The following is a 43977-nucleotide window of genomic DNA, read 5'->3' as shown; positions in this document are numbered from 1 at the left end:
CAGGCGCCCGCAACAAGGCGAAGCCCAAGCTGCGGGACAAAAAACCCAATCCCGTCCCCCGCAAACCAATCTGCACCAAACAACAGTCCCCCAGGCACCAGCCAGCGGGCCGTTCGCATTCGGGGGACTGCCGAAGCTTCTCGGAATACGCCGGATGGTCCGAAGGCTGCCGTAAGCCGACGCAGCAGCAGACTTCTTGGCTAAGCGACATGGAGAGCGTCACGCCGCGCCCGGAATAGATGCTATCAAAGACAAGATCGTGGCTTCACGCGATAAAGACGCGGCCGGCGGGAGGGCACCACGCGAGCTCCTGGGTGCCGATACTCTAACCACACTCTCCGCGGTTCGCGGCCAAAGGCCGGAAAGGCCCTGCCTAGCCCGTACGGCACCTTGGCGGCCCGCGACCAGCTTCGTCGATCGGAGCGTATAGGTCCCCGAAGGAGGTCGTGAAATATATTTCAATATGTGAATTATATTGACAACATGCGCCGAGGCTGTAATGTCCCGATCGTCGGCTTTCGGAGGAAGGTCGGCATCATCAAATCCATACGGCAGCGCTCGCTGAGCGTCTGCGACGGTCATTGAGGATGGCTTCGGCCAAGGGAGGAAACTTGCGCAAATTTCTGAGCACGCTCGCAATCGCGGCGGCTGCATCGACCTGCTTTGGGTCGATGCAGGTACGCGCCGAAACCCCCAACCCGTTCAAATGCGAGCCGGGTGAAAAATACGTCATGAACGTCATGGTCTCGGGCGTCGAATACTGGTTCCCGGTCTATGAAATGTTCAAGCAGGCCGGCCAGCAGTTCGGCTGCGAGACCGCCTATACGGGTACGCCGGAATACGACGTCAACAAGCAGATCGCGACCTTCGACCAGGCGCTGGCGCAGAAGCCTGCCGGCATACTGGTACACCCGATGAATTCCGATCCGTTCATCGAGCCGATCAATCGCGCCATCGAACAGGGCACCGCGGTGGTGACCTTCGCCGCCGACTCGCCGAATTCCAAGCGCGTCTCCTACATCACCTCCGACAACAATGCCGAAGGCACCTATGCCGCCGACGCCGTTGCCAAGGCGATGGACGGCAAGGGCGAATATGCGGTGCTGGAGAATCCCGGCCAGGACAACCACGACAAGCGCGTCAACGCGTTCGTTGCCCGCATGGAAGCCAAATGGCCTGACATGAAGCTCGTCGGCCGCGCCGCTTCGAACCAGGATCCGACCAAGGCCTATCAGGCGGTTCTGAGCTTGGCGCAGGCGCATCCTGATCTTGGCGCCGTGTTCATGCCGGAGGCCAACTCGGCCATCGGCGCTGCCCAGGCCGCCAAGGAAGGCGGTGGCAAGATCCGCGTCATGCTCGCCGACGTTAATGCCAAGATCCTCGACATGATCAAGGCTGGCGAGATTTTCGGCTCGGTCAATCCAAACCAGGGCATGCAGGGCTATATGGGCTTCATGCTGTTGTGGATGGCCAAGCATCCCGGCCTGATCGACCCGATGAACGACGCCAAGCGTTCGGGTTTCAACCCGATGAGCGTGCCCTTCGTCGACAATGGCTTCTCCATCGTCTCCAAGGACAATGCGGACGACTTCTACTGGGACAAGTACCTCAAGCGTCGCGGCACCAAGGGCATCGAGGAATAGTCTCGATCTCGCCGCCCGGCCTCGGCATGGCCGGATTAACCGGGAAGGAGGCTTCGGCCTCCTTCCTCCCCGCAGGTTCATCGCAGGAGCACGGCGTGACCCAGGCGCCCATTCTTGAAATCCGTGGCCTGTCCAAGGCGTTCGGCCCGGTCAAGGCGCTGAGCGACGTACGGTTCGAGCTGCGGCGCGGCGAAATCCATGCACTGTGCGGAGAGAACGGCGCCGGCAAGTCGACGCTGATGAACATGATCGCCGGTGTATTGCAGCCCGACGAGGGCGACATCCTGATCGATGGTGAGCGCATTTCGATCCACTCGCCCGCGGCCGCCCAACGCCTCGGCATTGCGCTTGTTCACCAGGAAATCGCGCTCTGTCAGGACGCGACGGTTGCCGAAAACATCTACATGGCCGCGATCAACAGCCGGCGCGCGCCGCTGATGAATTTCCAGAGGCTCTACGCCGATGCCCAGAAGGTCATGGATCTGCTCGCGCCCATTCCGGTGCGAACCAGGGTCGCCGACCTTTCCATTTCCAACCAGCAACTCGTCGAGATCGCCAAGGCGCTGACGCTCGACTGCAAGGTGCTGATGCTCGATGAGCCGACCGCGGCGCTGACCGAAAGCGAAGCGCAGCGGCTGTTCTCGATCGTGCGCGGGCTCAAGGAGCGTGGCATTTCGGTGGTCTATATCAGCCACCGCATGGCCGAGATATTCTCGCTGTGCGACCGAGTCACCGTCTTCCGCGACGGCCGCTACGTGGCGACCGATCAGGTCGCCGCCGTCTCACCGGACGATGTCGTGCGCAAGATGGTGGGCCGCGAAATCACCCAGCTCTATCCCGACAAGCTGGCGCCGCAGGTGCCTGGGCGCCTGCTCCTCTCGGTCGAGGGGCTTTCCGATGGGCGCCGCTTCGCCGACGTCGATCTGCAGCTTCGCGCCGGCGAAATTCTGGGCATTAGCGGCCTGATCGGCGCCGGCCGCAGCGAGATCGCACAGACGGTCTGTGGCCTCAGGCCAATGACGGCAGGAACCGTCGCGCTCGACGGAAAGCAGCTCCGGCTGCGCGGCTATGGCGATGCGGTCAAGGCGGGGCTGGTCTATCTCTCTGAGGATCGCAAAGGCTCCGGCGTGTTCCTCGATCTGCCGATCGCCGCGAACATCTCGGCGCTCGACCTCGGCCGGCTCACCGGGCGCCTCGGCCTGCTCGACCGCAAGGCCGAGGATCGTCAGGCGAGGGAACTGACCGGCAGGCTCGGCGTGCGCATGGCCGGCATCGAGGCCGCCGTCTCGACGCTGAGCGGTGGCAACCAGCAGAAGGTTGCCATCGCTAGGCAGCTGTCCGTCAGTCCCAAGGTCATCATCATGGACGAGCCGACGCGCGGGATCGATGTCGGCGCCAAGGTCGAGATCCACCGGCTGCTGCGCCAGCTTGCCGGCAGCGGTGTCGGCGTCATCGTTATCTCGTCGGAACTGCCGGAGCTGATTGGCTTGTGTGACCGCGTTCTCGTGGTGCGCGAAGGCAGGATCGCCGGCGAACTCACCGCCGACGAGCTCGGCGAGGAAGCCATCATCATGCTCGCCTCTGGCGTTCAGGATAGTTCAAATCAAAGGCAGGCCCAGAATGTCGCCTAGGGAATCAGGAGAAGCGCTCGTGCACGCCGAGATCAAGGCCGCCGGGCGGCGCATCAATCTCGCTCAGCTCGCCTCGATGCGCGAGGCCGGGCTGATCGTCATCATCCTGGCGCTGTGCATCGCCATGAGCTTCGCCTCTCCGCACTTCCTGACATGGGGCAATTTCCGCGCCATGCTGATGAGCTTCTCCATCGAAGGGATCGTCGTCGTCGGCATGACGATCCTGCTCATCGTCGGCGGCATCGACCTTTCCGTCGGCTCGGTCGTATGTTTCTCGATGGTGGTCTCGGGTGCGCTGTTCCTCGCCGGCCTCGACCCCTGGACGGCAAGCCTGATCGGCATCGGCGTCAGCGCGCTGATCGGCGCGGCGATGGGCTTCTTCGTGACCGTGATAGGCCTCAATCATTTCATCACGTCGCTGGCGGCCATGGTCATCGTGCGCGGCATGTGCCTGGTGGTCACCAAGGGCACGCCGCTGTCGCTGTTCACACTGCCGCCGGCTTTCAAGGCCATCGGCCAGGGCAGTTTCAACAACATTCCCTATGTCATCCTGATCTTCATCGTCGTGGTGGCCATCTTCGACTTCCTGCTGCGTCGCGCCACGGCCTTCCGCAAGGTTTTCTACACCGGCTCCAACGAGAAGGCCGCGCAGTTCTCCGGCATCAGGACCAATCAGGTGAAGTTCTGGGTCACGGTGCTGTGCTCGACCCTCGCTGGACTGGCCGGCGTCATCTACATGGCGCGCTTTGGCGCGGCGACGCCGACCTTCGGCGCCGGCATGGAGCTCAACATCATCGCCGCGGCCGTCATCGGCGGCGCCTCGCTGAATGGCGGCTCGGGCACCATCTTCGGGGCAATCCTCGGCATGGCGCTGCTCTCGGTGGTGACGAGCTCGCTTATCCTGCTCGATGTCTCGGTCTATTGGCAGGACATGATCAAGGGATGCATCCTGCTGGCGGCGGTGTCGATCGATCACTTCCTGCACCGCAAAAAGTCCTGAACCTCAAAGGCGGCGAAGCAAGACCATGGCCCCTCCCAACACCCGCGACGACATCGCCGCTGTCCGCCAGATGCATCAGGCGCTGGTCCTGCATTATGTCGAAGGCAAGACCCAGGCCGAGATCGCCGGGGAACTCGGCATCTCGCACGCCACCGTCAACCGGCTCATCAAGCGCGGCCACCAGCTCGGCCTCGTCGAGATCAAGATCAAGTCACCGATCGACCATCTGGTCGACCTGGAAGCGCGGCTGGTGGCGCTGGGCGGCATCGAGCGGGCGATGGTGGTTCCGTCGGTCTCCGAAAATCCGCACACGGCCCTGCAGCGCGTCGGCGAGGCGGCGGCTGGGCTGCTGCTCGACACCATCAAGGATGGCGACACGATTTCGATCACCGGCGGCAAGGGTGTCAGCGCGCTGGTCGCCGGTCTCAAGCCGGGGCGCCGCTACGACGTCGAAATCATTCCCGCCACCGGGCTGGTCCAAGGCAAGCACTACACCGACGTCAACCACGTCGCCTCGCTGATGGCCGACAAGCTCGGCGGCCGCGCCTATCAGATCCATGCGCCGCTGTTTGCCGATACCGCGCAGCAGCGCGAGATGCTGATGGGCATCAGCTCCGTCGCAGACGTGTTTCGCAAGGCGCGCGAGGCCGATGTCGCGGTGGTGGGTGTCGGCTCCATCCTGACCGACGATTCCAGCTACTACGACCTGCATCCATCCTCGAATGCCGATCGCCAGGCGATCGAAAAGTCCGGGGCGACAGGCGAGCTGCTCGCTCATCTCATCGACCGCGGGGGCAAGCTTTGCAACTACTCGCTCAACCGTTCGCTGGTCTCGTTGACGCTGGACGAGTTCGCGACCATCCCGCGCTCGATCGGCATTGCAAGCGGCCCCAGCAAGGTCGCGCCGATCCTCGCCGCCCTGCGCGGCAACCATCTCGACACCATCGTCACGGACGAGGCCACGGGGCTCCAGATCCTCGAACTGGCCGAACAGGAGGCAGCATGAATTCTCGACAACTCCAGCGGCAGATCGGCAAGTCCGGCATATCGGCGTCGGCCGTGGGCTTGGGCACCTGGGCGATTGGCGGATGGATGTGGGGCGGCACCGACGAGAAGGAGTCGGTCAGGGCTATAGAAGCCTCGATCGATGCCGGCCTCAGCCTGATCGACACAGCGCCGGCCTACGGTCTTGGCCGCAGCGAGGCGATCGTCGGCACCGCCATCAAGGGCAAGCGCGACAAAGTGGTGATCGCGACCAAATGCGGGTTGAACTGGCATTCCGGCAAGGGCGGCCATTTCTTCGATCAGGACGGCAAGCCTGTGCATCGCTATCTCGGCGCCGCCGGCATCGCCTATGAGGTCGAGCAGAGCCTGCGCCGTCTGGGTACCGACTACATCGACCTCTACATCACCCATTGGCAGGACCCGACGACGCCGATCGCCGAGACAATGGCGGCGCTGGAAAAGCTCAAGGCGGCCGGCAAGATCCGCGCCATTGGCGCCAGCAACATCAGCGCCGAGGATCTTGGCCAGTATATCGATGCCGGCCAGCTCGATGCGATCCAGGAGCGCTATTCGATGATCGACCGCGACATCGAGAGCAGCCTGCTGCCGATCACCCGCCGCCATGACATTGCCACCCTCAGCTACTCGTCGCTGGGGTTGGGGCTACTTACCGGCACGGTCGACCCTGAGCGCACATTCGGCGGCGACGACCAACGCAAGGACAACCCACGCTTCTCCACGGCCAACCGGCAGAAGGTCGCAAAGCTGAAAGAGGCAATCGCCCCGATCGCGGAAAGCCACCAGGCGTCGATGGCGCAGATCGTCATCGCCTGGACGCTCGCCCAGCCGGGCATCACCTTCGCCCTGTGCGGCGCACGCAATCCTGAGCAGGCGCTCGACAATGCACGGGCCGGGGAGATCACGCTTGCCGCAAGCGAGCTTGCGGCAATCGACGCCGCGGCAGCCGCACATCTCACCGCGATGGATGCCTGAGAAAAAAAGGCAACAGCCCCGATGAAGCGTAGTCATACAATCGCCGGTCTGCGCGACCGGCCGGACATTGCCGTGCTCGTCATTGGTGGCGGCATCAACGGCATCAGCGTCTTTCGCGAACTGGCCTTGCAAGGGGTCGATGTCGTGCTGGCGGAAAAGGGCGACTATTGCAGTGGTGCCAGTGCCGCCCTGTCGCGCATGGTGCATGGCGGCCTGCGCTACCTCGAAAACGGCGAATTCAAACTGGTGCGCGAATCGCTGCTCGAACGCGACCGGCTGCTGAGGAATGCGCCGCACTATGTGGCCCCATTGCCGACGACGGTGCCGATCTTTGATATGTTTTCCGGCCTCGCCAACGGTGCGGTGCGTTTCCTGGGGCTGACGCGGCGGCCCAGCCGGCGCGGGGCGCTGGTCATCAAAGCCGGGCTTGCCATGTATGACCTTTTCACCGCTGCACGGCGTTTGATGCCGACGCACCGGTTCAGGGGCCGCGCCGAAACCCTGAAGACATGGCCGGCGATCAACCCGGCGATCCGCAATTCGGCGACCTATTACGACGCCTGGGTAAGCCGGCCCGAACGCCTCGGCCTGGAGATGCTGCTGGACGCCACGGCGAGCGCGGCGAACGCCCGCGCCTTAAACTACGCTCAGGTATCGTCGACAGGTGACGGCCTCTCCATTACCGACACGCTGACGGGCGAACAACTGCCGGTGCGGCCGCAACTGGTGATCAACGCCAGCGGCGGCTGGATCGACCTGACCAACAAGGCCATCGGGGCAACGGCGCAGACTATGATGGGTGGCACCAAGGGCTCGCATCTGATCGTCGACAACAGCGAACTGTTCGACGCGCTCGGCGGCCACATGGTCTATTACGAGAACGAGGACGGACGCATCTGCATCCTGTTTCCCTATCTAGGCAAGGTGCTGATCGGCTCGACCGACATCCGGGTCGATGATCCGGACAAGGTCCGTTGCGAGGCGGATGAGCAGCGCTACATCCTGCAGTCGCTCGCCTTTGTTTTTCCCTCAATCAGAGTGGCCGAAAACCAGATCGTGTTTCGCTTCGCTGGCGTGCGTCCTTTGCCGGCCAGCGAGGACAGTTTTACCAGCCGCATACCGCGCGATCACTTTTGCGAGTTCGTGGAAGCGAACGGGCATCTGCCGGCGACGTTGTGCATGATCGGCGGCAAGTGGACCACCTTCCGTTCGTTTGGAGCGCTGGCCGCCGACATGGCGCTGAAGCGGCTCGGCCTCGCGCGCAGCAAGGGCACGCAGGACATGGCCATCGGTGGCGGCCGTGGTTTTCCGGCCGACCCGCAGGTCTGGTGCGCATCATTCGCTGGCGAGCATGGCCTGCCGGTCGAGCGCGCGCACACACTTCTGCAGCGCTACGGCACGTCGGCCGGGGATTTCGTTTCGCATCCGGCAGGCGAACAGATGCTGCCGCAGTCGGACTATTCGGCAAGCGAGATCGGGCGCATCATCGAGCGCGAGCAGGTCGAGTGCGTTGCCGACCTGTTCCTGCGCCGCACCACCATCGCCATTTCGGGTGGCCTCAGCTTCGACCTCGTCAACGCCGTTCTCGACATGCTGGCGGCGCACAAGGGTTGGAGCACCAGCGAGGCCGCCACTGAGCGCTCGACCTTCCTCGCCTTGCTGGCAGACCGGCACGGCATCGACCTCCAGACGCATCAAAGGAGCGCCCTATGCGCGTAAACAAGAAAGTCCGCATGAACCGTCTGTTCGGCGGCGGCCGCTGTCTCGACGTCGCCATCGATCACGGCGTCTGCAACGAGCCGAGTTTCCTTGCCGGGCTGGAAGACATGGCCAGCGTCGTCACCCAGCTGGTCAAGGCCGGCCCCGACGCCATCCAGATGAACTACGGCCAGGCCGATCTGCTGCAGGCCGTGCCGGGCAAGGACAAGCCGGCGCTGGTGATGCGCATCGACATGGGCAATCCCTATAACAGGATACGCCACCGGGCGATGTGGGCGGTGCTGCAGAACGAAGCCGAGCCCTTGCTTGGCGCCATCGAGATGGATGCGGCTTGCGTCGTGGTCAATCTGTTCATGCTGCCCGATGAGCCGGACCTGTTCCGGCAATGCGTGCAGAATATCGCCCGCGTGCGCGCGGATTGCGAGAAATACGGCCTGCCGCTGATGATCGAGCCGCTGGCCATGCTGCCGGTCGCAGAGCATGGCGGCTACATGGTCGACGGCGATTCCGAAAAGATCGTCACCTTGACCCGGCTTGCCCGCGAGATGGGTGCCGATATCGTCAAGGCCGATCCGACCACCGATCCCAACGACTTCCACCGCGTCGTCGAGGCGGCGCGCTGCCCGGTGCTGGTGCGCGGCGGCGGCAAGGAGGATCTGCGTGCCGTGTTCGACAAGTCGGCTGCCTTGGTGGCACAGGGTGCGCTTGGCATGGTCTATGGCCGCAACATCTACCAGCATGCCAACCCGAGCGCCGTCGTGCGCGGGCTGATGGCGATCATTCACGACGATGCCGATGGCGGCACGGCCTGGGATCTGTACAACCAGGCTTAGGCTGCGGCCTCGGGAGGCGCCAATGGCAAGCTATATCCTCGGTCTCGATGCCGGCAACACCGTCATCAAGGCTATCCTCTTCGACCTGTCCGGCCGCGAACTGGCATTCGCCGCTCGTGACGGCCGCTCATCCATGCCAAAGCCCGGACATGTCGAACGCGACCTCGACGAACTCTGGCGCAACGCGGTTTCGGTCATCGCCCAATGCATCGCTGAAGCCGGTATCGACGCCCGCGAGATCGTTGCCATCGGCTGCGCCGGTCATGGCAACGGGCTCTACGCGCTCGATCGCGATGGTGCGCCATTGATCGGCATCCAGTCGCTCGACACACGCGCGGTCGGCATCGTTGCCGAATGGGCAGAGCAGAATGTCGGCGACCGCACCTATGCACACTGCCTGCAACGGCCGTGGGCGGCGCAGACGCCAACCCTGCTTGCCTGGCTCAAGCGCTTTTCGCCGGCCTTGTTCGCCAGCATCGGCACCGTCTTCCTGTGCAAGGATTTCGTCGTCAACCGCCTGACAGGTGCGCGCAGCAGCGATACCTCCGACATGTCGGGCTGCGGCCTGCTGCAGATGCGGGATCGGCGTTACGAGCCGGACCTGCTTGCCGCCTATGGGCTCGGCGACTGCGCGGACCTGCTGCCGCCAGTGCTGGAATCGGCCGACATTGCCGGTCATGTCAGCGAGGACGTGGCGGCCCTGACGGGACTGCGCGCCGGCACGCCTGTCGTCGCCGGGCTGTTCGATGTCGTCGCCAGCGCGGTCGGTTCGGGCGTGACCAGAACCGGTGCCGCCTCGGTCATCGCCGGAACCTGGAGCATCAACCAGGTCATCACCGACGAACCGATCCGCGACCCTTCGATCTTCATGCTGTCGACTTTCGATCGCCAGCGCTATCTGGCGATCGAATCCAGTGCCACCTCGGCCGCCAATCTCGAATGGATCGTTCGCGAATTCCTCGAACATGGCGGCGAAGCCGGCAAGTCGCCGTTCGAATTGTGCAGCGAACTGGTGGCGTCAGTCGATCCTAACAGTGACATCCCGATCTATCATCCCTTCCTGTACGGCTCGCAGCAGAATGGCCATGCGCGCGCCGGCTTCTACGGTATCGCCGGCTGGCACAGCCGAGCACATCTGCTTCGTGCGCTGTTCGAGGGCGTCGCCTTCGAGCACAAGCGCCATGTCGAGACCTTGCACAAAGCGGGCGCCGATTTCGACCAGGTGGTGCTGTCTGGCGGCGGCTCGCGCAGCAGCGTCTGGCCGCAGATATTCGCCGATGTGCTCGGCGTGCCCGTCACTGTGGCGCGCAGCCGCGAAACCGGCGCGCTGGGAGCGGCGATCGCGGCGGGCACCGGGGTCGGCATCTTCGCGGACTACAGCGCAGGTGCCGCCGCCATGACTGCGGCCGCTCGACACTTTGTGCCTGACGAGGCGGTTGCCGACGCGTATGCACGGCGGTATCGACTGTACGGCGAGATCAACCAGGCGATGACCCCGATGTGGGAGCGCATCGCCGGACAGCAGGCGCGCACGTGACCGAAGCTCCACCGTCCCCGTTCGGCAGTTACGATTACGTCATCGTCGGTGCCGGCTCCGCCGGCTGCGTGCTCGCCAACCGGCTTTCGGCCGATCCGCGCAACAATGTGCTGCTGCTCGAGGCTGGCGGCAGTGACCGTTATCACTGGGTCGATATCCCGATCGGCTACCTCTTCTGCATGGGCAATCCGCGCACCGACTGGATGATGAAGACCGAGCCGGAAGCCGGTCTCAATGGACGCAGCCTCAACTATCCGCGCGGCAAGGTGCTCGGCGGCTGTTCATCGATCAACGGCATGATCTACATGCGCGGCCAGGCTGCCGACTATGATGGTTGGCGTCAGGCCGGCAATGCCGGCTGGGGCTGGGACGACGTGCTGCCCTATTTCCTCAAATCGGAAGACTATCACGGCGGTAAAGGCGCCATGCACGGCAGCGGCGGCGAGTGGCGGGTCGAACGGCAGCGGCTGTCGTGGCCGATCCTCGACGCCTTTCGGGACGCTGCCGAGGAACTCGGCATTCCGCGCACCGAAGACTTCAACACCGGCACCAATGAAGGCTCGGGTTATTTCGAGGTCAACCAAAGGAAGGGCGTGCGCTGGAACACGTCGAAGGCGTTTTTGCGCGGTATAGCGGGGCGCAAGAACCTGCGCGTGGTGCTCGGCGCGGAGACCGAACGGCTCGAATTCGACGGCCGGCGCGTCACCGCACTGGTTTTCCGCCAGGGCGGCCGCCTGCACCAGGTCCGCGCTGGACAGACGATCCTTGCGGCCGGTGCCATCAACTCTCCGAAGCTGCTCGAACTGTCGGGGGTGGGCCGCCCCGACCTGCTTTCGAGCATCGGCGTGGATGTTCGTCATGCCTTGCCGGGCGTTGGAGAGAACCTGCAGGACCATTTGCAGATTCGCACCGTCTTCAAGGTCGTCAACACCGCCACGCTCAACCAGCGCTACCACAATCTGGTCAGCCGTGCGTCGATGGGGCTGGAATACGCGCTCAAGCGCAGCGGGCCACTGTCGATGGCGCCGAGCCAGCTCGGCATCTTCGCCAGGAGCGATCCACGCCTCGCAACGCCCGATCTCGAATATCACGTGCAGCCGCTGAGCACCGACCGTCTGGGCGAGCCGCTGCATCGCTTTCCCGCGGTCACCGTCTCGGTCTGCAATCTGCGCCCCGAAAGCCGGGGCAGCGTGCACATGGGTTCAGCCGATGCGCGGGAGGCGGCGAAGATCCGCCCGAACTATCTTTCCACCGAGGGGGACCGCAGCGTGGCCGTCGCGTCGTTGCGCCATGTCCGCAGTCTGATGAAGGCACAGGCGGTGGCGCACTTTGCGCCGGAAGAGATGCTGCCCGGCACGCAGTATGACAGCGATGAAGAGCTCATCCGCAAGGCCGGCGATATCGGCACGACGATTTTCCACCCCGTCGGCACCTGCAAGATGGGTTCGGATACGATGGCGGTGGTCGACGAGGCCCTGCGTGTTCACGGGCTTGGCGGGCTGCGCGTGGTCGATGCCTCGATCATGCCGACAATCGTCTCGGGCAACACCAACTCGCCGGTCGTCATGATCGCGGAAAAGGCAGCCGAGATGATCCTGCAAGAAGCCCGCTGACTGCCATCGGCTTCAAGCCGCGGCAACACCGCGCGATCGCCGTCTCTCGGCCGCCGCGAGCAGATCGACGAAGGTGCGCACCTTGGCGGGCCGGAACCGGGCCGGCGGAAAGACCGCGTGGATGCCGCCTGACGGCAGGCTCCAGTCGGCAAACACCGGCACCAGCCGGCCCTCGGCGATATCGTCGCTGACGCTGTAGTCCGGAAAGACGCCGAGCCCGATGCCGACGAGCACACAAGCCAGGGCGGCGGGGCTCTTGTCGCACATGATGACCGGATTGAGTTCGGTCAGCACCGTTTCGCCGTCCCTGGAAAACAGCCATTGGCCGATGCCGCGCAACTGGGTGTTGCCGACCCAGGCCAGCGATCTTGCCTGGCGCGGCGTCACGTCGGGCGGCAGGCTCCCCGCGAAGCCAGGGCTCGCCACCACGATCTGCCGGATCGTCCCCAGGCGCCGCGCCTGGTTCGAGGAATCGGTGAGCCAGCCGACGCGGATGCCGAGATCGATCTGCTCGTCCACCAGATTGCTGACGGCGTCGTCGAAGATCGCCTCGACGCGCATATGCGGGTAGGTTCTGAGATAGGCCGCCATGACCGGAGCCACCATCTTGGTGCCGTAGTCGAGTGGCGCCGTCAGCCTCAGCGTTCCGCTCGGTTCGACGGCTCCGCGCGAGATTTCGCCATAGGCCGCCTCCGCTTCGCGCAGGATGATCATCGCGCGGTCATAAAAGAGGCGACCCTCTTCGGTCGGCGTGACACGCCGGGTCGTGCGCTGCAGCAGCGTTGCGCCCAGCTCCTCTTCGAGCTTGCCGATCTGATGGCTGACCACGGCCTTGGCGACGCCAAGCCGGTCGGCCGCGGCAGTGAACGAGCTGGTTTCCATCACCGTGGTGAAATAAGCCAGCCGATTGAGGTTCAGAAGTTCGGCCAAGCTGCCTGCCTTTTGTCTGATTAGATCAGACAGTTTGTATAATTGGGTGCCATTTATCGCAAGGCCGCCGTCTGCCACATATGAACGACGGCCTCGATGAGTCCGGTGGCCGGACAGGAATGGCAGCGACTATGAGCAATTCAGAAGTGACCTATCTTTTCGATCCGCTCTGCGGCTGGTGCTATGGCGCCACCCCGATGCTCGACCGGTTGCCGGCCGCCGGCCTGAACGTCGAACTGCTGCCGACCGGCCTGTTTTCCGGCGCCGGCGCGCGGCCGATGGATGAAGGTTTTGCGGCGCATGCCTGGGCGAACGACCAGCGCATCGAGCGCCTGACCGGACAAGTGTTCACCCCGGCCTACCGGCACAATGTCCTCAATGTCCGTGGGACCCTGCTCGACTCACATGCCGCCACACTCGGTATCACTGCCGCCGGCCTGGAAGATCCCAGCCGCCGGCTTGCCGCGCTGAAGACGATGCAGCATGCGCGCTATGTAGAAGGACGCGATGTCGTGACGATCGGCGGTGTGGCCGAGGTGCTCGCCGCCGCCGGCATGGCGGACGCCGCCGAGATGCTCAAGGCGCCGACCGAAACATTGCTGACGGCCCACCGCGAGATGGTCGGCCGCGGCCGCGCGCTGTTCCAGCGCCTGCATGCCGATGGCGTGCCTTCGCTGGCGGTCATCCGCAACGATGCGCCCCGGCTCATCGGTTCGAACGCGCTGTTCGGCAGCTTCGACAACCTTGTCGCCCATATCTCGGCGGCGTGATCCCACCCTCCAGAAAACCTCCACAAGGAACAAGGAAATAGACATGGCAAAAGTCGCTCTCATTGGTGCATCGGGCGCTGTCGGTTCGCGCCTTCTCAAAGAACTCTCCGATCGCGGCCACACCGTCACCGGCATTGCGCGCAACCCGGAAAAGATCGCGGCGCTGCCACGCGTGACGGCCAGGAAGGGCGACGTCTTCGACGAGCAGGGTCTTGCCGATCTGATCCGCGGCCATGATGTGGTGATCAGCACGGTGCATTTTCTGGACAGCGACGCCGACACGCTGATTGCCGCTGTGCGGGCCTCCGGCGTGAAGCGCTATCTCATCGTTGGCGGCGCCGGCAGTCTCGAAGTCGCGCCCGGCAAGCGGCTGGTCGATACCCCCGAATTCCCTGATATCTACAAGGCCGAAGCGCAGAAAGGCGCCGACTTCCTGGACAAGTTGAAGACGGTCGGCGACCTCGATTGGACGTTCCTGTCGCCATCCGCCATGTTCGTGCCTGGTGAGCGCACCGGCAAATTCCGCCTCGGCAAGGACACGCTTCTCGCCTCCGAGAAGGGCAGCAGCATTTCCTTCGAAGACTACGCGATCGTCATGGTCGACGAGATCGAGAAGCCGGCCCACATCAGGCAGCGCTTCACCGTCGGCTATTGAGCGAACGGGTGATGGCGGCCGGAGCTCGATCGAGGCCGGCCGACGCCAGCCGCATCAAGATTTCGCGGACGGCGACGCCCCGGTAGGTCATCGGTGACGACGCCGTCCCGTCTCGGTGCCTTGGGCAAAGCAAATGCTGGGCTGTCATGCCTGCGATCTCACTTTTCGGGATCATGGTCCGGCCCGGTTCAATCTTGGCGCGGCCGCCACCAGCGCCTTGCCGATGGCTGATTGCGGCGCGCCGATGACGGTTTGGGCATCGCCGTTTTCGGCAATTCGGCCGGCGTCGAGAAGGATGACGCGGTGGGCGACCGACCTGATGACGCCGAGATCATGTGAAATGAAGAGATAGGCGATCTTTTCCTGGCGTTGCAGGTCGAGCAAAAGCTCGAGGATCTCCCCGCGCACGGAGACGTCAAGCGCCGACACCGCCTCGTCGAGCACGATCAGCGACGGCTTCGTGACGATGGCGCGGGCAATGGCGACACGCTGCCGCTGGCCGCCGGAGATTTCATGAATGGCGCGCGGCGCGAGATTAGCCGTCAGCCCGACGCGCTCCAGCAACGCGGCGATGCGGCGCGGGCGCTCGGCGCGGGAGGCGATGCCATGGATGCGCAAGGGATCGTCGAGCACACGCGCCACCGTGGCGCGAGGGTTGAAGGCGGCCAATGGATCCTGGAACACCATTTGCAGGCGTGCGCGGCGTGCTCGCAGCGCGGCGCCGCTCAAGGCCAGGAAATCGTCGCTTTCGAATTCGATGCGTCCGTCGTCCGGCTCGATCAATCGCAGCACCAACCGCGCGATCGTCGACTTGCCGCTGCCCGAAGGTCCGGCCAACGCCAGCGTCTCACCGGGGTCGATGTGAAAGGAGACATCGTCGACGGCAGCGATGGTCTTGCCGCCGCGACGGTAGCGCTTGGTGAGGTTGGACACCGCCAGCAGGTTCATGCGTGGAGCCTGGCTCGGTTCAGCAATGGCCTGGTGTCGAGGCCGATATGGGCATCGAGCAATGCGCGCGTATAGGGCTGGGCTGGGGCGCCGACAATCTGCGCCCTCATGCCAAGCTCGACCAACTGGCCATGACGGAAAACAGCGATGCGCTCGGCAAGCTCGGCCGCCAGCGCGATGTCGTGGCTGATGAACAGCAACGTCATGCCGTCCTCGGTCACCAGGCGTCGGATCAAGGCGACGATCTCGGCCTGCACGATGGTATCGAGCGCGCTGGTCGCTTCGTCGGCGATCAGCAATTTCGGACCGGCCGCAATGGCAGCGGCGATCGCCACACGCTGCTTCTGGCCGCCGGAGAGCTGATGTGGGAAGGCGCGCAAGGCCGAGTCCAGGTCCGGCAGGCGGACGCGCTCGAGCAGGCTTTTGGCCCTGGCATAGGACTGGGACCAGGTGAGGCCGAGATGCGTGCGCGCTACTTCGGCAATTTGCTTGCCGATGGTCATCACCGGATCGAGGCTGGCGGACGGGTCCTGGAAGACGAAGCCGATGTCGCGGCCGAGGCGGGGGATTTTGTTGAGTTCGGATTTGAAAGGTTGGCATTCCGTCACACCCCCCTCTGTCCTGCCGGACATCTCCCCCGCAAGGGGGGAGATCAGCAGCTTCGCCGACCGCTCCCCTTCCGCGACATTGGTGATTGGCGAAGGCAGAGGTGAGAGCGTAATCTCCCCCCTTGCGGGGGAGATGTCCGGCAGGACAGAGGGGGGTGCCTTGGCGCCCGATGAGGACAAAAACCAATCGATGCAACCTCCAACCTTGGCAGAAGCCGGCAGCAGCCCGGCAATGGCCAGTGCCAGCGTGCTCTTGCCCGAGCCGCTTTCGCCGATGATGGCGAGGCGTTCGCCAGCGGCGATGTCGAGGCTGACACCCTTCAGCGCCGTCACCTCATTGCCGTCACGGCGGTAGGTCACCGTCAGGTCGCGGATTGAAGCCAGCGTGGTCACGACAGGCCTCTCCTGACCGCCGTCGTCTCGACGATGCCTTCACCGGCGAGATAGACGCCGAGCACGGTCAGCACCAGCGCTATGCCTGGGACGATCGACAGGAAGGGTGCGGTGCGCAGGACGGCGCGGCCTTCGGCGATCATGCCGCCCCAGGTGACCCGGTTGGGATCACCCAGGCCGAGGAAGGACAACGCCGCCTCGGTGAGGATCGCGGCGGCGACGATCACCGACGACATCGCCAGCACCGGTGGCAAGGCATTGGGCAGCACCTCGCGAAAGGCGATCGCCATCGGGTGCATGCCGATGACCCTTGCACCAGCGACATAATCGCGTTCGCGAATGGAGAGGACTTCCGCGCGGGCCACTCTGGCAGGCCCCGTCCAGGTGCCGAGCGCGATGGCAATCACGACGACGCCGAGCGACGGTCCGACGACGCTGACGAAGGCCAGCGCCAGCAGGAAGCTCGGCACGGTCTGGAAGGCGTCGGTGATGCGCATCAGCACCTCGTCAACGAGGCCGCCGGCAAAGCCGGCCAATGTGCCGACCACGGCGCCGACGACAAGGGCCGCGGCCGCGGCCGCAAGCCCGACAGCCAGCGATGTGCGGGCGCCATGAAAAAGCTCGGCCAGCACGTCGCGGCCAAGCCGGTCGGTGCCGAGCGGCAGCGACCAGTCCTGGAACGGCGGCAGCAGCGCCGGCCCGGCAATCGCTTGCGGATCGCCGGGGAACAGCAGCGACGCCGACAGCGCCATGGCGATCAGCATCGCCAGGAGGAGGGCGCCGGCGACCGCCTCGGGCGTGCGCAGAAAGCGGCGGAGCGGGCTCATGCGTCGGCCTCGCCGGCGCCGACGCGCGGGTCGAGGAAGGCATAGGCGATGTCTACGGCAAGGTTGATGACAATGACCAGGACGGCGCTGGTGAGAATAATGCCAAGCAGAAGCGGCGTATCGCGGGAGGCGACTGCCTCCTGCGCCAGGCGGCCGAGGCCGGGCACGGAAAACACGCTCTCGATGACGACGCTGCCGCCGAGCATCTGCGCCGACTGCAGGCCGAGCATGGTGACCAGCGGCAGCAGCGCATTGCGGGCGACGTGGGCGAGCACGATGCGACGGCGTGACAACCCTTTGGCGCGTGCGGCCAGGACGAAATCCTGCCGCCAGACCTCGGCCATGCCGGCGCGCATCATGCGCAGATAGAGCGCCAGATAGATGAAGCCGAGGGCGGAAACGGGCAGGATAAGATGGACAGCGATGTCGGCGACGCGATCAAGGCCGGTCTTGTCAGAGGCCAACGTCTCGATGCCGCCGATCGGCAGCCAGCGCAGATCGACGGCAAAGACGACGATCAGCACCAGTCCGAGCCAGAACCCAGGCACGGCATAAAGCGCCAGCGAACCGATCGACAGGAAGCGATCGCGAAAACTGCCCGGCCGCGCGCCGGCATAGATGCCGAGTGCCGAGCCGAGCCCGAAGGAGAGCGCGGTGGCGCTGACCATCAACAGCAGCGTGTTGGGCAGGCGCTCGAGGATGACGTCGCGGATCGGCCGGGAGAAGGTCACCGACTGGCCGAGGTCGAGATGCAGCAGCGCCCAGAGATAGTTGGCCAGCCGCGTCAGTTCCGACTGGTCGAGGCCCCAGCGATGGCGCAACAGCTCGATCATGCCGGCGTCGCCGCCGGTCGAGACGATATAGGCGTCGACCGCGTCGCCGGGGGCAGCTTCGAGCAGCAGGAAGGTGCCGATGACGACGATCAGCAGCACGAAGATGCTGCCGACGAGGCGACGGCGGATGAGGGTGAGGGTGCGGGTCATGGGAAAAGGACGCCGGCCTGATCGTGAGAGGGGGGTGTGAAGGAACTCGGCCTTCGGCCAAATTCCCCTTTTCTCGCAAACTCTCATCCGCGCAATTCTGTCACGATTCCAAATACGTGTCCGCCCAGTTCGACACCGCCCAGCGCGGGTTGTTGGCGATGTTGCCGACAGTGTCGCGCGCGACGCTGATAAAACTCCATTCGGCGACGTTGATCAGCGGCAGGTCGGTGGCCACCTCCTTCTGGAATTCCTTGTAGAGGTCGGTGCGGGCTGATGCGTCGAGCGTCTCCGATGCCTTGGCGATGAGCGCGTCGAGCGCGTCGTTCTTGTAGCCGCCCTGGTTGGAGAACGGCACGCCGTCCGGAATGCCGCTCTGCACCAGGATGGTGGTGGAAATCGCCGGGTCGCCGCGGAACACCGGCGGGCCGACGGCGAGGTCGAAGGCGTGATCGGTGTAGACCGCCTTGATATGCGCGGCCGAGTCGTTGTTGACGAGCTCTGCGTCGATGCCGATGGCGGCGAGCGCCTGGCGCAGATAGTCGCCGAACTGCTTGGTCTCGTTGAAATAGGGCGCAGGCAGCAGTTTTAGCGTGAAGCGCTTGCCGTCCGGACCTTTCTTGTAGCCGGCCTCGTCGAGCAGCGCGTTGGCCTTGGCGACGTCGAAGGCATAGGTCGGCACATCGGCGGTGTAGAATTGCGGATCGTTCTTCGGCACCGGACCGGTGGCCGTGGCGGCATAGCCGAGGAACACCGTCTTGAGGACGAAATCCTTGTCGATGGCATGCGCGATCGCCTGGCGTACTTTCAGGTCGGCCAGTTCCTTGCGGCGATGATTGATCTCGACGACAAGCTGATAGGTCAGCCCTTCGTAACCCTTGGAGATCACCTTCAGGCCCGGCACTTTCGAGATGCGGTCGAGGTCGGCCAGCGGCACGGCGGAAAAGGCTGCGAGCTGGATCTCCTCGGCCTCCAGCGCGCTCGCCGCTGACGTGCGATCCGGCAGCACCTGATAGATGATCTCGTCGAGATAGGGCTCGTCCTTGCCCCAGTAATCCGTGTTCTTCGTCAGCCGGTAATATTGGCCGGCCTTGTACTCGCCGAATTTGAACGGCCCGGTACCGATCGGCGCGTTGTTGGCCGGGTTGTCCTCGATCTTGCCGACCTCGTAGATGTGCTTCGGCACCACGCTGCTCAGCGCCGGCAGCGCGTTGCGGATCAGCTGGAACGGCGTCGGCTTGGCGAATTTGAAGATGGCGGTGAGATCGTCGGGCGTGTCGACGCTGGCCAGATCCTTGAACACAGTGCGGCCGAGATTCTGCAGCGGCTTCCAGATCTGCAGCGCCGAAAAGGCGACGTCGGCCGAAGTGAACGGCTTGCCGTCATGCCATTTGACGCCGTCGCGCAGTTTGAACGTCGCCGAGAGCCCGTCGGCGGCACCTTCCCAGCTCAGCGCCAGCCGTGGTGCAAGCCCGTCCTTGCCGTCGAAGGAGGCTTCGGCCAGCGTTTCGACGATCTTGCTGGAGATGAAGAACACACCGTTGGAGGCGACAATCGCCGGGTTGAGGTTGCGCGGTTCGGAATCGGCGGCAAGCACCAGCCGCCCGCCCTTCTTTGGCGTCTGCGCCCAGCCCGGTGCCGGCATTGCGGTGGAGGCCAGCAGCATTGCCGAACCGGCAAGCATCGTGCGTCTGGAAATCGTGAAACCTGACATGATCGAACTCCGTCCTCTCCGCGACCCGGTCGGGTGCGCCAATACCCCTCGGACGCCGGCAAGCCCGCCAGCATCCCTTGCGGCGGCGATTATGAGCCTTGCCGAGGGTTTCGCCAGAGACGGAATTGGCGCATCCTCGCTTGGCTTTGAAATTTTCGTCCGCTGGACCAGTTTGGAGGGCGTGGCTCATTTGATCATTCTGGTAGGACCAGATTGATTGAATATGCGACGAATGACAACAAAGAGACATAGAGAGACGACATTTCATCTCTTTCTGGCTGGACCAGAACGGGCAAAATGGTGCAGATTTGACCACTGCCAAGGGATCGGGAGCGGAACAGCGGCGATCCGGCTATTCAGGGAGAGAGAGATGAACATTGCTCCGGGCAAGAATGCCGTCGGCAATATCCCGTTCGACCAGGCAAGGGTCGACCGGCTGATGGAGGACGCCGGCATCGATGTGCTGCTCGCCACCTCCAAGCACAACACGCAATACCTGCTGGGCGGCTACAAGTTCATCTTCTTCGCCGCCATGGATGCGATCGGCCACAGCCGGTATCTGCCGATCGTCGTCTACGAAAAGGGCGGGCCGGACCATGCCGCCTATATCGGCAACCGCATGGAAGGCGGCGAACATCAGAACAACCCGTTCTGGACGCCGACGCTGCACGCCGCCTGCTGGGGCACGCTCGACGCCGCCAACCTTGCGGTCGAGCATCTGCAGAAGATCGGCAAGGCCGGCGCCCGCATCGGCATCGAGCCTGGCTTCCTGCCGTCGGACGCCTATACGCTGATCCGCAAGGCGTTGCCGGATGCCAGGCTGATCGACGCGACCGACATGCTGGAGCGCATGCGCGCCATCAAGACCGATGCGGAACTGGAGAAGCTGCGCACGGCCTCCGAACTGATCACCGATTCCATGCTGGCTACCATTGCCTGGGCGCGCGAAGGCACGACCAAGGGCGAGATGATCGAACAACTGCGGCGCGAGGAAACCAATCGCGGCATTCATTTCGAATATTGCCTGCTGACGCTGGGCTCCAGCCACAACCGCGCCGCTTCACCGCAGGCGTGGAAAAAAGGCGAGGTGCTGTCAATCGATTCCGGCGGCAATTATCACGGCTATATCGGCGACCTCTGCCGCATGGGCATCCTCGGCGAACCGGATGCCGAACTTAGAGATTTGCTGGCCGAGGTCGAGACGGTGCAGCAGGCGGCCTTCTCCAAGGTCAAAGCGGGCACGCTGGGCGGCGACATGATTTCGCATGCCGAGGGCGTGCTGAAGGCTTCGAAGGTCGCGCCCTACACGGATTTCTTCGCCCATGGCATGGGGCTGATCACGCATGAAGCGCCGTTCCTGATGACGAACCATCCGGTCACCTATGAAGGCACCTATGCGGCCAAGCCGCTGGAGAAGAACATGGTGCTTTCGGTGGAGACAACCATGCTCCACCCGACGCGCGGCTTCATCAAGCTGGAGGACACGCTGGCGGTCACCGACACCGGCTATGTGATGTTCGGTGATCGTGGCAGGGGCTGGAACAGGGGTGGTGCGGCCTAGCTGGTACTGAAGGGCGCTGCCCCCTCACCCGGATTGCCATCCGAATTGGCGAAGAGCAATTCGGGGCAATCCGACCTCTCCCCGAGGGGAGAGGAGGGAGCCGGCGATGATGCTCGTCTCTTCTCCCCTCAGGGAGAAGGTGGTCGCGAAGCGGCCGGATGAAGGGGGCCTCCCAGCAAACGCGGGAACGGAGGAAAGATCACTGCCCCGCCGGAAGCAGCCTGAAGTCCGGTAATTCCCGCAAAACCAGTTCGGGCCCTGCCGGCGAATAGACGACGAAAAGCTGCATCGGCCCGTCGCCGGTGTTCAGCGTCGAATGAAAGCGGCTTTCCGGCACATAGATGGTGCAGCCGGGGCCGACTTTTGCGACCACCGGATTGCCCTTTTCGTCCTCAACCATCTGCTCGCCATGACCGGAGATGACGAAGATGATTTCTTCCGCGCCCGGATGATTGTGGCGCGTGTGACCCTTGCCGGAAGGCAGGTCCACCACACCGCCGGAAAAGCGGGTCGCGCCATTCACTTCGGGCGCCACCGTCAGCGCCAATTTTCCCCAGTCGAAGCCGAAGGCGCTGACGTCCTTCGGGTAGACAAATACCTTGCTCGTGTCAGTCATCGTCTCATTATCCCTTCTTTTTCTTCGTGGTCTTGTCACCACCAAGTGTCACCGATTTGAAATCAGCGGTCTGTCTGGCGATCGCAGCTTCCGCCGGCAGCCGTTCCATCGAGCTGGCGCCATAGAAGCCGTGCAGACCCTTGGCCTGGGAGAGGATGTAACGGGCGTCGTCGGGCATCGAAATCGGGCCGCCATGGCAAAGCAGGATGACATCCTTGCGCACCGAGCGCGCGGCATTGGCGATGGCGTCGATCTCCTGAACGCAGTCGTCGAGCGACTTGGCTGAAGTGGCGCCGATCGAGCCGCCTGTCGTCACACCCATATGGGCGACGACGATGTCGGCACCGGCTTTTGTCATGGCGCGGGCCTCGTCGGGGTTGAAGACATAGGGCGTGGTCAAGAGGTCGAGCTTGTGCGCCTCGGCGATCATGTCGACCTCGAGGCCGAAGCCCATGCCGGTTTCCTCGAAGCTTTGCCGCATGCTTCCGTCGAACAGACCGATGGTGGGAAAGTTCTGCACGCCGGAAAAGCCCATGGTCTTCAGCTCGGCCAATAGCAGCGGCATGATGACGAACGGGTCGGTGCCGTTGACGCCGGCCAGCACAGGCGTGTGTCTGACCACCGGCAGCACCTCATAGGCCATTTCCTTGACGATCTCATTGGCATTGCCATAGGCGAGCAGGCCGGCGGCCGAGCCGCGCCCGGCCATGCGGTAGCGGCCGGAATTGTAGATGATGATGAGGTCGATGCCGCCGGCTTCCTCGGCTTTCGCCGACAGGCCGGTGCCGGCGCCGCCACCGACGATCGGCACGCCCTTGTCGATCATTCCCCTGAATTTCTTCAATATGTCCTTGCGCGGTATGGCGGGCATCTTTGAGATCTCTCACTGTCTGGCGATGTCGAGGAAGGCTGATGTTGCAGCCTTTGCGAATTCGGGATCGTTGATGTGCAGCGGCAGGCGCGTCACGCGGCGCTTGCTGTTGGGCTTGATGGTGCGCTCGATGGCATCGAACAGAACGGCGTCGGCTTCCGGGTCGAAGAAGGCGCCGCCTTCGATGTCGAGCGCCGAGACGCCTTTTTCCGGGATGAGAAAATGCACCGGCCCCCCGCAGCGGGCGAGCCTGGTGCCGATCCACTCGCCGATCGCACGGCATTCGTCCGCCGTGGTGCGCATCAGCGTGACATTGGGATTGTGTTCGTAGAACAGCCGATCGCGATAGTGCTCCGGGATGGTCGAAGGCGCCCAGAAGTTCACCATGTCGAGCGCGCCGACGGAGCCGACATAGGGCAGCCCCGTGCGAGCGATGGCGCCGAAACGATCGTCAGTCGCCGGCAGCACACCGCCGAATAGCAGGTCGCAGACTTCGGTCGTGGTGATGTCTACGACGCCGGACAGCAAGCCGCTGTCGGCCAGCTTTTCCATGCTGCGGCCGCCTGTGCCGGTGGCGTGGAAGACCATGCAGTCATATCCAGAACGGAGCTGGTCGGCGATGGCCGTCACGCAAGGTGTGGTGACGCCGAACATGGTGAGGCCGATCGACGGCCGGCCGTCTGGCGGCGGCGCCGGTCTGGCCGCCATGCCTGATATGGCTTGAGCCGCATTATGCAGCACGACACGGGAGAGCCGGTTCAGTCCGGCCATGTCTGTCACCGCCGGCATCATGATGATGTCGGAGACATCGACGTAGGGTGCGGTATCGCCGGAGGCGAGCGTCGAGACCATGATCTTGGGCAAGCCGAGCGGCAGGGCGCGCATGCCCGACGTGATGATCGATGTGCCGCCACCGCCGCCGATGCCGATCATGGCTGCGATGTCGTTGCGCGATTGGGCAAAGCGGGCGAAGGCGATGCCCATCGCGGCGACCGCGGCGCCACGATCATTGCCGCCGAGCACGGCGTCACGGCCGCCGGGATGATGGTCGGCGATTTCCCTCGCGCTGATATCGACGGGGATGGTTGCGCCGCGCGTTCCGACATCGACACGGCTAACGAGGGCGCCCGCAGCAGCGATCGCATCGGCCAGGAAGGCGAGTTCCTCGCCCTTGGTGTCCGCGGTACCCACCACATAGATACGCTTCATTGCGCTCTCCCAATCCTGGCAGGCGCGATGCCGCCTCCATCGCTCATTGCCCGGGCCGCTCGACGATGCGGACGCCATTGCAAATTTTTGAGACGCGCGTATCGTATTGGCATGAATGTCTCACGTCAACAATCCGCTGCGATCGACGACGCTGAACGGGCAACCGGTCCAGTGCCCGAACGTGGGCCGCGCGCGCGGACGAAACGGCTGATGCTGGAGACGGCAACAAGGCTGATGCAGGCGGGCGTCACACCTTCGGTCAGCGAGGTCGCCGAGGCCGCCGAGGTTTCCCGCGCCACCGCCTATCGTTACTTCCCGAGCCAGGCGGTGCTGGTGCAAGCGGTGGTCGACGAGGGGCTGGGGCCGATCCTCACCTGGCAATCGACCTCCGCCAATGCCGAGCGCCGGGTCGCCGATCTGTTCGATACGGCCATGCCGCGCATCGAGGCCTTCGAAGCCACGTTCAAGGCAGCACTGAAGCTGTCGCTCGATCAATGGGCGCGACGTCAGGCCGGCACGCTGGGCGGTGAGCCCGCCTTTACGCGCGGCCATCGCATCGACTTGCTGAAAGATGCGATCGCGCCGCTCAAGGGCCGTTTGCCGCCGCGCGACTTCAAGCGGCTGGCGCAGGCGCTGTCGCTGATCTTCGGCGTCGAGGTGCTGATCGTGCTCAAGGATATCTGGGGGCTGGACAGCCGCCGGACGAGGGCGGTCGCACAGTGGGCGGCCGGGGCGCTGGTGCGTGCGGCAGTCGCGGAATCGGTCGATGAAGGAGGCAGCCTCGATCCGAAGGCAGTCATGAAATAGAGCCTAACTGGTTCGACCAGATTGGCATGCACATTGCCGATCTTAGCCGTTGGGTGGGGTATCGGACAATAGCCAATCATATCACTGAGTAGGAAAATCTTGGTAAAACAGGCAGATAAAGCGGGAATCCGATGGCAATGGCCATGTCAAGCTGCCAAGAAAGGGCTTGACGTGCATGCAAAATTGGTAATACCAGATTGGATCAGAAATGCGGATCGAAAGTGAGGGCTGCGATCCATTTTCCGGCGGGGCGAGGAGGCTCGAAACCGGAAAGGTGCGATCACGGGAGGAACTACCAGGGCCGGCCACGTTGCCGGCTCGCACGATAAGGTAGAACGCGCACAAGGGAGGAAATCATTATGCGCAAGTTAGTGACCAGCGTACTTGCTGGTATCGGCTTAACGCTTGCCTGCGGAACGTCCGTTTACGCGCAGGAAAAATCACTCACCATCTTCTGGGCTGAATGGGATCCCGCAAACTATCTGCAGGAGCTCGGCAACGAGTACGAGAAGCAAACCGGCGTCAAGATCACGGTGGAAACCACCCCGTGGGCCGATTTCCAGACCAAGGCCTTCACCGAGTTCAACGCCAAGGGCAGCGCCTATGACCTGGTCGTCGGCGACTCGCAATGGCTTGGTGCCGCCTCCGAGGGCGGTCACTATGTCGACCTCACCGACTTCGTCAAAGAGAACCAGGTTCTCGACAAGATGGCTCCGGCGACGGTCAAGTTCTACTCCGAATATCCCGGCAACAGCGGCAAATACTGGTCGATCCCCGCCGAGGGCGACGCAGTGGGCTGGGCCTACCGCAAGGACTGGTTCGAGGACCCGAAGGAAATGGAAGCGTTCAAGGCCAAGTATGGCTACGAACTTGCCGTTCCCAAGACCTTCAAGGAAATGACCGACATCGCGGAGTTCTTCAATAGGCCCGACCAGAACCGCTACGGCATCGCCATCTACACCCAGAACCAGTATGACGGCCTGGCGATGGGCTTCGAGAACGCGCTGTTCTCGTATGGCGGTGAGCTCGGCGACTTCGGCACTTACAAGGTCGACGGCATCATCAACTCGGACAAGGCGGTAGCCGCGGCAGAAAACTACCGCAAGCTGTTCGGCTTCACGCCTCCGGGCTGGACCAACGCCTTTTTCGTCGAGAACAACCAGGCCATCACCGAAGGCCTGGCGGCGATGAGCATGAACTACTTCGCCTTCTTCCCCTCGTTGATCAACGAGGCGTCGAACCCGCATGCCAAGAACACCGGCTTCTTCGCCAACCCGGCAGGTCCAGGTGGTGAGCAGTTCGCCGCGCTCGGCGGCCAGGGCATTTCCGTCGTCTCCTATTCCAACAACAAGGAAGAGGCGATGAAATTCCTGAAGTGGTTCATCCAGGACGATACGCAGAAGAAGTGGGCGGCCCTCGGCGGCTACACCTGCAACAAGGCCGTGCTGGAATCGGCCGAGTTCCAGAACGCCACGCCCTACAACAAGGCCTTCTACGACACGATGTTCAAGGTCAAGGACTTCTGGGCGGTGCCGGAGTATGCGGAACTGCTGCAGCAGCTCAACCAGCGTGTCTATCCGTACATCGTAAACGGCGATGGTACGGCCAAGGAAATGCTGGATGCGCTGGCGAAGGATTGGGACGCCACGTTCAAGAAATACGGCCGCGGCCAATAACCGACATGTAGTGCGGAGGAGGCCCGTGCCTCCTCCGTTTTCTTTTTCAGGAATGGGAGCAGGTCTTGGCGACCACAATGATCACACCGCTGAATACCTCCTCCAGAGCCGCCTCTCGCGGCCTCAGCGACATTTCGATACGCAACCTCTTCATCATCCCGACGATCGTGTTCCTGATCGTCTTCAACATCTTTCCGTTGATCTATTCGCTCGGCTATTCCTTCACCGACTTCCGCGCATCGACCAATGCGCCGGCCAATTTCGTCGGACTGAAGAACTATCGCGAGCTCCTCAGCGACCCTTACATCTGGAACAATTTCGCGGTGACCGCGAAATACGTCATCGTCTCGGTTGTCGGTCAGGTTGTCGTCGGCTTTGGAACGGCGATGCTGCTCAATCGTACCATTCCGCTCAAGGGCCTGATCACGACATTGCTGCTCTTGCCGATGATGCTTTCGATGGCGGTGGTCGGCCTGTTCTGGAAACTGCTCTACGATCCGTCCTGGGGTGTCATCAACTACGTGCTCGACCTCGGCAAATTCCAATGGCTCGGCGATCCGAAGATGGCGCTCTACGCGGTCGCGTTCACAGACATCTGGATGTGGTCGCCCTTCGTCATGCTGTTGTCGCTCGCCGGGCTTTCGGCGGTGCCGAAGCATCTTTATGAAGCTGCCGCGATCGACCGCGCCGGGCCGTTCTATACCTTCTTCCGCATCACGCTGCCGCTGGTCGCGCCGATCCTGATGATCGCGGTCATCTTCCGCACCATGGAAGCCTTCAAGACTTTCGATCTTGCCTATGTGCTGTCGACGCAGCCGAGCACCGAGGTGATTTCCATCCGTCTCTACAAGATGGCTTTCCAGGAATGGCAGACAGGGCGCTCCTGCGCGCTTGCCTATATCGTGCTGATCATGGTGCTGGCGATCACCAACATCTATGTGAAATACCTCAACAAAGTTAAGGAGCGCTGAGATGGCGGCCGTCCAGACTTCGGGTGAACGGGCGCTCAACAAGGTCGCTATTGTCGCCGTTCTTTTGGTGACGATCATCTTCCTGGCGCCGATCTACTGGATCGTGGCGACCTCGTTCAAGCCACGCAACCTGGCCACGACGATCCCGCCGACCGTGATGTTCGAGCCGACCATCTCGCCTTTCGTCAAACTTTTCACAAAGCGCTCACAGTTGCGCAGCCCGCCGTCGGCCGAAGAATATGCCGCCGCCCCGTGGTGGGAGCGCGTCGTGTTCGACGGCGGCGAGAAGATCGTGCGCGACGGCAAGGGCCAGGTGCAATGGTCGGGATATCCGAGCCGCTTCCTGAATTCGCTCATCATCGCCATCACCTCGACGGTGTTGGCGGTCGGCATGGGGACATTCACCGCCTATGGCTTCTCGCGTTTCAAGGTGAAAGGGGAGGCGGACCTGCTCTTCTTCATCCTGTCGACGCGCATGTTGCCGGCGGTGGTGGTCGCCATTCCGATGTTCCTGATGTACCGGGCAGTCGGGCTCAACGACACGCATCTGGGCCTGATCATTCTCTACACCGCCTTCAACCTGTCCTTCTCCGTTTGGCTGATGAAGGGTTTCATGGACGAGATCCCGAAGGAGTATGAGGAGGCAGCGCTTGTCGACGGCTACACGCGCATGGAGGCGTTCTTCAAGATCGTGCTGCCGGAGGCCGCCACGGGCATCGCCGCCACCGCCGTGTTCTGTTTCATCACCGCGTGGAACGAATACGCCTTTGCGCTGATCATGACCAACCGCCGCGCCCAGACCGCGCCTCCTTTCATCCCGAGCCAGGTCGGTTCGGGCCTGCCGGACTGGACGGTGATCGCCTCCGGAACCTTCCTGTTCCTGCTGCCGGTCGCCATCTTCACCTTCCTGCTTCGCAACCATCTGTTGCGCGGCATGTCCTTCGGAGCGATCCGCAAATGAGTTTTCGCGCCATCAACCAGAAATACCTCGAGCCCGGATCGCAGATCCTGATGGTGCTCGGCATCATCGCGCTCTGCCAGCCCTGGAGCATGCTGCTGCACACCTATGGCCTGACCATCATCCTGATCGGACTCGTCGGCTTCAACGTAACCTCCAAGATCGCGCCCGAGGAAAAGGCCGGCACCGGCCAGGTGCGCAATCCGGGAGCACAGCATTGACCCAGATCGAGCTTCGCGGCGTCCAGAAATTCTTCGGCGCCGTCCAGGTCATCAAGGACCTTAACCTCAAGATCGCCGACAACGAGTTCATCGTGCTGCTCGGCCAGTCGGGCTGCGGCAAGACGACAACGCTGCGCGCCATCGCCGGGCTGGAAACCATCGACGAGGGCGACATCTTCATCGACGGCAAGCCGGTACAGCATTTGAAGGCCGCCGACCGCGACATCGCCATGGTGTTCCAGTCGTTCTCGCTCTATCCGCATATGAGCGTCTACGAGAACATCGCCTTCCCCTTGCGTGCCACGCGCAAGAGCAAGACGGAGATCGACGGCGAGGTTCGCTCCGTGGCCAAGACGCTGCAGATCACCGATCTGCTGGACAAGAAGCCGTCGGCCCTCTCGGGTGGCGACATGCAGCGCGTCGCCATCGGCCGGGCGCTGGTGCGGCGGCCGAAGGCCATGCTGATGGACGAGCCGATCGGCGCGCTCGACGCCAAGCTGCGCGAGGAGATGCGCGCGGAAATCAAGCGGCTGCACATCAAGCAGGGCTCGACCACCATCTATGTCACGCACGACCAGATCGAGGCCATGAGCCTGGCCGACCGCATCGTCATCATGCACGCAGGCGTCTTGCAGCAGGTCGGCACGCCGGACGAGGTCTATTCGCAGCCGGCAAATCTGTTCGTGGCGCAATTCGTCGGCAGCCCGGTGATGAATGTCACCGATGCCGCAGTCGCCGAGACCGGATCCGCGGTCTCGGTAACGGTCGGCGGCGCGGCTTCCGGCTTCGAATTTCCGCAGGCATTGCTGTCGAAGCTCAACGGCCATGCCGGGCGGCAGCTCGCGCTGGGCATCCGCCCGGAGGGCGTGCTCATTCGGCGCGAGGCAACCGAGGGCTTCGTGCCTGTCGACACGCATATCGTCGAGCCGCTCGGCTCCTTCGACATCGTCGATCTCAAGGTGGGAACCGAGTTGCTGCGGGCCCGCACCAAGAGCGGCTTCGTTGCCGGACCCGGTGAAAGGGTCTTCGCCAGGATCGACCCGACCCAGGCGCACTTCTTCGACAAGGCAAGCGGCAAGTCGCTTGAGGTGAGACTCTGATGGCCCATATCCAGCTCAAGAACATCTCGAAGACCTTCGGCAACCACACTGCGCTCACCGGGCTCGATCTTGATATTGCCGATGGCGAGTTCTTCGTGCTGCTGGGCGAGACGGGCGCCGGCAAGACGACGACGCTGCGGCTTATCGCCGGCCTGGAAAAGCCGAGCGAAGGCCAGGTCTTCATCGACGGCGTCGACGTCGCCGACTGGGGTGCGGCCGAGCGTGACGTGGCGCTGGTGCTGCAGCAATACTCGCTTTATCCGCGCTACACGGTGCGCGAAAATCTAGAATTCCCGCTCAAGCCGAAAATCCGCCGGCTGCCCGACGCCGAGATCAAGGATCGCGTCGACCGTGCCGCCCGTACGCTGCGGATCGAGCATCTGCTCGACCGCAAGACGGATCGGCTGTCCGGCGGCGAGATGCAGCGCGTCTCGATCGGCCGCGCCATCGTGCGCAAGCCGCGTGTGTTCCTGATGGACGAGCCGCTGTCGGCGCTCGACGCAAAGCTGCGCGAGGCGCTGCGGACTGAACTGAAGAACCTGCAGATGCAGCTCGGCGCCACCTTCCTGTTCGTCACCCACGACCAGATCGAGGCGATGTCGATGGGCGACAAGGTGGGCGTGCTCAACCATGGCCGCATCGTCCAGACCGGTACGCCGCACGAGATCTACAACAACCCGCGCGACACCTATGTGGCAAGCTTCGTCGGCTCGCCGCCGATGAACCTCATCGACGGCAAGCTTGTGAACGGCCGCGCGGTGATGGCTCCGTTGAACTTCGAACTGCCTTTTTCGCAGGGCGCCAAGACTTTTGGGGGGCTAAAGGCGGGTGCGGCGACCGACGGTCGCCCGCTCGTCTTCGGCATTCGTCCCGAGGACGTCTATCTCGAGAGCGGCGCGCCGGTCGAGGCGCGTGTCCACGACGTCGAGAACCACGGCGTCGAAAAGATCCTGACGCTGCGCGTCGGCGACGCGACGCTGCGTGCCACCGTGCCGGCCAGGACTGACGTCGCCATCGAGCAGGCGGTGCGCTTTGCCTGGAACCCCGACAAGGTGGTGCTGTTCGACAAGGGCAGCGGCGTCAGCTTGCGACACGCCTCATAGGCTGCATCCCAGCCTATTTCTGGAAGTAGGTTTCGTAGGGCGTGTCGTTGATCAGCAGGATCACGCATTCCGTGTCGGAGACGCAGGCGTCGTCATGCATCTCATCGGCCTTCTGGGTCCAATAGGATCCAGGAGGCAGTTCGACCTTGGTCGCCTCGCCGCCATCCATCTGCCAGTGCGCCCACAGCCCCTTTATGACCACCGCGCGATAATCCGCGGTGTGCGCATGGACCGGTGCACGCCAGTTGCCGGGAACCTTCAGCAACGTGCCTGCCGGGCCCTTGGCCCGCTCGCCCCACAATGGGCCAAGACGATGCGGCTGGTCGGGTACTTCCGCCACATAGGGGATCTTGTCGGCCGGCAGGTAGCTGTCCTCGAGGGCAAAGGCGCGCCCGGGAACCGCAAGCATGACGGCGAGTGCGATGACCTTCGGATAATTTGGCATTGGTTCTCCTCTTCGGACCGACTGGACGCCGGCCTCTGGCTGCTTGGTTCTGGCAAGCTATTGCATGCGGGTGGCCCGGCAATGGCATTGCGTCCGGAAGGCTTGGCAATTCATCCAGACCCGGCAATTCATCCAGACCCGGCAAGCCACGGCCGCGGATCCGGGATCGCCTCAGCGGTTTTCGGAGGTGCAGTCGACGGTGCGCAGGTGGCTGGGCGCGATGCCTATGATGCGCTTGAACGCCCGGCTGAACGATGCTTCGGAATCGTAACCCAGTCTGGCGGCGACCACTGAAACCCGCATCCGATCGTCGATCAGCCATTGCCGCGCCTGGTGCATACGTATCCGGGCGACATATCTCGCCGGTGTTTCGCCAACGATGGCCGTGAAGCGTTCGGCGAAGGCCGATCGCGAGGCGCCCATTTCGCGCGCCAGCGCTTCGACAGTCCAGTTCCTGTCGGGCTGCAGATGAATGGCGGCAAGTACGCGGCCGATGTCGCGATCCTTGATCGCCGCGGTCCAGCCTCTGGTGTCGCCGCCACTGTTTTCTACCCAGGAACGGATGATGCTTGCAGCCAGCACGTCGGCCAGTCGCGCCAGCATGCCGCCAGAGCCGGCCCGGTTCATGGTGATTTCGCCGGCCATAGCTTCCAGCAGATGCGGAATACCTGGCTCGCCAGCCATCAATTCCTTGGCGCGCATCATGTCCGGCATCATGCCCAGCAAGGGGTGCGACCCGTCCAGGTTGAAGTGCATGCTGCCGCAAAACAGCAAGGTTTTCGGGCCGTGGCCGCCGTTGGAGACATTGAAGACATTGTCCTGCAAAGGCTCGACAGTGTAGCTTTCGATCGGCACGGCCGGAATGCCAGGCGCGCTGGCAACGACATGCTCGGCACCGCGCGGCAAGAGCAATGCATCGCCGGGTGTCAGCTCAATCCATTCCCCGGCTGGCGAAAACAGCCAGCATTGGCGGCGGCCGATAAAGTGAAACCTTGCTGCCTTCTGGGCAGGAAACAACACGGCCCATGGTTTGAAAGTTCGCAGCGGCCATAGTCGACGCCATCGAGCCACAATCCGCGCAAGATGTCGGTTAGCGGACCGTCCGAGGCCGGCAGGCCAGTCTTGGGCGAGGTGAAAACCATGCTGATTTCTCTAGCCTGGAATCACCAGTCCGTCACGGCCTCCATGCGTCAGCTCAGGGGCAACAAACTCGGGCCAACGGGTTCCTCCGCCGGGGCGTCGGCTGACGTAGCATCAGACGCAAAACCCACCTGTGCGGCGGGTCACTGGCGCAAATCAGCACCATGGGCAAAAATGTAGCATAGCTGAGGTCACCGAGTCAAGAAAAAATTCCTATCGCGAAAAGCTGCCGGCAAAAAAACTGCCGGGACCGCCGAACTGGGTGCTGCCTTTGTCAAGCTGAGTTCGGAACCCTGTGCGTCAGCTGGCCTGGCGGATATCGGCCTGTTCCTCGGCCCGGAGATGGCTGGGCGCCGAGCCGATGACGCGCTTGAAGGCGCGGCTGAAGGCGGCGTCCGATTCATAGCCGAGACGCGCCGCAACGACGGAGATCTTAATCCGGTCGCGGACCAGCCATTGCCGTGCCTGATGCATTCTGACCTGGGTGACATATTTTGCCGGGGTTTCGCCAACGGTGGTGGCGAAACGCTCGGCAAATCCCGATCGCGAGGCGCCCATCATCCGGGCCAGCGACTCGACCGTCCAGTCATGGTTCGGTTCGAGATGGATGGCTGCCAGCACGCGTCCGATTTCCGGGTCCCTGACGGCGGCGATCCAGCCGGAGGCGTCGCCGCAGCCGCGCTCGACCCATGAGCGGATGACGGTGGCGGCCAGTACGTCGGCCAGCCGCGCCAGGATGCCGCCGGAGCCGACGCGCTCCATCGTCACCTCACGCTCCATCGATTCCAGCAGATGCGGAATGCCGGGCTCATAGGCTTCCAACTCATGCGTGCGCATCACATCCGGCATCATGCCGAGCAGGGGATGCAGGCCATCGAGATTGAAGTACATGCTGCCGCAAAACAACAGGGTTCCCGGCCGGCGGCATTCCGACATGCCTTCGTTCGACGTGCAGTAGACGTCCTTGCAGACCTCCTCGACTTCGTAGCCATGGATCGGCCAGGCCTGGGCGCCGGGCTCGCTGGCCAGCACGTGCGCCGCACCGCGCGGCAGCAGCACCGCGTCGCCTGCCTTGAGTTCCACCCATTCGCCGGATGGCTGCTTCAGCCAGCAGCCTTTGCGGCCGATGAAATGAAACCGCGCCGCTGGCTGGGCTGGAAACTGAATGCCCCAGGGTTCCTTCAGTTCGAAGCGGCCGTATTCGACGCCATCGAGGCGCAAGCCACGCAAAATGTCGGTGAGCGGGTCGCCAGTGATCGGAATTTTGGACGAATTGTCAAGCATGATGGGGTTTCTAGCATGGAAGCTCCAGGTGGTCACTCCCTATGTTGCGTTGCAGCCAGATGCTGTGCTGCAAAACAACTCGGAGACTGACCATGGCCGAACAGGCGACAGGCGTCATCGACGCCACACTTTTGAACCCTGCGGACTCCGACGAACGAACCGAGCCGGCCTGGGGCGCCGTTGTTTCGCTGGCACTTGGTGTTTTTGGCCTCGTCACCGCTGAATTTCTCCCCGCCAGCCTGCTGACACCGATGGCGCGCGATCTCGGCGTCAGCGAAGGCGTGGCCGGACAGGCGGTGACGGCAACCGCGATCGTCGGAGCCATTGCCGCACCCACCATGGCCATCATCACCAGGCGTATGGATCGCAGGCTGGTGATGTGGATGCTGACCGTATTCCTGATCCTGTCCAATCTTCTGGCCACCTTTGCCTCATCGCTGCCCGTGCTTCTGCTTGCCCGTGTCGTGCTCGGCGTAGCACTTGGCGGCTTCTGGGCGATGTCGGCAGCGATGGCGCTGCGGCTGGTGCCGATGCGATTGATGCCGCGCGCCATGTCGATCATCCTGACCGGCGTCTCGCTGGCGACCGTCTGCGCGGCGCCGGTCGGCGCTTACGTTGGTGACATCTGGGGCTGGCGCACGGCATTCATGATTGCGACCGTCGTCGCCGCCCTGGCGCTGCTGGTGCAGCTGGCCACCATTCCGAAATTGCCCCCCGTGGGTGTTGCAAGCTTCCGCACCTTGCTCGACGTGCTGAAGCGTCCGTCGATCAGGGTGGCGCTGCTGGTCGTGCTGCTGGTCGCTTCTGGACACTTTGCCGGCTTCACCTATGTCCGTCCCTTCCTCGAGAAGGTCCCCGTGCTCGACATCGAGACGATCTCGCTGGTGCTGCTGGCCTATGGCATTGGCGGTTTCTTCGGCAATGTCGCCGGCGGTATCCTGGCCGAGCGCAGCCTCAAGGCAGCCGTTGCGCTGGCGCCGTTGCTGATCGCACTGGCCGCCGCCTCGATGCTGGGTTTCGGGGCTTCGCCGACGATCGCCGCTGCCGCCGTCGCGGTCTGGGGCTTTGCTTTCGGCGCGGTGCCGGTCGGGCTGCAGAGCTGGCTGGTGCGGGCAGCACCCGACCAGGCCGAAAGCGCCGGCGGGCTGATGGTGGCGACGTTCCAGGTGGCGATTGCGCTCGGCGCAGTCTTCGGCGGTCTGCTGGTCGACCATACCGGCGTGGCCAGCGCCTTCGCCTATTGCGGCGCGGCGACACTGCTGGCGGCCATCGTGGTGTTCCTGCGCGGCCCGAAGCGCGCCGAGTAGCCTGGACGCGATCAGGCTTCCCTGACACTGCGCGTCGGCCTGAGAACTGTCACGGTTCTCGGGCCGCTGCCGTTGTGATGGCAGGGGCGAACAAACTCAGGCCGACCGCCCGTCGAAATCGAAAACCGACAGGGTCGAGGGGTCGAGATCGGCCACGCAGTTGATGTCGATGTAGGCACTGCGTTCGCTGCCTTCGCGGACATCCTCCGCAAAGGGATGGATGCCGCAGGCCCGGCAGAACCGGTGCGCGATGGCATGATTGCCGAATGTGTAGGTGCCGAGATCGTCGCCCCAGGCCAGGACCTGCAAGGTCCCGTGCGGGATGGCACACAACAGGGCGCCCTTGCGCGAGCAGATCGAGCAATTGCACCGCAAGGCGCCCGTCAGTTCGGCCTTGAATTCGAAGGCGACCTTGCCGCAGTGGCAGCTGCCTTTGTAGAGCATCGGATTTTCCTCGCATTAGACAGGGTGCAAAACCGCCTGCGCCGGGTTAAGTCTCGGCAAGCCATGCCCCAAGGACGTTCAAGGCGTTCGGAGTCCGACACCGAAAATGCAATCCGTTCGTGATCATCTGGAAACCATTCTCGCGCGCCTCGCCGCCCGTGCCGGCGAAGAGCGCGTGTTCACGAAGCTCTATGCCGAAGCCGCACGGGCCGCGGCTGATGCCAGCGATGCCCGCAAGCGGGCAAGTGTGACGCTAGGGCCGCTCGACGGCACCATCGTCTCGATCAAGGATTTGTTCGATGTCGCCGGCGAGCCAACCACGGCTGGCTCGCTGATGCTTAGGACCGCAGCACCTCCGCTGCGCGATGCCGTGATCGTCAGCCGGCTGCGGCAAGCCGGCGCGGTCATTATCGGCAAGACCAACATGACCGAATTCGCCTTCACCGCGATCGGCGACAACCAGCACTATGGCACGCCCGGCAATGCCGTGGACGCCAGCCGCATTCCGGGCGGATCTTCCTCAGGCGCCGGCGTCTCGGTCGGTGAGGCGACGAGCGAAATATCGATCGGTTCCGACACCGGCGGTTCGATACGCATTCCGGCTTCACTCAACGGTGTCGTCGGCTTCAAGCCGACTGCGCGGCGCGTGCCTCTTGCCGGCGCGTTCCCGCTGTCCGCCACGCTGGACTCGATCGGTCCGCTTGCCCGAACCGTCGCCCAATGTGCCGCCGCCGACGCCGTAATGGCCGGTGAAGTGCCGACCGCGCTGACGCCGATTGCCCTTGCAGGGCTTCGCGTCGGCATTCCACGCGGCGTTCTTTTCGAAGAGACGGAAGACGAGGTGGCGACCGCGTTCGACCGCTGCCTTGGCAAGATCGAACAGACGGGCGCGCGGATCGCCGACCTGTCGATCGACGATCTGCTTGCCGATATGCGGGCTGCCACCAAGCGGGGTTCGATCGCTGCGATGGAAGGGGCCGAAGTGCATGCCGACTGGCTGGCGACAGGGGCTTCGGTGCCGGTCGACCCGCATGTCAGCGGACCTTTGTCGCGGGCGGCAATGCTGCCGACGCCTGTCTACATCAGGGCAATGCGCCGCCGCACAGCGCTCGTCGCCGCCATGGACGAGCGGCTGGCATCGGTCGATGTGCTGGCTCTGCCGACCACGCCGGTGACGGCGCCGACCATCGTTTCGATGTCTGACGATGCCGAGTTGCGCGACCGCACCGAAGGCCTGCTGCTGCGCAACACGCAGGTCGCCAACCAGTTCGATCTCTGCGCAATCTCGCTGCCGATGCCGGGCACGGCGCTGCCCGCCGGATTGATGCTGGTGGCGCGCAACGGGCACGACCGGCGCCTGCTGCGGATTGCTGCTGAAATAGAACAGCTGCTTGGCGCGTGACCAGGGCTGACCTGCCTATCAGCGCGACGAACAGTGCTTGCGTTCGCTGTCCTTGGCGGTCCGCACAATATGGGTCGCGACCAGCCAGGGGAGATTGTGCTCCTTGCCGGTGATCGTCTGGGTGCGGTGCTCGATCGAGCCTCTGACGACGATCTTGCCGGCATAAAGCGCGTCGGAAAGATCGGTTATCGCCTTGTCGGCCTGCGGCAATCCGCTGGGGTCGATCGACACGCCCTTGATGATCGTGCCGGTGCCAAGGTCGAGCGCGCTGTTCGATGGGCAGGGCGCCTTGAAGCAGCGCAGCCCGTTGTCACAATAGACATAGCTGCTTTCGGCCGCGAATGACGGCATGGCGCAGAGCGAACACACGACGGCTACCAGGGATGCGAGGCGTGGATCGGACATGGCTCTCAACGTCGCGGAGAATTGGGGCGAAACCGCGATGTGTTACAGGCTCTCCGGAAACCGCCGCCGGTAGTGATCGACCACTTCCGGATTGCGCAGATTGACCGGCAGCTTGTTGGCCAGCACCAGCAAGGCTTCACCCGCCGCGCCGACGCCCATGCGCATCATCGATTCTTCGGTGATCCCGGCCATGTGCGGCGTGATGATGACAGTGTCGAAGCCGAAATAGGGATGATTCGACGGCAGCGGCTGCGTCGCAAACACGTCGAGCGCGGCGCCGCCGATACGGCGTTTCTGCAACGCCTCGATCAGCGCGTCGTCGTCGATGACCGGTCCGCGCGACACGTTGATCAGCAGCGCATTGGGCTTCATTCGGGCGATCCGCTCACGGTTGATCAGGCCGCGCGTTTCCGGCGTCAGCGGGCAGCAGAGCACGATGATGTCGCTCTGCTCGACCAGCGCGTCGATCGACAGGAAGCCGACCTTGTCCGGCGCCGGCTGCATGCTGCGCGTCGTTGCCACCACCTTCAAGTCGAAGCCGTGCGCGGCGATATGGCCGACCGCCTGGCCGACGGCACCGAGGCCGACGATGCCGATCGTCTTGCCGGCAAGCTCGATGTTGGAATTGGCGTGCTCGCGGCCGGCGAGCCAGCCTTTGGTGCGCAGGTCGCGGTCGACGGCGCGGAAATTGCGCAGCAAAGCAAGCGCCGCAAACATGACGTGCTCGGCAACCGAGCGGGCATTGACCGCCGGCACGTTCGCCACCAGCACGCCGGCGACGGTCGCTGCTTCCATGGGGATCATGTCGAGCCCGGCGCCATGGCGGATTGCCGCCTTCAGCAGCTTTGCGCCGTCGAAAAGCTGTGGTGGCAGCGGCGCGCGCACGATGACGATCTCGGCATTTTTAGCCTCGGCGGCCAGCGTGGCCGGATCGATGGCGGAGGCGACGACGAGTTCGCCGGCGCCTGAGAGCATGGCCGAGGCGCGCGGGTGCAGGGCGTGGGTCGTGAGGATACGGGCCATGTCGATCAGGCTCTTTCGAGCGCCGGGCTTTGCGGCTCCTCGCCATGGCCCTCGATCAGGCCTTTCCAGTAGCTCTCAGCCCCTTGAAGATGGGCGCTCATCAGCGCCTGGGCGAGATTGCCGTCGCGGCGCAGCAGCGCCTCATAGATCTGGATATGCTCGGCATGCGAGCGCAGGTTGCGCTCGGGGTCGTTGAAATAGATCGGCAGGCGCTGCTCGCCCATCATGTAGTAGACGCTGCAGACATTGTGGAAGACGCTGTTCTTGGTGGCGCGCACGATTTCGAGGTGGAATTCGCGGTCTTCCCTGGCAAGCCCTTCACCGGCGGCGATGCGCTCTTCCGAAGCCTTCAGGATTTCGCGCAGCCGCTCGAAATTCTCCTCGGTGGCGCGCGAACAGGCAAGTTCGGCCGCCTTGATCTCGTGGATCTTGCGCAGTTCGACCGTCTCGTAGATCTGGATCGGGTCGAGCGGCAGGCCTGCGCGGGCAAAAAGCGCCATGGCCTCCACACTGGCCTGCTTGGTGTCGATGTAGATACCGGACTTGGCTCGACGCTCGACGATGCGCATGGCCTCCAGGATGGCCAGCGCCTCGCGGATCTGACCGCGGCTGACGGCGAAATGCTCCGCCAGTTCGCGTTCCGAAGGCGTTCGGCCGCTCTCCTTGTCCGAATGGGAGAACAGGTAGGCAGCGAGTTCTGCGAGGAGGTTCTTTTCTTTCATCGTCAACCGCGTTGCGCGTGCGCCTCCAGGAACCGCTCCGAAATGGTGAATCCCAGACCCGGTTTTTCCGGGATCGCTATCATACCGTCCCTGGCTTCGACAGTCTCTTCGACCAGATCATGGATCATCGGGTTGGCGCCAAGCGAATATTCGACGGTGAAACTCGACGGCGAGGCGGCGCAGACATGCAAGCCTGCGAAAAAACAGGGCGCGCCGGCCCACAAATGGGGTGCAAAGCGCAAATTGAAGGCGCTGGCGATGGTGCCGATCTTCATCGCCTCGCTGATGCCGCCGCAGAAAGCGGGATCAGGCTGGAAGATGTCGGCGGCTTTGAGCACGGCAAGGTCGCGGAAGGCATAGCGTGTCGCCTCGCTTTCGCCGGTGGCGATCGGGACGGCACCTGACGCCCGCACTTCAGCCATGCCGGGCTTGTCGTCAGCGATAATAGGTTCCTCGAACCAGGCGAGGTCCAAATCGTTGACAAGGTGGATGAAGCGCTTGGCCTCGGCCACCGTGTAGGTGCCGTGCGCGTCGACCATCAGTTCGACATCGGGGCCGAGCGCCTGCCGTGCGGCCCGCACGCGGGTGGCGGAAATGTGTGCCGCGCCATCCATGGCGCCAACGCGCATCTTCAGTGCCTTGAAACCGCCCTTGGCGATATAGGACTTCAACTGCTCGCCGATGGCGTCGGCGGCTGCCCAGCCGCCGGACGCATAGGCCGGCATGCGATCGAGCTTGCGGCCGCCGAGCAGCCGCCAGACCGGAACGCCAAGCGATTTGCCAAGAATGTCCCACAGCGCGATGTCGACGGCGCTGATGGCGGCGATGCTCATGCCGCGCCGCGCCAGTTGCGGCATGGCGTGGCCGCCACGCGCGGCGCTGTCGTGGCGCACGCCATTGTAGAGCATCTCCCATATGACGCCGATGTCGGCCGGATCGCGGCCGACCAGTTGCGGCCCGACCTCATGGTTCAGCATGTGGACGAGCGCACCGTAGCTGCCGGCACTGCCAGCGGCGTTCTTGCCTTCGCCCCAGCCGACCAGCCCGTCATCGGTCTCGATGCGCAGGATGGCGGCGTCGAAGGTCGTCACCTGACCGAAGTCGCTGCGGTGCTGCCGAGCGGCTTCGATCGGAACGCGGATCCACCAGGCTTGGACGGACTTGATACGCATATTCTTCCCCAGCCCCGCCGCCGGTCAGGGCGGAAGGGCGAATTTCCCAGAGGCAGTCGGCTACTTGATCAGCGGCAGCAACGTCTCGGCGTTGATGCGCATCTGGTCGGTGTAGAATTTCTCGGTGAGCACGCTGGAGCCGTGGTCCTGGATGAACTTCAGCTGCTCGGGCGAGATGTCGACCGGATTGCGCTCGACCATGTCGGGATAGGGGGCTGCCGGCGTCCGGTCGACGGGCGCGACGAACTCATTGGTCAGCGCGCCATCGTAGCCGATCTCGCGCAAGGTGGCGACGATCTTCGGCCAGTCGATCTGGCCGAGGCCGGCGGCAAACCGGTTGTTGTCGGCGACATGGAAGTCGAACAGGCGCTTTCCGGCCTGCCGGATCGCGTCATAGACGTTAAATTCTTCCATGTGGATGTGATAGGCATCGAGGCAGACGCCGCATTCGGGGCTGACCGCGTCGGCCAGAGCGAGTGCCTGGGCGCCGCGATTGAACAGATAGGTCTCGAAGCGGTTGAGCGGCTCTACCGCGATCTTGACGCCGACCTTTTTGGCGTGGGTGAAGCATTCACGGGTGGCGTCGACGACCCACTTCCATTCCTCTTCTTCGGTCCCGTCAGGCACGACCTTGCCCACGGTTGCCGGAACCAGCGTGATGATCTCGCCATCGAGTTCGCTGACCATGGTCAGCACATCCTTGACATACTGAACGGAACGCTCGCGCTGGCCCTGGTTCCTGGCGGCAAGGTTGCGCTCGCCCAGCATCAGGGTCACCGCGCCCCAGCAGCGAATACCATGCTCCTTCAGCAGCGCCCGGGTCTCCTTGGTCTTGTACTGCTCGGGCTCGCCGGAAATCTCGATCGACTCATAGCCGAATTTCTTGATGCGCTTGAGCGTCGTCTCCAAGGGTTCCGCGCGCATCCAGTTGTGCGTCGAAAGATGCATGGTCTGTCCTTCCCAACTCGTCTCTATGGTTCGCCTGCGACATGCATCGCCAAAAGGCGACACAAAGGTTCCTCCCCAAGGCGTTCCCAGCCTTTTCTCGCAAACTGGTTCGACCAATTGGGCCTGAAGCGAGGTCTACAGCAAATTCTCCAGATCGGCAAGAAGCGCTGGGATGCAACTTTCGCTGGGGATTATTTGCTTGATTATATTGAGATATATAGGCCTGCACCGGGTGATTTTAGGGTCTTGGTGGCGCATTGCATGGCTTGACCAAATTTCCACATTTGGTAATACCAGAATGGCGGTGCGTGCAAGCACCCGTTGAGAAAAGACCAAAGTGGCTGGCCCTGTTTCCAATCGGCGCTATGCTCGGTCGAGAGAAATGAGGGAGGATGCCGATGCCGACGACAATGAAGGGCCCTGGGCTGTTTCTGGCGCAGTTCGCGGGCGACGCCGCGCCGTTCAACTCACTGGCGTCGATCACCAAATGGGCGGCCGGTCTCGGCTACAAGGGCGTGCAGATCCCGACCTGGGACGCGCGGCTGTTCGACCTCAAGAAGGCGGCTTCTTCCAAGGCCTATTGCGATGAGGTGAAGGGCATCTGCGCGGATGCCGGCGTCGAGATCACCGAGCTGTCGACGCATCTGCAGGGGCAACTGGTGGCGGTGCATCCTGCCTATGACGCGCAGTTCGACGGCTTTGCGCCGGCTTCAGTGCACAACAATCCCAAGGCACGGCAAAAATGGGCGGTCGAACAGATGGAGTTCGGGGCCAAGGCCTCGAAGAACCTTGGCCTCAAGGCCTCGGTCAGCTTCTCGGGAGCGCTGGCCTTTCCCTACCTCTACCCCTGGCCGCAGCGGCCGGCCGGGCTGATCGAGGAAGCGTTCGCTGAGCTCGGCAAGCGCTGGAAGCCGATCCTCGATGTCTATGAGGATAATGGCGTCGATATAGGCTACGAGATTCATCCCGGGGAAGACGTGTTCGACGGCGCCACCTTCGAGATGTTCCTCGATGCGGTCGGCGGCCACAAGCGCTGCAACATCAATTACGATCCGTCGCATTTCCTGCTGCAGCAGCTCGACTATCTCGAATTCATCGACATCTATCACGAGCGCATCAAGGCGTTTCACGTCAAGGACGCAGAGTTCAACCCGACCGGCCGGCAAGGCGTCTATTCCGGCTATCAGAGCTGGACCAACCGTGCCGGCCGCTTCCGTTCGCTGGGCGACGGACAGGTGGATTTCGGCGGCATCTTCTCCAAGCTGACACAGTATAATTATGATTCCTGGGCGGTGCTGGAGTGGGAGTGCTGCCTGAAGCATCCGGAGGACGGCGCGGCCGAGGGCGCGCCTTTCATCGAGCATCACATCATCCGAGTGACCGAAAAGGCATTCGACGATTTCGCCGGTGGCACCACCGACAAGAAGTTGCTGCGCGCCATGATGGGAATCTGACGCGGTTTCCCCTCCCCCTCGAGGGGAGGGTGGCCCGAAGGGCCGGGAGGGGTCGGTTCATGCCGAGCTCTACGTCCGGCAACCCCACCCGATCCGCTGCACGGATCGACCTCCCCTCAAGGGAGGTGAGACAACGAGGGAGAAAGACATGGTCGGCGCATCAAAGTCGGAAACGGGAGGCGGCCCGATCCGCTACGGCATGGTCGGCGGCGGGCAAGGTGCCTTCATCGGCGCGGTGCATCGGATCGCGGCGCGGCTGGACAACGACTTCGTGCTGGTTGCCGGCGCTTTGTCAGCCGACCCGGCCCGTGCCAAGGCATCAGCGGCCGAACTGGGGCTTGATCCCGCACGCAGCTATGCATCCTATGCCGAGATGGCCAAGGCGGAGGCGAAGCGCCCCGACGGCATCGAGGCAGTGGCCATCGTCACGCCCAACAATGTCCATGTGCCGGCGGCAAAAGCCTTCCTCGAGGCCGGCATCCACGTCATCTGCGACAAGCCGCTGGCGACGACGCTCGCCGAAGCAAAAAAGCTTGCGGCGATAGTCGAGAAGACCGGCAAGGTGTTCGTGCTGACGCACAACTACACCGCCTATCCGATGATCCGGCAAGCACGCGAAATGGTCGCCAAGGGTGTGCTCGGCGACATCCGCATCGTGCAGTCCGAATATCCGCAGGACTGGCTGACCGAGGATTTGGCCGCGACAGGCCAGAAGCAGGCGGCGTGGCGCTCCGACCCCAAGCAGGCAGGCGCCGGCGGTGCGCTGGGCGATATCGGCACGCATGCCTACAACCTCGCCCGCTTCGTCTCGGGGCTGGAACTGGACTCCCTGTCGGCCGATCTCGACGCCTTCGTGCCGGGCCGGCTACTCGATGACAACGTCAACGTCATGCTGCGCTTCAAGCCGGTCGGCAAGACGCATCCGGCCAAGGGCATGATCTGGGCAAGCCAGGTGGCGCCCGGCCATGAGAACGGGCTGAAACTGCGCATCTACGGTTCGAAGGGTGGGCTGGAATGGGTGCAGGCCGACCCGAACTATCTCTGGTACACGCCGTTCGGCCAGCCGAAGCAACTGATCACCCGCAACGGCGCCGGCGCGCTGCCGGTGGCGGGCCGTGTCAGCCGCGTGCCGTCAGGTCATCCGGAAGGCTATCTCGAAGGTTTCGCCAACATCTACCAGGAGGCCGCGCGCGCCATCCGCGCGGCACGCCGCAAGGGCGGCAAGCCGGCCAAGGACGTCGTCTTCCCGACCATCCAGGACGGCGTCGAGGGCATGGCCTTCATCGAGGCCTGCGTGAAGTCGTCGAAGAAGAATGGGGCGTGGACGAAGCTCTGAAAT

At 63.5% G+C, this 43977-nt stretch carries 41 protein-coding genes and 1 pseudogene; 24 read left to right on the top strand and 18 right to left on the bottom strand.

Features of this window, described 5'->3' with window-relative positions; translation table 11 throughout:
• The 10 genes from EOA19_RS35635 to EOA19_RS19540 all read left to right on the top strand — a co-directional run.
• Nucleotides 1-239 (top strand): hypothetical protein (locus EOA19_RS35635; protein WP_206638059.1); only part of this gene is annotated, 239 nt, incomplete at its 5' end.
• A 372-nt stretch (nt 240-611) separates the two neighbouring features.
• The gene (locus EOA19_RS19580; protein WP_013529471.1) at nt 612-1643 is read left to right on the top strand and encodes a substrate-binding domain-containing protein; all 1032 of its coding nucleotides are present in this window, start codon (nt 612-614) and stop codon (nt 1641-1643) included.
• 95 nt (nt 1644-1738) lie between these two features.
• Nucleotides 1739-3274, top strand: a complete 1536-nt coding sequence (locus EOA19_RS19575; protein WP_128304543.1) for a sugar ABC transporter ATP-binding protein — start codon at nt 1739-1741, stop codon at nt 3272-3274.
• Between the two features lie 76 nt (nt 3275-3350).
• A complete protein-coding gene (locus EOA19_RS19570; RefSeq protein WP_236383556.1) occupies nt 3351-4274 on the top strand; it encodes an ABC transporter permease in 924 nt (307 codons plus the stop codon).
• A gap of 25 nt (nt 4275-4299) precedes the next feature.
• The gene (locus EOA19_RS19565; RefSeq protein ID WP_128304541.1) at nt 4300-5280 is read left to right on the top strand and encodes a sugar-binding transcriptional regulator; all 981 of its coding nucleotides are present in this window, start codon (nt 4300-4302) and stop codon (nt 5278-5280) included.
• Nucleotides 5277-6272 (top strand): aldo/keto reductase, encoded by a 996-nt coding sequence (locus tag EOA19_RS19560; RefSeq protein WP_128304540.1) that lies wholly within the window; start codon nt 5277-5279, stop codon nt 6270-6272. The genes EOA19_RS19565 and EOA19_RS19560 overlap by 4 nt, the downstream gene beginning before the upstream one ends.
• A gap of 21 nt (nt 6273-6293) precedes the next feature.
• Entirely contained in the window at nt 6294-7991 is a 1698-nt protein-coding gene (locus tag EOA19_RS19555; RefSeq protein ID WP_128304539.1) for a glycerol-3-phosphate dehydrogenase/oxidase, read from the top strand.
• Complete coding sequence (locus EOA19_RS19550) at nt 7982-8824, top strand: aldolase (protein WP_128304538.1); 843 nt, start codon at nt 7982-7984, stop codon at nt 8822-8824. The genes EOA19_RS19555 and EOA19_RS19550 overlap by 10 nt, the downstream gene beginning before the upstream one ends.
• Nucleotides 8825-8846: 22 nt before the next feature.
• The gene (locus tag EOA19_RS19545) at nt 8847-10361 is read left to right on the top strand and encodes an FGGY-family carbohydrate kinase (RefSeq protein ID WP_128304537.1); all 1515 of its coding nucleotides are present in this window, start codon (nt 8847-8849) and stop codon (nt 10359-10361) included.
• Entirely contained in the window at nt 10358-11974 is a 1617-nt protein-coding gene (locus EOA19_RS19540) for a GMC family oxidoreductase (protein WP_023812430.1), read from the top strand. The genes EOA19_RS19545 and EOA19_RS19540 overlap by 4 nt, the downstream gene beginning before the upstream one ends.
• Before the next feature lie 12 nt (nt 11975-11986).
• Here EOA19_RS19540 and EOA19_RS19535 read toward each other — a convergent pair whose 3' ends face one another.
• On the bottom strand, nt 11987-12904 hold the full coding sequence (locus tag EOA19_RS19535; RefSeq protein WP_023812431.1) for a LysR family transcriptional regulator: 918 nt from the start codon (nt 12902-12904) through the stop codon (nt 11987-11989).
• A gap of 131 nt (nt 12905-13035) precedes the next feature.
• On the opposite strand from EOA19_RS19535, the gene EOA19_RS19530 reads away from it, so the two are divergent.
• Nucleotides 13036-13674 (top strand): DsbA family protein, encoded by a 639-nt coding sequence (locus EOA19_RS19530; RefSeq protein WP_023812432.1) that lies wholly within the window; start codon nt 13036-13038, stop codon nt 13672-13674.
• Between the two features lie 43 nt (nt 13675-13717).
• Nucleotides 13718-14329, top strand: coding sequence for an NAD(P)-dependent oxidoreductase (locus EOA19_RS19525; RefSeq protein WP_128304536.1), 612 nt, complete (start codon nt 13718-13720; stop codon nt 14327-14329).
• Between the two features lie 171 nt (nt 14330-14500).
• Here EOA19_RS19525 and EOA19_RS19520 read toward each other — a convergent pair whose 3' ends face one another.
• The 5 genes from EOA19_RS19520 to EOA19_RS19500 all read right to left on the bottom strand — a co-directional run bounded on the left by EOA19_RS19520 (nt 14501) and on the right by EOA19_RS19500 (nt 19799).
• Nucleotides 14501-15277: an ATP-binding cassette domain-containing protein gene (locus EOA19_RS19520; RefSeq protein ID WP_023812434.1), complete on the bottom strand. Its 777-nt coding sequence runs from the start codon at nt 15275-15277 to the stop codon at nt 14501-14503.
• Nucleotides 15274-16278, bottom strand: a complete 1005-nt coding sequence (locus EOA19_RS19515; RefSeq protein ID WP_128304535.1) for an ABC transporter ATP-binding protein — start codon at nt 16276-16278, stop codon at nt 15274-15276. Before EOA19_RS19515 ends, EOA19_RS19520 begins: the two co-directional genes overlap by 4 nt.
• Nucleotides 16275-17105, bottom strand: a complete 831-nt coding sequence (locus EOA19_RS19510) for an ABC transporter permease (protein ID WP_128304534.1) — start codon at nt 17103-17105, stop codon at nt 16275-16277. The genes EOA19_RS19515 and EOA19_RS19510 overlap by 4 nt, the downstream gene beginning before the upstream one ends.
• Nucleotides 17102-18088 (bottom strand): ABC transporter permease, encoded by a 987-nt coding sequence (locus tag EOA19_RS19505; protein WP_023812437.1) that lies wholly within the window; start codon nt 18086-18088, stop codon nt 17102-17104. The genes EOA19_RS19510 and EOA19_RS19505 overlap by 4 nt, the downstream gene beginning before the upstream one ends.
• A gap of 100 nt (nt 18089-18188) precedes the next feature.
• Nucleotides 18189-19799 carry an ABC transporter substrate-binding protein gene (locus EOA19_RS19500; protein WP_128304533.1) on the bottom strand — a complete coding sequence of 537 codons (1611 nt, stop codon included), beginning with the start codon at nt 19797-19799 and terminating at the stop codon, nt 18189-18191.
• 370 nt (nt 19800-20169) lie between these two features.
• Here EOA19_RS19500 and EOA19_RS19495 point away from each other — a divergent pair, with 370 nt between their 5' ends.
• Nucleotides 20170-21360 carry a Xaa-Pro peptidase family protein gene (locus tag EOA19_RS19495; protein ID WP_128304532.1) on the top strand — a complete coding sequence of 397 codons (1191 nt, stop codon included), beginning with the start codon at nt 20170-20172 and terminating at the stop codon, nt 21358-21360.
• Between the two features lie 199 nt (nt 21361-21559).
• On the opposite strand, the gene EOA19_RS19490 is transcribed toward EOA19_RS19495, so the two are convergent.
• Genes EOA19_RS19490 through EOA19_RS19480 form a run of 3 tightly spaced genes read right to left on the bottom strand, consistent with a single transcriptional unit; the run spans nt 21560 to nt 24056 of the window.
• The gene (locus EOA19_RS19490; protein ID WP_128304531.1) at nt 21560-21976 is read right to left on the bottom strand and encodes a cupin domain-containing protein; all 417 of its coding nucleotides are present in this window, start codon (nt 21974-21976) and stop codon (nt 21560-21562) included.
• Between the two features lie 7 nt (nt 21977-21983).
• Nucleotides 21984-22847, bottom strand: a complete 864-nt coding sequence (locus tag EOA19_RS19485) for a phosphoenolpyruvate hydrolase family protein (protein ID WP_128304530.1) — start codon at nt 22845-22847, stop codon at nt 21984-21986.
• 12 nt (nt 22848-22859) lie between these two features.
• Nucleotides 22860-24056, bottom strand: coding sequence for a Tm-1-like ATP-binding domain-containing protein (locus EOA19_RS19480; protein WP_128304529.1), 1197 nt, complete (start codon nt 24054-24056; stop codon nt 22860-22862).
• A 111-nt stretch (nt 24057-24167) separates the two neighbouring features.
• Here EOA19_RS19480 and EOA19_RS19475 point away from each other — a divergent pair, with 111 nt between their 5' ends.
• The 7 genes from EOA19_RS19475 to EOA19_RS19445 all read left to right on the top strand — a co-directional run bounded on the left by EOA19_RS19475 (nt 24168) and on the right by EOA19_RS19445 (nt 30892).
• A complete protein-coding gene (locus EOA19_RS19475; RefSeq protein WP_128304528.1) occupies nt 24168-24863 on the top strand; it encodes a TetR/AcrR family transcriptional regulator in 696 nt (231 codons plus the stop codon).
• Between the two features lie 359 nt (nt 24864-25222).
• Entirely contained in the window at nt 25223-26539 is a 1317-nt protein-coding gene (locus tag EOA19_RS19470; RefSeq protein ID WP_127293507.1) for an extracellular solute-binding protein, read from the top strand.
• Nucleotides 26540-26604: 65 nt separating this feature from the next.
• A complete protein-coding gene (locus EOA19_RS19465) occupies nt 26605-27510 on the top strand; it encodes a sugar ABC transporter permease (protein ID WP_013529495.1) in 906 nt (301 codons plus the stop codon).
• A gap of 1 nt (nt 27511) precedes the next feature.
• A complete protein-coding gene (locus tag EOA19_RS19460; RefSeq protein ID WP_013529496.1) occupies nt 27512-28471 on the top strand; it encodes a carbohydrate ABC transporter permease in 960 nt (319 codons plus the stop codon).
• Nucleotides 28468-28689, top strand: a complete 222-nt coding sequence (locus tag EOA19_RS19455; protein ID WP_127293505.1) for a hypothetical protein — start codon at nt 28468-28470, stop codon at nt 28687-28689. Before EOA19_RS19460 ends, EOA19_RS19455 begins: the two co-directional genes overlap by 4 nt.
• Nucleotides 28686-29789 carry an ABC transporter ATP-binding protein gene (locus tag EOA19_RS19450; protein ID WP_128304527.1) on the top strand — a complete coding sequence of 368 codons (1104 nt, stop codon included), beginning with the start codon at nt 28686-28688 and terminating at the stop codon, nt 29787-29789. The genes EOA19_RS19455 and EOA19_RS19450 overlap by 4 nt, the downstream gene beginning before the upstream one ends.
• Entirely contained in the window at nt 29789-30892 is a 1104-nt protein-coding gene (locus EOA19_RS19445) for an ABC transporter ATP-binding protein (protein ID WP_128304526.1), read from the top strand. Before EOA19_RS19450 ends, EOA19_RS19445 begins: the two co-directional genes overlap by 1 nt.
• A 13-nt stretch (nt 30893-30905) precedes the next feature.
• On the opposite strand, the gene EOA19_RS19440 is transcribed toward EOA19_RS19445, so the two are convergent.
• The 3 genes and pseudogenes from EOA19_RS19440 to EOA19_RS19430 all read right to left on the bottom strand — a co-directional run bounded on the left by EOA19_RS19440 (nt 30906) and on the right by EOA19_RS19430 (nt 33761).
• The gene (locus tag EOA19_RS19440) at nt 30906-31337 is read right to left on the bottom strand and encodes a DUF4437 domain-containing protein (protein WP_128304525.1); all 432 of its coding nucleotides are present in this window, start codon (nt 31335-31337) and stop codon (nt 30906-30908) included.
• A 171-nt stretch (nt 31338-31508) separates the two neighbouring features.
• Nucleotides 31509-32479 (bottom strand): annotated as a pseudogene (locus tag EOA19_RS19435) (AraC family transcriptional regulator).
• Between the two features lie 298 nt (nt 32480-32777).
• A complete protein-coding gene (locus EOA19_RS19430; protein ID WP_128304524.1) occupies nt 32778-33761 on the bottom strand; it encodes an AraC family transcriptional regulator in 984 nt (327 codons plus the stop codon).
• A gap of 92 nt (nt 33762-33853) precedes the next feature.
• Here EOA19_RS19430 and EOA19_RS19425 point away from each other — a divergent pair, with 92 nt between their 5' ends.
• Nucleotides 33854-35068, top strand: coding sequence for an MFS transporter (locus tag EOA19_RS19425; protein ID WP_128304523.1), 1215 nt, complete (start codon nt 33854-33856; stop codon nt 35066-35068).
• Nucleotides 35069-35164: 96 nt separating this feature from the next.
• Here EOA19_RS19425 and EOA19_RS19420 read toward each other — a convergent pair whose 3' ends face one another.
• Nucleotides 35165-35512 (bottom strand): GFA family protein, encoded by a 348-nt coding sequence (locus EOA19_RS19420; RefSeq protein ID WP_128304522.1) that lies wholly within the window; start codon nt 35510-35512, stop codon nt 35165-35167.
• A 106-nt stretch (nt 35513-35618) separates the two neighbouring features.
• Between EOA19_RS19420 and EOA19_RS19415 the strand changes: the two genes are divergently transcribed.
• Entirely contained in the window at nt 35619-36914 is a 1296-nt protein-coding gene (locus EOA19_RS19415) for an amidase (RefSeq protein WP_128304521.1), read from the top strand.
• An 18-nt stretch (nt 36915-36932) separates the two neighbouring features.
• Here EOA19_RS19415 and EOA19_RS19410 read toward each other — a convergent pair whose 3' ends face one another.
• From EOA19_RS19410 to EOA19_RS19390, 5 genes are read right to left on the bottom strand one after another with little or no spacing between them, the layout of a single operon-like run.
• Nucleotides 36933-37319: a hypothetical protein gene (locus EOA19_RS19410; protein WP_128304520.1), complete on the bottom strand. Its 387-nt coding sequence runs from the start codon at nt 37317-37319 to the stop codon at nt 36933-36935.
• A gap of 42 nt (nt 37320-37361) precedes the next feature.
• Nucleotides 37362-38342: a hydroxyacid dehydrogenase gene (locus tag EOA19_RS19405; RefSeq protein WP_128304519.1), complete on the bottom strand. Its 981-nt coding sequence runs from the start codon at nt 38340-38342 to the stop codon at nt 37362-37364.
• Nucleotides 38343-38347: 5 nt separating this feature from the next.
• Nucleotides 38348-39064 (bottom strand): FadR/GntR family transcriptional regulator, encoded by a 717-nt coding sequence (locus EOA19_RS19400; RefSeq protein WP_023812459.1) that lies wholly within the window; start codon nt 39062-39064, stop codon nt 38348-38350.
• 2 nt (nt 39065-39066) lie between these two features.
• Nucleotides 39067-40236 carry a mandelate racemase/muconate lactonizing enzyme family protein gene (locus tag EOA19_RS19395; RefSeq protein WP_023812460.1) on the bottom strand — a complete coding sequence of 390 codons (1170 nt, stop codon included), beginning with the start codon at nt 40234-40236 and terminating at the stop codon, nt 39067-39069.
• Between the two features lie 60 nt (nt 40237-40296).
• The gene (locus EOA19_RS19390) at nt 40297-41184 is read right to left on the bottom strand and encodes a sugar phosphate isomerase/epimerase (RefSeq protein WP_023812461.1); all 888 of its coding nucleotides are present in this window, start codon (nt 41182-41184) and stop codon (nt 40297-40299) included.
• A gap of 398 nt (nt 41185-41582) precedes the next feature.
• Between EOA19_RS19390 and EOA19_RS19385 the strand changes: the two genes are divergently transcribed.
• Together EOA19_RS19385 and EOA19_RS19380 are read left to right on the top strand one after the other, a co-directional pair.
• Nucleotides 41583-42638, top strand: a complete 1056-nt coding sequence (locus EOA19_RS19385) for a sugar phosphate isomerase/epimerase (RefSeq protein ID WP_128304518.1) — start codon at nt 41583-41585, stop codon at nt 42636-42638.
• Nucleotides 42639-42786: 148 nt separating this feature from the next.
• Nucleotides 42787-43974 (top strand): Gfo/Idh/MocA family oxidoreductase, encoded by a 1188-nt coding sequence (locus EOA19_RS19380; RefSeq protein ID WP_127295124.1) that lies wholly within the window; start codon nt 42787-42789, stop codon nt 43972-43974.
• Nucleotides 43975-43977 lie beyond the last annotated feature (3 nt).

Origin of the sequence: Mesorhizobium sp. M7A.F.Ca.US.010.02.1.1, from assembly GCF_004023085.1 — a bacterium.
Lineage (GTDB): Bacteria > Pseudomonadota > Alphaproteobacteria > Rhizobiales > Rhizobiaceae > Mesorhizobium.
This window is presented reverse-complemented; position numbering and strand designations above follow the sequence as displayed.

What these genes read in the sequence shown, in the direction of transcription:
- EOA19_RS19470 (WP_127293507.1), top strand. Translation starts at nt 25,223, where the DNA reads ATGCGCAAGTTAGTGACCAGCGTACTTGCTGGTATCGGCTTAACGCTT.
- EOA19_RS19415 (WP_128304521.1), top strand. Translation starts at nt 35,619, where the DNA reads ATGCAATCCGTTCGTGATCATCTGGAAACCATTCTCGCGCGCCTCGCC.
- EOA19_RS19485 (WP_128304530.1), bottom strand. Translation starts at nt 22,847, where the DNA reads ATGCCCGCCATACCGCGCAAGGACATATTGAAGAAATTCAGGGGAATG.
- EOA19_RS19475 (WP_128304528.1), top strand. Translation starts at nt 24,168, where the DNA reads ATGAATGTCTCACGTCAACAATCCGCTGCGATCGACGACGCTGAACGG.
- EOA19_RS19530 (WP_023812432.1), top strand. Translation starts at nt 13,036, where the DNA reads ATGAGCAATTCAGAAGTGACCTATCTTTTCGATCCGCTCTGCGGCTGG.
- EOA19_RS19570 (WP_236383556.1), top strand. Translation starts at nt 3,351, where the DNA reads ATGCGCGAGGCCGGGCTGATCGTCATCATCCTGGCGCTGTGCATCGCC.
- EOA19_RS19445 (WP_128304526.1), top strand. Translation starts at nt 29,789, where the DNA reads ATGGCCCATATCCAGCTCAAGAACATCTCGAAGACCTTCGGCAACCAC.
- EOA19_RS19455 (WP_127293505.1), top strand. Translation starts at nt 28,468, where the DNA reads ATGAGTTTTCGCGCCATCAACCAGAAATACCTCGAGCCCGGATCGCAG.
- EOA19_RS19565 (WP_128304541.1), top strand. Translation starts at nt 4,300, where the DNA reads ATGGCCCCTCCCAACACCCGCGACGACATCGCCGCTGTCCGCCAGATG.
- EOA19_RS19550 (WP_128304538.1), top strand. Translation starts at nt 7,982, where the DNA reads ATGCGCGTAAACAAGAAAGTCCGCATGAACCGTCTGTTCGGCGGCGGC.
- EOA19_RS19390 (WP_023812461.1), bottom strand. Translation starts at nt 41,184, where the DNA reads ATGCATCTTTCGACGCACAACTGGATGCGCGCGGAACCCTTGGAGACG.
- EOA19_RS19510 (WP_128304534.1), bottom strand. Translation starts at nt 17,105, where the DNA reads ATGAGCCCGCTCCGCCGCTTTCTGCGCACGCCCGAGGCGGTCGCCGGC.
- EOA19_RS19490 (WP_128304531.1), bottom strand. Translation starts at nt 21,976, where the DNA reads ATGACTGACACGAGCAAGGTATTTGTCTACCCGAAGGACGTCAGCGCC.
- EOA19_RS19480 (WP_128304529.1), bottom strand. Translation starts at nt 24,056, where the DNA reads ATGAAGCGTATCTATGTGGTGGGTACCGCGGACACCAAGGGCGAGGAA.
- EOA19_RS19440 (WP_128304525.1), bottom strand. Translation starts at nt 31,337, where the DNA reads ATGCCAAATTATCCGAAGGTCATCGCACTCGCCGTCATGCTTGCGGTT.
- EOA19_RS19460 (WP_013529496.1), top strand. Translation starts at nt 27,512, where the DNA reads ATGGCGGCCGTCCAGACTTCGGGTGAACGGGCGCTCAACAAGGTCGCT.
- EOA19_RS19410 (WP_128304520.1), bottom strand. Translation starts at nt 37,319, where the DNA reads ATGTCCGATCCACGCCTCGCATCCCTGGTAGCCGTCGTGTGTTCGCTC.
- EOA19_RS19505 (WP_023812437.1), bottom strand. Translation starts at nt 18,088, where the DNA reads ATGACCCGCACCCTCACCCTCATCCGCCGTCGCCTCGTCGGCAGCATC.
- EOA19_RS19380 (WP_127295124.1), top strand. Translation starts at nt 42,787, where the DNA reads ATGGTCGGCGCATCAAAGTCGGAAACGGGAGGCGGCCCGATCCGCTAC.
- EOA19_RS19525 (WP_128304536.1), top strand. Translation starts at nt 13,718, where the DNA reads ATGGCAAAAGTCGCTCTCATTGGTGCATCGGGCGCTGTCGGTTCGCGC.
- EOA19_RS19430 (WP_128304524.1), bottom strand. Translation starts at nt 33,761, where the DNA reads ATGCTTGACAATTCGTCCAAAATTCCGATCACTGGCGACCCGCTCACC.
- EOA19_RS19560 (WP_128304540.1), top strand. Translation starts at nt 5,277, where the DNA reads ATGAATTCTCGACAACTCCAGCGGCAGATCGGCAAGTCCGGCATATCG.
- EOA19_RS19405 (WP_128304519.1), bottom strand. Translation starts at nt 38,342, where the DNA reads ATGGCCCGTATCCTCACGACCCACGCCCTGCACCCGCGCGCCTCGGCC.
- EOA19_RS19400 (WP_023812459.1), bottom strand. Translation starts at nt 39,064, where the DNA reads ATGAAAGAAAAGAACCTCCTCGCAGAACTCGCTGCCTACCTGTTCTCC.
- EOA19_RS19425 (WP_128304523.1), top strand. Translation starts at nt 33,854, where the DNA reads ATGGCCGAACAGGCGACAGGCGTCATCGACGCCACACTTTTGAACCCT.
- EOA19_RS19500 (WP_128304533.1), bottom strand. Translation starts at nt 19,799, where the DNA reads ATGTCAGGTTTCACGATTTCCAGACGCACGATGCTTGCCGGTTCGGCA.
- EOA19_RS19520 (WP_023812434.1), bottom strand. Translation starts at nt 15,277, where the DNA reads ATGAACCTGCTGGCGGTGTCCAACCTCACCAAGCGCTACCGTCGCGGC.
- EOA19_RS19545 (WP_128304537.1), top strand. Translation starts at nt 8,847, where the DNA reads ATGGCAAGCTATATCCTCGGTCTCGATGCCGGCAACACCGTCATCAAG.
- EOA19_RS19495 (WP_128304532.1), top strand. Translation starts at nt 20,170, where the DNA reads ATGAACATTGCTCCGGGCAAGAATGCCGTCGGCAATATCCCGTTCGAC.
- EOA19_RS19555 (WP_128304539.1), top strand. Translation starts at nt 6,294, where the DNA reads ATGAAGCGTAGTCATACAATCGCCGGTCTGCGCGACCGGCCGGACATT.
- EOA19_RS19420 (WP_128304522.1), bottom strand. Translation starts at nt 35,512, where the DNA reads ATGCTCTACAAAGGCAGCTGCCACTGCGGCAAGGTCGCCTTCGAATTC.
- EOA19_RS19395 (WP_023812460.1), bottom strand. Translation starts at nt 40,236, where the DNA reads ATGCGTATCAAGTCCGTCCAAGCCTGGTGGATCCGCGTTCCGATCGAA.
- EOA19_RS19385 (WP_128304518.1), top strand. Translation starts at nt 41,583, where the DNA reads ATGCCGACGACAATGAAGGGCCCTGGGCTGTTTCTGGCGCAGTTCGCG.